Source organism: Streptomyces sp. NPDC088261, from assembly GCF_044740805.1.
Taxonomy (GTDB): Bacteria; Actinomycetota; Actinomycetes; order Streptomycetales; family Streptomycetaceae; genus Streptomyces.
Map to the genome: position 1 here is coordinate 57,672 of NZ_JBIURL010000004.1, position 57,024 is coordinate 114,695.

The following is a 57,024-nucleotide window of genomic DNA, read 5'->3' on the forward strand; positions in this document are numbered from 1 at the left end:
AGGCCCGCACGGCCTGCTGGGCGGTGGCGGCGTCCAGCCGCGGCGGGCCCGCGATGGGGCTGCCGTCGACGGGACTGGTGGCGGGCAGGGCCCGTCCTTCGGTCTGCCAGGACGACGCCCACAGGTTGAGCACGCGGTCGTCGCGGAAGGCCTCGGGGGCGACGGCGAGACTGCGCCGCCACGCGTCCGACCAGGCCGTTCCGGGCTTGAGTTGGAGGTGGGAGGTCGAGGTAGGGGTAGGGGTAGGTGCCATTGTGAGTCTCCGCTCGAGGGAGGCGGGATGTGCATGGCTCGGCACGAATGCCGCGGGTGTACGGGTACGAGCACGAGTGACGTGTACGGGTATGGGTACCGCGGGGTCATGGGGTGGCCCGACGGTGTCGGGCGGTGGTGCCGGTCCGGCGGGATGTGGTGGGCCGCCGGGCCTGGGTGGTGCGGTGATGGTGCGGTCGTGCGGGGATGGTGCGGTCGTGCGGTGATGGTGCGGTCGTGCGGTGATGGTCCAGTGGTGCGGTGGTGGCGCACGGTGGTACGCCGGTGACGGCGCGCACACGTTCCGTCAGTGGAGCACGGCCAGCCGGTCCAGGACCAGCCTCGCCGTCTCGGACGGCGTCGAGCCGACCCGTACCCCCACCGCTTCCAGCGCCTTCTTCTTCGCCTCCGCCGTGCCCGCGGAACCGGAGACGATCGCCCCGGCGTGACCCATGGTCTTGCCTTCGGGCGCGGTGAAGCCGGCGATGTAGCCGATGACCGGCTTGGTGACGTGGTCGGCGATGTACGCCGCCGCCCGTTCCTCGGCGTCCCCGCCGATCTCACCGATGAGCACGATGATCTCGGTGTCGGGGTCGGCCTCGAAGGCGGCGAGGCAGTCGATGTGGGTGGTGCCGACGACGGGGTCGCCGCCGATGCCGACGGCCGACGAGAAGCCGATCTCGCGCAGTTCGTACATCAACTGGTAGGTCAGGGTGCCGGACTTGGAGACGAGCCCGATCCGGCCGGGCTTGGCCGCGATGTCCGCGGGGATGATGCCGGCGTTGGACTGCCCGGGGCTGATGAGGCCGGGACAGTTGGGGCCGATGATCCGGGTGCCGCGCTGTTTGGCGTACGCGTGGAAGGCGACCGCGTCGTGCACGGGGATGCCCTCGGTGATGACGACCGCCAGCTCGATGCCGGCGTCCACCGCCTCGATGACGGCGGCCTTGGCGAAGGGCGGCGGGACGAAGACGACGGTGACGTCGGCGCCGGTGGCCTCGATGCCCTCGCGGACGGATCCGAAGACGGGGACGGAGTGGGGCGTGGTGCCGGGGCCCGTACCGTCCGCGCCTTCGACGTCCGCCGGGACCTCGAAGTCGACGGTCCGGCCGGCCTTGCGCGGGTTGACGCCCCCGACGATGTCGGTACCGGCGGCGAGCATGCGGCGGGTGTGCTTCATGCCCTCCCCGCCGGTCATGCCCTGGACGAGAACCTTGCTCTCCTTGGTCAGGAAGATCGCCATGGTGTCTCTCCTTATCCGGCGTTCGCCAGTACGGCGGCCTGTCGGGCCGCCCCGTCCATGGTGGTGACCTGCTGTACGAGCGGATGCGCGCGGTCCTCCAGGATTTCGCGCCCCTTCGCGGCGCTGTTCCCGTCGAGCCGGACGACGAGCGGCTTGGTCAGCTGTACGGACTCCAGGGCCTGGACGATGCCCTCGGCGACGGCGTCGCACGCGGTGATGCCGCCGAAGACGTTGACGAAGACGGACTTCACGTCCGGGTCGGAGAGGATGACGGACAGGCCGTCCGCCATCACCTGGGCGGACGCCCCTCCCCCGATGTCGAGGAAGTTCGCGGGCTCGGCGCCGCAGCCCGCGACCACGTCCAGGGTGGACATGACCAGGCCCGCCCCGTTGCCGATGACGCCGACCCCGCCGTCGAGCTTCACGTAGTTGAGGCCCTTGGCGGCGGCGGCCGCCTCCAGCGGGTCGTCGCCCGGATCGCTCTCGGTGTCGCCCCACCGCACCTGCCTGAAGCGCGCGTTGTCGTCAAGGGTGATCTTGCCGTCGAGGGCGATAATCAGCCCATCTGATGTACGTACCAATGGGTTTACTTCGACCAGAACGGCGTCCTCGCGTACCAACACCTGGTAAAGAGCTTGGATCACCGGGGCGGTCTCGGCGGGCAGTCCGGCGGCCTCCGCGATCTCCGCGGCCTTGGCCGGCGTGACCCCTTCGGCGGGGTCGACAGGGATCCGGGCGACCGCCTCGGGGCGGGTCGCGGCGACCTCTTCGATCTCCATCCCGCCCTCCGCGGAGGCGATCGCGAGGAACGCTCCGGCCGCCCGGTCGAGGACGAACGACACGTAGTACTCGGCCTCGATGTCGACCGGCCGGGCCAGCATGACCTTGCGAACCGTGTGGCCCTTGATGTCCATGCCGAGGATCTGACGGGCGGTCAACTGCGCCGCCGCGGGGTCCGCCGCGAACTTCACGCCGCCCGCCTTGCCCCGGCCCCCGGTCTTCACTTGCGCCTTGACGACGACGCGGCCCCCGAGGCGTTCGGCGGCGGGGCCCGCCTCCTTCGCCGCCGCGACCACCTCGGCCTCCGGCACGGCGATCCCGTGGTCCGCGAACAACTCTCTTGCCTCGTGCTCATACAGATCCATGTCGGCTCCCATTTTTGGCGAAAGTGCTGTTCGCCCTCTGGACATGACCCACCGAATGCGAGATAACAAGCTTCATACAGTATTCGTAGACTGTATGCAATGTACCGGGAGCGCAGTGGCTCCCCCCTATGAAGGGACTGGACTGCCCATGGCCGACACACGCCAGGCACGCAACTCCGGTGGTCATTTGCCGACCGGGGCCCCGCTGCCCACCCGCGCGGTGGTCCTCGCGGGACCCGGCAGCCGTTCCGCCGCGACCAGGCAGGAAGCGGCCCGCGCCGCCACCGTGTCGACGGCGTTCCGGCAGTGCTACGAGTGCGCGCCGGACACCGCTCCTCCCGTATGGCTCTACGAATCGCCCGTGACCGGGGCGAGGGCGAACACCCCCCGGACCACGACCCAGACGATGGCAAGCAGAGGAGCCCCCCGATGACCCAGGCTCTTGAGACACCGCCAGGAACGAAAGCCCTGTCAGGCATCCGAGTTCTGGACATGACCCACGTCCAGTCCGGCCCCTCCGCCACCCAGCTGCTCGGCTGGCTCGGCGCGGACGTGGTGAAGGTGGAGGCGCCGACCGGCGACATCACCCGCAAGCAGCTGCGCGACATCCCGGACGTCGACTCGCTGTACTTCACCATGCTCAACTGCAACAAGCGCAGCGTCACCCTCAACACCAAGACCCCGCGCGGCAAGGAGATCCTCACGGAACTCATCCGCCGCTCCGACATCATGGTCGAGAACTTCGGCCCCGGCGCGATCGACCGCATGGGCTTCACCTGGGAGAAGATCCAGGAGATCAACCCGCGGATCATCTACGCCTCCATCAAGGGCTTCGGCGAGGGCCCGTACACGAACTTCAAGGCGTACGAGGTGGTCGCCCAGGCCATGGGCGGGTCCATGTCGACCACCGGGTTCGAGGACGGTCCGCCGCTGGCGACCGGCGCCCAGATCGGCGACTCGGGCACCGGCATCCACGCCGTCGCCGGCATCCTGGCCGCGCTCTACCAGCGCGAGGCCACCGGCCGCGGCCAGCGGGTCAACGTCGCGATGCAGCACGCCGTGCTCAACCTGTGCCGGGTCAAGCTCCGCGACCAGCAGCGGCTCGCGAGCGGCCCGCTGGCCGAGTACCCGAACGAGGACTTCGCCGACGACGTCCCCCGCAGCGGCAACGCGAGCGGCGGCGGCCAGCCGGGCTGGGCCGTCAGGACCGCGCCCGGCGGTCCGAACGACTGGGTGTACGTCATCGTGCAGCCGGTCGGCTGGAAGCCCCTGACCGCGATGATCGGCAGGCCCGAGCTGGCGGACGACCCCGAGTGGGCGACCCCCGAGGCCCGGCTGCCGAAGCTGAGCAAGATGTTCCAGCTCATCGAGGAGTGGACCTCCACCATCCCCAAGTGGGAGGTGCTGGAGAAGCTCAACGCCCACAACATCCCGTGCGGCCCGATCCTCTCCACCAAGGAGATCATCGAGGACGCCTCCCTGGCGGCCAACGACATGGTCGTCGAGGTCCCCCATCCCGAGCGCGGCTCGTTCACCACGGTCGGGAGCCCGCTGAAGCTGTCGGACTCCCCCGTCGACATGGTCACCTCCCCGCTCCTCGGCGAGCACAACGAAGAGGTGTACGCCGGCGAACTGGGCCTGGACGCCGAGGAACTGCGCCTGCTCAAGTCGAACGGGGTCATATAGCGATGGGTACGACAGGACCGGACCAGGGAGCCGTACGCGCTCTCCTGGACGCCGCCCTCGCCGAGGGACGTACGGCACTGACCGCACCGGAGGGCAAAGCCCTCACGGACGCCTATGGCATCCCCACCCCCGGCGAGGCACTCGCCGAGGACGCCTCGGACGCGGTCAGGATCGCCGACCGGCTCGGTTTCCCCGTCGCCATGAAGATCGTCTCCCCCCACATCCTCCACAAGACGGAGGCCGGGGGGGTGCGGATCGGGGTGACGTCGGCGGCCGGGGTACGGGAGGCGTTCACGTCGATCGTCTCGAACGCCAGGGCGTACGACCCGGCGGCCCGGATCCTCGGGGTGCAGGTGCAGCAGATGGTGCCGGCCGGCACGGAGGTGCTGATCGGCACCCTCACCGACCCGGCCTTCGGCAAGATCGTCGCGTTCGGTCTCGGCGGGGTGCTGGTGGAGGTCCTCCAGGACGTCACCTTCCGGCTGGCTCCGGTCACCCGCGACGAGGCGCTGTCGATGCTCGACGGCATCCGCGCCGCGGAGGTCCTGCGCGGGGTGCGCGGCGCCGCCGGCGTCGACCGGGAGGCCCTCGCGGGGCTCGTGGTGAAGGTGTCACGGCTCGCGGCCGACTTCCCGGAGATCCGGGAGATCGACCTCAACCCCGTCTTCGCCTCGGCGGACGGAGTGATGGTGGCCGACGTACGCGTCCTCCTCGACGCGGACGTCGCCGCCCCCCGCAGGACGTACGGCCGCGAGGCGATCCTCACCTCGATGCGGCGCCTCATGCGGCCGTCCTCGGTGGTGGTGATCGGGGCGTCCGGCGAATCCGGCAAGATCGGCAACTCGGTCATGCGGAATCTCGTCGACGGCGGATTCGCCGGGGAGATCCATCCGGTGAACCCCCGAACCGATGACATTCTCGGCCATAAGGCGTACAAGAGCGTCATGGATGTTCCGGGTGAGCCGGATGTGGCGATCTTCGCGATCCCCGCGCAATCTGTCGCCGCCGCGCTGGAAGAAGTCGGCCGCATGGGGATACCGAACGCGGTCCTCATCCCGTCCGGCTTCGCCGAGGCCGGTGAGCACGACCTCCAGGCCGAGGTCGTGTCCGTGGGAGAGCGGTACGGGATCCGGATCCTCGGCCCGAACATCTACGGCTTCTACTCCACCTGGCACGACCTGTGCGCCACGTTCTGCACTCCGTACGACGTCAGGGGCGGCGTGGCACTGACCTCGCAGTCCGGTGGCATCGGCATGGCGATCCTCGGCTTCGCCAGGAGCACCGGGACCGGGGTGTCGGCCATCGTCGGCCTGGGCAACAAGGCGGACCTCGACGAGGACGACCTGCTGACCTGGTTCGGCGAGGACCCCAACACCGAGTGCGTCGCGATGCACCTGGAGGACCTCAAGGACGGGCGGGCCTTCGTCGAGGCGGCCCGCGCGACCGTGCCGAGGAAGCCGGTCGTGGTCCTCAAGGCGGGGCGTACGGCGTCGGGGGCGGCCGCGGCCGGCTCGCACACCGGCGCTCTCGCCGGGGACGACGCCGTCTACGGCGACATCCTGGAGCAGGCCGGTGTCATCCGGGCGCGCGGCCTGAACGAGATGCTGGAGTTCGCGCGGGCGCTGCCGGTGCTCCCCACTCCCCGGGGCGACAACGTCGTCGTCATCACCGGCGCGGGCGGCTCCGGTGTGCTGCTCTCCGACGCCGCGGAGGACAACGGCCTGTCGCTCATGACGATCCCGGAGGACCTGGACGCCGCGTTCCGCGCGTTCATCCCGCCCTTCGGCTCGGCGGGCAACCCGGTGGACATCACCGGGGGCGAGCCGCCGTCCACGTACGAGTCGACGATCAGGCTCGGCCTGGAGGACCCGCGGATCCACGCGCTGGTCCTCGGCTACTGGCACACGATCGTCACTCCCCCGATGGTCTTCGCCGAACTCACCGCGCGCGTGGTCGCGGAGTTCCGGGCGAAGGGCGTCGAGAAGCCCGTCGTGGCTTCCCTGGCAGGCGACGTCGAAGTCGAAGAGGCGAGTCGGTACCTCTTCGAGCACGGCGTTGTCGCCTACCCCTATACCACCGAGAAGCCGGTCGAGGCACTCGGGGCGAAATACAAGTGGGCGCGAGCGGCGGGACTGCTCTGATGCGCCGGCGACCGGAAACGTGGGGAGGCCGATCCATGACCTGATCAGCCCGAGCGAGCAACGAAAGTTTTTGGACAGGGGGCGCTGGCCAGCTCTTTCGACGCAAGGGGAAGCAAGTCACATGACAACCACTCAGATCACAACAGCCGTACCTTTCAAGGAGGTGACGGATCACAACGGCCGGGTGTACCGGATCGGTGAGACCGACCGCGACATCATGGGCCGTCCACGATGGACGATGGTGCTCTTCCCCTGGATGGGCATGCTCGGCATCAGTTCGTCGGAGTACGCGTTCACCTCGGCGGAGGACACCCTCCACGAGGCACACCTCTGGAACAGCGGGCACATCTTCTGGCTCATGGGTGTCTGGATCTTCTTCCAGGCGGCCGTGGCCTTCCCGGCCGGACAGCTCCGTGAGAGCGGCAAGCTGCCCGCCAGGTACGCGATGATGCTCGGTGCGCTCGGTACCCTGCTGGGCTACCTGTCCCTGGCCTACGCGCCGCACGTGATCGTGGCGTACATCGGCTTCGGGATGTTCAGCGGTATCGGTGCCGGTCTTGTCTACGCGACCTGCGTGAACATGGTCGGCAAGTGGTACCCGGAGCGGAAGGGCGGCAAGACCGGCCTCGTCAACGGCGGTTTCGCGTACGGCTCCGTGCCGTTCGTCTTCCTCTTCACCTCGTACATGGACCTGTCGAACTACCAGACGGTCCTGGTCATCGTGGGTCTGATCTGCTGCTCGGTCGTCGCTGTCGCGGGCTGGTTCTTCAAGGACCCGCCCAAGTACTGGTGGCCGACGGGTGCGGACCCGCTCAAGGCGTCGGAGGACCCCCGGGTCCGCCGTGCCATGGAGAAGAACCCGCCGGCGGTCAAGCAGTACACACCCAGGGAAGCCGCACGGACGCCCGTGCTGTGGATGATGTGGTTCTGCCTGCTCTGCACCGCCGGGATCAACATTTTCGGAATCGCGTTCCAGGTGCCCTTCGGTAAGGACATGGGGTTCGCGGGCGGGATCGTGGCCACCGCGATGTCGCTCAAGGCAATAGTCAACGGCACGGGTCGTGGTGTGATCGGCTGGATCTCCGACAAGTACGGACGCCGTAACACCCTGATCATCGTGTGTCTGGTCCTCGGCAGCGCGCAGTTCGGCGTGCTGGTATCCGGGTCCATGGGCAGCATGCCCTTCTTCCTGTTCTGCTCGATGGTCTCCGGCTTCGGCGGTGGCGCGATCTTCCCGCTCTTCGCGGCGATGACGGCGGACTACTTCGGGGAGAACAACAACGCTTCCAACTACGGCATGGTCTACAGCTCCAAGCTCATCTCGGGCCTCGTCGGCTCGGGCATGGGAGCAGTGGTGGTGGCCGCCTGGGACTACGAGGGCGCCTTCATCATCGCCGGAAGCATTGGCCTGGCCTCGGCCGTACTCGCCGTCTTCCTGAAGGCGCCGGGCCGGCCGGACACCGCACCACTCGACAAGACACCCCCCATTGGCCGGGAGATAGCCTGAAATGACAGAGGAACCACTCTCTGGAACGTCCGCGTCGGCCACCAAGGCCGGCGCGGGCGGTCCGGGATACCGCAACGTCACTGACGCCAAGGGCCGCGTCTACCGCATCGGTGAGACGGACCGCGAGATTCTCGGTCACTCCCGCAAGTTCATGGTGTACCTGCCATGGGCCGCGATGATGGCCATCAGCGTCTTTGAGTACGCCTACGGATCGGCGGAGGACACTCTCTCGTCGGCCCACGGCTGGAGTCAGAGCAACACCTTCTGGATCCTCAGTGTCTGGACGTTCTTCCAGGCCGGAGTCTCCTTCCCGACCGGGTGGATGAGGGAGAAGGGAATCCTCAAGGCGCGCCAGGCCATGTTCATCGGCTCGGGTCTCGCGCTGCTGGGCTTCCTGTCCATCTCCCACTTCGACAGCGTCTTCGGCGCCATCCTGGGATTCGGTGTGCTCGGAGGTGTCGGCTCCGGCCTCGTGTACTCCACCTGCATCAACATGGTGGGCAAGTGGTATCCGGAACGACGCGGTGGGAAGACGGGCTTCGTCAACGGCGGATTCGCCTACGGCGCCGTCCCGTTCATCTTCATCTTCAACTTCGCGTTCGACACGAGCAACTTCCACACGGTGCTCGACCTGATCGGGGTGTACGTCCTGATCGTGGTGGCCGCCTGCGCCTGGTTCTTCAAGGACCCGCCGCAGAACTGGTGGCCTGCCGACATCGATCCGCTGAAGATCTCCGCGGGCAGCAAGACCGCTCAGAGTCTGCTCAAGAACCCGCCGGCCACGAAGCAGTACCGGCCGGTGGAAGCCCTCAGGACCGGCATGCTCCCGCTCATCTGGGTGCTGCTGGTGATCACCGCCGGAGTCTCCATCTTCGGTATCTCCTTCCAGGTGCCGTTCGCCAAGGAAGTGGGCTTCGGACCGCTCGTCGCCGCCTCGTCGGCCGGTGTGCTGTCCGTCGTCAACGGCATCGGGCGCGGCGTGGTCGGCTGGCTGTCCGACATCTGGGGCCGCAAGAACGCGCTGATCTTCGTGATCCTCGTGCTCGGGCTCTCCCAGTTCGGTGTCCTGTGGGCGGGTGACACCAAGAACGAGTTCTTCTTCCTGGTGTTCGCCTTCATCTCCGGGTTCGGCGGCGGTGCGTTCTACCCGATGTTCGCGGCTCTGACGCCGGACTACTTCGGGGAGAACTACAACGCCACCAACTACGGGATCGCCTACAGCGGCAAGGTCATCAGTGGTCTCTTCGGAGGTGGACTCGGCTCGATGGCCGTGGCCTCGTGGGGCTACGACGGTGCCTACATCCTGGCCGGAGGACTGTCCCTGGTCGCGGCGGGTCTGGCGACCTTCCTGCGCAACCCGGGCTACCCGAAGGGCAAGCAGACGGTGAACGACGCGGTGCCTGTCAGCGGATAGGTCTCGCGGGACACACCAACGTCGGAGGGCGGTGCCGTGCGTGGCACCGCCCTCCGCGGTTTTTTCAGGCGGGTGTACGGGGATGTCCCGCGGCCGTACGGGAGTTCACGGCGGCGTACGGGCATGTCCCCCCGGTGTCAGCGCCTTTCGCGCAGCCCGTGCAGGTGGTCCGCCGACTTGCGGGCGAATGCGATCGAGTCCACCGGCTGGTCGTGCTCGACCTGCCAGTGGTGGTCACGGCGCCCGCCGCGGGTCTTGTTCACCGCCGAGATGAACCGCTTGTAGTCGATGTCACCGTCGCCGACGTCCACCATCCGGTAGCCGTCGCGGGCCGCGATGTCCTCGACGCCGTCCTTCACGTGGAAGAGCGGGTAGCGGTCGGGCTGCTTGAGGACGTACCGCAGCGGGTCGAAGGGGCGCGGCTTCCCGGTGACCGTCTTGCTGAAGCGGAACTGTCCGGCGAAGGCCCAGTAGATGTCCATCTCCAGGAACACCAGGTCGGGGTCGGTCTCGGCCAGCAGGACGTCGTAGAGCCTGACGTCGGGCTGGTCGGTGGCGAAGGAGAACTCCTCGGCGTGGTTGTGCTGGTAGAACTTCAGCCCGCGCCGGCGTGCCGCCGCCCCGTAGGTGTTGAAGTCCTCGGCCGCGCGCTTCCAGGCGTCGACGGTGGAGCCGTAGCGGAACGGCCCCGACGCCGTGCCGATGTGCTCCAGGCCCAGGGCCTGGGCGTCGTCCAGGACCTTGGTGAGGTTCTGGGCGAAGCTGTAGGCGTTGGGGTTGTTGTCGTCGTAGTAGTTGACGTGGCTGCCGATGCCCTTGAGCCCGTGATCCCTGGCGAGCTTCTTGAGTTCGGGCAGGGTGATGGCGCCGGTGCCCTGGGTGTAGCCCGCGTACTCGATCTCGTCGTAGCCGAACCGCTCCAGCTCGTCGAAGACCTTCGCGAAGCCGAGCGAGGAGACCTTGTCGCGCAGGGAGTAGAGCTGGATGCCGAGGCGGCCGGGCGGCAGGACGGGCGTGCCCTTGCCGTGGTCGTGACCGTGCCCGTGGCCGTGTTCCTTGCCGTGGGCCGCCGCGGGGGTGGCGGCGGCGCCCAGGACGGCGGCGGCGGTGGCGCCGGCCGCGACGCCCAGCATGGTGCGTCTGCTGAGTGTGCGGGTGAGGTCGGCGTCGACTGACGTCTTGCGGCTCATTGCGGAACTCCTTCTGATTCTCCGTGCTGTGGGGTCAGTTCAGTCCGGCAAGGTGGAGGAGCAGGGACTTCACCTCGGTGGCCGCCACGCGGTCGCCGAGGGATCGGGGGGTGGAGCACAGGACGAGCGGGCCCTCGTCGTCGCTGTCCGGGAGCCGCCCGTGGCTGCCGCGGATGGGCGAGGGGTCCAGGGGGACGACCGCGAGGCGGTAGCGCATGCCCAGCTTCTTGCGGGCGATGGCCTTGGCCGCCTTGAGCCGTACGTACGGGTCGAGCGGGTCCATGAACAGCTCGACCGGGTCGTAGCCCGGCTTGCGGTGGATCTCGACCAGCTGCGCGAAGTCGGGCGCCCGGTCGTCGTCCAGCCAGTAGTAGTACGTGAACCACGCGTCCGGTTCGGCGATCGCGACGAGTTCGCCGGAGCGCGCGTGGTCCAGGCCGTGGTTCTTCTTCCCCTGGTCGTCCAGGATCTCGTCGATGCCGGCGAGGTCCCGGAGGGCTTCGCGGACGGCGTCGAGATCCTCCGGGCGGCGCACGTAGATGTGCGCGATCTGGTGGTCGGAGACGGCGAACGCCCGGGAGGTCATGGGGTCGAGGTACTCCATGCCGTCCTGGGTGTGGACCTCCAGCAGCCCGGCCCGGCGCAGCGCGCGGTTGATGTCGACCGGCCGGGAGACCTTGGTGATGCCGTACTCGGACAGGGCGACGACGGTACGGCCCTCGGCGGCGGCGTCCGCGAGCAACGGGGCCAGGGCGGCGTCCAGTTCGGCGGCCGCTTTGTGCGACCGGGGGTCGTCGGGGCCGAACCGCTGGAGGTCGTAGTCCAGGTGCGGGACGTAGCACAGGGCGAGGTCGGGCCTGCGGGTGCGGATGATGTGCCGGGTGGCGTCGATGATCCACTGCGAGGAGACCAGGTCGGCTCCGGGGCCCCAGAAGTGGAAGAGGGGGAACGTGCCCAGTTCTTCGGTGAGTTCGTCGTGGAGCGCCGGCGGCCGGGTGTAGCAGTCGGGTTCCTTGCGGCCGTCGGCGTAGTAGACGGGCCGGGGGGTGACGGTGAAGTCGGTGTCCGCGCCCATCGCGTACCACCAGCAGATGTTGGCGACGGTGTAGCCGGGGTGGACGCGGCGGGCCGCGTCCCACAGCTTGTCACCGGCGACGAGGCCGTTGTGCTGGCGCCAGAGCAGGACGTCTCCCAGTTCACGGAAGTACCAGCCGTTGGCGACGATGCCGTGTTCGGAGGGGAGGGTGCCGGTGAGGAAGGTGGACTGCGCGCTACAGGTGACGGCGGGCAGCACGGTGGTGAGCGGGGCCTGCGCACCGGCGGCGGCGAGCTTCGTCAAGTGCGGCATGTGGCGCAGGAGTTGCGGCGTGAGCCCGACGACGTCCAGCACGAGCAGCGGGGTGGGCCCGTCGGCGGCGCGTTCGGGGGTTGCGGTGGGTGTCACGCTCTCGGTCATGGCAGCTCCTTGAGGCCGAGGTCGACCAGCAGGTCGCGGGCCAGGGTGAGTTCGGCCGCGATTCCGACGGCGAGCCGGCCGCGCGAGCGGGGGCGCAGCTCCGGCGGGAGCGCCTGCCAGGTGTAGGTCTCGACCTCCAGGTGGCGGGTCCGCGGCTCGGGGCCGCCGACGAGCCGGGTGAGGGTGTCCTGGAGGACGTGCAGGGTGGAGGTGAGGGGCGGGGCCGGCGGGGCGTGCAGGGGGACGTGGAAGTGGGAGCGCCAGGGCGCTCCGTCGGGCAGGGTGTCTCCCGCGAGCGCCTCGGCGAGGTCGTCGGTGCCGCGCAGTCCGGCGGCGGTGCGGGTGCGGGTCTGGTGGAGGAAGCGGGGCTCGGCGAACGCGCCGAGAGCTTCCCGTACTTCGGGCAGGTGCGGGTGTTCGGCGTGCAGGGCGGCGGAGAGCTGCGCCTTGGGGATGGGGATGTGGGCCGCTTCCAGCGCGTCGAGCGCGGTGGCGGGGTCCTCGAAGGACGTGGCGAGGTGGCAGGTGTCGACGCAGATGCCGATGCGGTGGCTGGCGATCTCGGTGAGCGGGCGGATCGCGTCGGCGGTCGTCTCGACGGTGCAGCCCGGTTCCGGCTCCAGGGCGATCCTGATGGATTTCCCGGTCAGCTCCTCCAGGCCGTCGAGGCGTTCCGCGAGGGTGGTCAGCGCGGTGTGCGCGGTGCGGGCCGCGGCCTCGTCGAAGGTGGTGCGCCAGGCGAGCGGGAGGGTGGAGACGGAGCCTTCGGTGACGTCGTCGGGGAGAAGGGCGGCGAGCAGCCTGGCCAGGTCGCTGGTGTGAGCGAGCCGTTCCGGGTCGGCCCAGTCCGGCTTGTAGACCCGGTACTTGACCTCTTCGGCGCCGAACCCTTCGTACGGGAAACCGTTGAGGGTGACGACCTCCAGGCCGCGCCGGTCCAGCTCGGAGCGCAGGCCCCGCAGTTGGGCGGGGTCGGTGATGAGCGCGCGGGCGGCGTCCTTGGCGAGCCAGAGGCCGATGCCGAGGCGGTCCCGGCCGAGCAGTTTCCGTACGGGCTCGCAGTGGTCGCGCAGTTGGGCGAGGACGCCGTCGAGATGTTCGGCGGGGTGGACGTTGGTGCAGTAGGAGAGGTGGACGGTGGAGCCGTCGGGGTGGCGGAAGCGCATGGCCTCACTCCCCGCCGCGGAGGATGGAGTTGCCCTCGTGGAGGGCTTCCGGGGCCGGTACGTCGAGCTGGAGCCGGCCGCTCTGCCCGTAGAAGGCGACGGGGTTGCGCCACAGGACCTGGTCCACGTCGTCCTCGGTGAACCCGGCGGCGAGCATCGCGTCGGCGACCTTGCGGGTCTTGAGCGGGTCGCTCTTGCCCCAGTCGGCGGCGGAGTTGACGAGGACCTTCTCGGTGCCGTGCGCCTTGAGGACGGCGACCATGCGGTCCTCGTCCATCTTGGTGTCGGGATAGATGGAGAACCCGAGCCAACTCCCGCTCTGCGCCGCTTCCTTGACCGTCGTCTCGTTGAGGTGGTCGAGCAGGACGCGGTCCGGGGCGAGGGCGGACTCGCGGACGGCGTCGATGGTGCGGCGCAGGCCCGCGAGCTTGTCGCGGTGGGGGGTGTGGACGAGCGCGGGCAGGCCGTGGTCGGCGGCGAGCTGCAACTGGGCGGCCAGGGCGTGGTCCTCGGCCGGGGTCATGGAGTCGTAGCCGATCTCGCCGACGGCGACGACTCCGTCCTTGACGAGGTAGCGCGGCAGCTGGTCGAGGACCGGGGTGCAGCGCGGGTCGTTGGCCTCTTTGGGGTTGAGGGCGAGGGTGCAGTGGTGCGCGATGCCGTACTGGGCGGCGCGGAACGGCTCCCAGCCGAGGAGGGCGTCGAAGTAGTCGAAGAAGCTGGTGGGTGAGGTACGGGGCTGGCCGAGCCAGAAGGAGGGCTCGACCAGGGCGCGTACCCCGGAGGCGTACATCGCCTCGTAGTCGTCCGTCGTGCGGGAGGTCATGTGGATGTGGGGGTCGAAGATACGCATCAGGACTCCTCGCCGGTCAGGTGCAGCGCGTGGGGCAGGTCGGCGGGCACGGAGCGGCCGGCGGCGGTGCGTTCGGCCGCGAAGTCGGCGAGCATCCGGGCGAGTTCGGCGTCGCCCCCGGCGCGTCGGGCGAGGCCGTCGACGGCGGCGAGGGGGACGCCGGTGAAGAGGCACTTGAGGATCGCGTGCCGCCAGGCGTGGGCGTCGAGGTGCGCGGTGGCGTACGGTCCGACGGCCGCGGCGACGAGCCGGGTGTCGTTGGTCCGCAGGGCGTCCTCGGTGAGCGGGAGGGCGGCGGGCCCTTCGACGCGCTCGGGCAGGGCGAGCAGGACGGCGCGGCGTTCGGCGGCGCTGCCCTGGTGGTAGAGGCGGGTGAGGGTGGCGAGGTCCGCGCGGGCGGTGTGCAGGAGGAGGACCCGTACGGAGTCGGCGTGGTCCTGGCCGCAGTGGCGCCCGGCGGCGGCGAAGCGCAGCTCCCAGGGGGCGACGGCAACGTTGTCGGTGTTGTCCGTAGACGTGGCCGCCTCTTCCGCGAGGGCGAGGGACGCGTCGAGCCAGGCGCGGGCGGGCGCGTCGAGCCGGGGGGTGAGCTGGTCGCGGGTCTGTGTCATGCCGGTACCCCGTTCGTCAGGACCGCGCGGAGGAAGTCGAGGGAGGTACGGGCCAGTTCGGGCCCCGCGTGGGAGTGGCGGGGCAGCTCGACCACGGTCAGGCCCTGATACCCGGTGGCGTCGAGGGCGTCGAGCACGGGCGGGAAGTCGATCTCGCCGTCGCCGAAGGGGAGGTGTTCGTGCACCCCGCGCCGCATGTCCTCGATCTGGACGTGCCGCAGCCAGGGCGCGGCGGCGCGGACGCACTCGGCCGGCGAGGCGGGCTCCAGGCACTGGCAGTGGCCGATGTCGAGGGTCAGGCCGAGGGCCTCGGGGTCGCCGAGGCGGTGTCGGAGCCGGTGGAACCCGTCCAGGTCGGCCACGAGCTGGCCGGGCTCCGGCTCGAAGGCGAGCGGGATCCCGGCGGTGTCGGCGGCGGCCAGGACCGGGGTGAGCGCCTCTTCGAGGCGGTCCCAGGCGATGTCGGTGGAGGTGCCCTCGGGGACGATGCCACTGAAGCAGTGCGCGGCGTGGGCGCCGAGGTCGGCGGCGACCCGGACGGCGGTGACCAGCAGTGCCGTACGGGCCTCGCGGCCCTCGGGGTCCGGGTCGAGGAGGGAGGGCCCGTGCTTGCGGCGGGGGTCCAGGACGTACCGCGCCCCGGTCTCGACGGTCACTCCGAGGCCCAGCTCGTCCAGGCGCCGGGCGACCCGCCGGGTGCGGGCGGCGAGGTCGGGGGCGAGGGGGTCGAGGTGCATGTGGTCGAGGGTGAGGCCGACGCCGTCGTACCCGAGGTCGGCGAGGAGCCCGAGGGCGTCGTCGAGCCGGAGGTCGGTGAGGCCGTTGGTGCCGTATCCGAGACGGAGGGTCATGTGGGGCTCACCTTCCGGGCGAGTGCGCGGGCGATCGGGACGAGCCCCATGACGCCGAGCCCCACCCCGACGGCCCCGCCGCGCGCGGCGAGCGCGCCCTGCAACGGGATCATGGCCCGGATCCCGCCGCCGACGGCACGCTGGGTGAGGGGCGGGGAGGGGTTGAGCACGGCGTGGAGGAGGGGCTTGGCGGCGGTGGCCACGTAGGCCGCGGTGAGTGCGGCGGTGACGAGGCGCGTGCTGGGGCCGGTGCCGGCGGGCAGGTGCGGGCCGTCGCGGCGGCGGCCCGGCTTCCGGCCGGAGGTGTCCTCAATCGCCGGACGGGCTTGAATGGCGGCCTCGTCCCCGCCCCGAAAGGCATCTCCGCCCCGGAGGGAGCTTTCAGCCTCGCGTCCGCCGAGGGCATTTCCAGCCCCGTGGCCGGCGCCAAGAGCATGCTCAGCCCCGTGGGCGCCGCCGAGGGCGTTTTCAGCCCGTCCGGCGATTGAGGACAACGCGTGGAGCCCGTCCGGCGATTGAGGACTCGGCGTCGGCCACGTACGCCTCGCGGTCACCGCGCCCAGCGCCACCGTCGCCGCCAGCGCGGCCAGCGGCGCCGCCGTGGAGCCGCCCTCCGCCTCCCGGCGCGACACCGTCGTGACCGCCGCGGTGTGCGCGCCCAGGATCGCCGCCGAGGGAAGCGCCGCCCGCACCGACGGCCCCGCCACGGGCCCCGTCGCCACCGCGCCCAGGACCAGGTCCAGCGCGCGCGCCGCGCCCATCGCCGCGGGTCCCGCGACCGTGTGCTTCAGTTTCAGGTCGTACGCCCAGACCGTCGCCGCCAGCGCCGCGGACACCGCCAGCGCCGGCCGCCCCGCCCGGGACGCCAGGGCCAGGCCCGCCGCCGTCAGCGCGCCCGCCGCCGCGAGGGCCGCCCGGGGCGAGATCCGCCCCGAGGGGATCGGCCGGTGCGGCCGGTCCCGCGCGTCCTCCTCGCGGTCCGCCCAGTCGTTGAGCGCCATGCCCGCCTCGTACAGGCAGAGCGAGGCGCCCACCGCCAGCGCGGTGCGACGCCCCGGCCGTACGCCCAGGGCCGCGGCCCCCGCGAGGGCGTCGCCCGGGACCGTGAACAGGGCCGACACACGCAGCAGTTCGGCCCAGGCGCGCACCTTCACGCGGTCTCCTTGAGCCGGCCGGCGAAGGTGAGCAGCTCCGTGAACTGCTCGGCCAGCGCGGCCGGTCCGCCGTCCGGGTCCTTGAAGTAGAAGCCGAGTCCGGGGAGCGGCCCGGTCAGCCCGGCCTCGTGGGCGCGGGCCACCAGCCGGGCCAGGTCCAGGACGAGCGGCGCGGCGAGCGCCGAGTCGCACCCCTGCCAGATGGTCTGGAGGATCATGCGGGAGCCGAGGAACCCGTCGAACGCGATGTGGTCCCAGGCGGTCTTCCAGTCGCCGAGCGCCGGGACGTCGTCGATGTGGACCTCGCCCTCGGGCGCCGCGCCCAGGGTGTCGGCGAGGACACGTTCCTTGCCCGCGTTCTTGGCCGCCGCGGCGGCCGGGTCGGCCAGCGCCGCCCCGTCCCCGCCGCCCAGGAGGTTCGTACCGGACCAGGCCCGTACCGTCAGGGCGCGCTGGACGAACATGGGGGCGAGCACGGAACGGAGCAGCGTCTGGCCCGTCTTGCCGTCGCGGCCGGCGTGGGGAAGTCCGGCGACCGCGGCGGCGGCGGTGAGGGCAGGGGTACGGAGTCCGGTGGACGGGGTGAAGTTCACGTAGCCGCAGCCGGCCCGTACCGCCGCCGCCGCGTAGAGCGAACTGACGGGCAGCCGGGGGTCGTCGGGCGCGGGGGCGGCCTCGGTGGAGGAGACGTTGACCACCACCGTCCGTACCACGCCGGTGCGTTGGGTGAAGGCGGTGATGTCCGCGGCGAACGCGGCGATGATCTCGTCGTCGGTGCGGGTGTCGCCGGGGTGCGGCCCGCCGGAGCGGATCTCCGCGTCGGCGGCGGTGAGTTCGGCGTGGATCGCGGAGGGCAGTCCGTGCGGGAGCACACCCGCCGCGGTGAGTGCCTCGGCGCGCTTGGGCAGCGGGCAGCTGGCGGTGTCGTGCCCGCCGAAGACGAGGGAGGAGAGAGGTGGCAGTCCCGCCCCCGCGAAGGGCGGGGTCTCGGTGACCATGCCCGTCGCGGGGTGCAGTCCTGCGGTGACCGCGGCGCATCCCGCGACGGCCGTGGTGGCGACGGAGCCTCGCGCTCCGACGAACCAGACTCCGGTGCGCGGTGCGGTCGACTCTGTACGGTTCGTCGTCACGGGATGCCTCCTGCCGGTGGTGTGGTGGTGGACGGCGGGCGGGGGGTACGGCGCCTCCCCGCCCGCCGCCGGCTCGACGGTCCAGCCTCGCGGAACGGTCCGGCCCCTACGGGGTGGGCAGTTCCTTGAGCTGGATGTTGCGGAAGGACGCCTGGTCGTCGGCCCCGTGGTTCTGGAGACCGATGTAGCCGTCCTTCAGGCTGCGTGCCGGATCTGTGTTGGTGAAGTCGTTGATCTTCACGCCGTTCAGGAAGATCTGGAGACGTTCACCCTGCACGCGGATCTCGTAGTTGTTCCACTGCCCGGGCGGGCGCAGAACCTGGTCCCTGGCCTTGATGTTGGCCGACTTGAAGGTGTAGACGGAGCCGGTGGTGCGGTCCGGGGCGTCGGTGGCGTCGATCTGCACCTCGTACCCGTTGTTCACCGCCGACCAGGGGTCGTCGGAGGCCGGGAAGCCCACGAAGACACCGGAGTTGTCGTCCCCGTCGAGCTTCCAGTCGAGCTTGAGCGAGTACGACGCGAGCTCCTTGGCCTGGTACGTCAGGAGGCCCATGCCGCCCTCGGAGCGCAGTTCGCCGTTGACGACGTTGAACTTGCCGGGGCCGCCCTGCTTCCAGCCGGCGAGGGTCTTGCCGTTGAAGATGTCCCGGTAGCCCGTGTCCGGCTTGCAGTCGGCCCTGACCTGCCCGGCGGCGTAGCGCAGTCCGCCCAGCAGGTGCTGGCGGAACGGCTCGTCCGCGTAGGACTCCTTGGTGTGGCCGCCGCCGGTGTAGAACGCCCGGCCGCCCTCGTACGTCTGGCACCAGGCGATCGGGTGGTCACCCTTCATGGTGCCGCCCTGGTAGGTGGTCTCGTCCAGGGTGGCGAGGACCTTGGACTGGGTACGGGGGTTGGTGCGGTAGTTGTACCACTCGTCCGTACGCTGCCACTCGTCGTCCAGGTGGGCGGTGGCCGGGTGGGCCTTGTCCTCGACGCGCACCGTGGCGGACTGGATCTGGGGGTGGCCGGAGAAGTAGGCACCCACCAGCCCTCCGTAGAAGGACCAGTCGTACTCGGTGTCGGCCGCCGCGTGGACGCCCATGTACCCGCCGCCGGTGGCGACGTAGTTCTCGAACGCCTTCTGCTGGTCGGCGTTGAGGACGTCACCGGTGGTGGAGAGGAAGACGACCGCGTCGTACCGGGCCAGGTTGTTGGTGGTGAACTGCCCCGGTGTCTCGGTGGAGTCGACCGTGATGCCGGTGGTCTTCCCCAGCTCCTTGAGCGCGGCGACCCCTTCGGGGATCGAGTCGTGGCGGAAGCCCGCGGTCCTGGAGAAGACCAGGACCCGCTTCTCGGTCTTGCCGGGCACGGCGGTGCTGATCTGGAAGTCGTCCAGGTCGAAGAGCGCGCCCTGGCCGGTGGCGCCCTTGAAGACCAGGAACAGCTCGGTGGTCTTGGCGGGGACGGACCTCAGCGGGACGTCGATGTCCTGGAAGACGTCCCAGCTGCCGGTGACCGGGATGGGCGCGGAGCCCAGCAGGTTCCCGGTGGCCGAGCCGGTCCGTACTTCGAGGAATCCGCCGGCGCCGCCGGAGGAGACCCGGGCCGTGAGGGTCTTGGACCCGGCCAGGTGGTACGGCTTGAAGGAGATCCAGTCGTCGTTGTCGATGTCGCCGACGGTCTTGCCGCCGTTGGCGCTCGCCTTGTCGTACGTCTTGATGCCGGAGGAGCCGTTGTAGTGCTCGGCCTGCCGGTGACGGGGCTGGAGCTGCGCCTGGTCGTGGCTGGTGAGCGCTTCCTGGCCGCCGGCCCCGCCGTCGGTGTACTCGGCGTCGATGACCCCGAAGATGTTGGCGTTGGGGTCGTGCTCGGCGTCGGCGGGCGCGGTGATGGTGCCTTCGCAGCCGCTGGCGGAGGTGATCGGGTGGCCGTGGTTGTCGTGACCCAGGATGTAACGGATCGTCACCTTGGCGCAGTCGACGGGACCGTCCTCGGGGTCGGTGACCGTGACCTTGAAGGGCAGCTTGTCACCGAAGTTGAAGAGGGTTCCCTCGGCGGGGAGTTCGAGCGTCACCTTCGGCGCGGTGTTGCCGACGACGACGCGTACGGACGCGCTGCCGTGGCGGCCCGTACCGTCCGAGACGGTGAGCGTCGCGGTGTAGGTGCCGTTCTTCTTGTACGTGTACGTGGGGTTGGCGTCGGTCGAGGTGCCGCCGTCGCCGAAGTCCCAAGCGTAGGTGAGGGGATCGCCGTCCGCGTCCTCGGTGCCCGCGGAGGAGAAGGCCGCCTTCAGCGGGGCCTTGCCGGAGGTCTTGTTCGCGGTGGCCACGGCGACGGGCGAGCGTCCGCCCGTGATGTTCTCGATGCGGTAGACGGCGGAGTGTTCGTCGCCGCCGAACCAGGAGAGGCCGTAGTCGAGGACGTAGAGGGCGCCGTCCGGGCCGAACTCCATGTCCATGACCTGGGTGCCGGTCCAGGGGAAGGGGTTGATCGAGCCGATGGTGCCGTTCTCGTCCTGCTCGATCCGCTTGATCCACTGGCGGCCGAACTCGCCGGCGAAGAAGTCGCCGTCGTAGGACTCGGGGAACTTGACCGGGGAGTCCAGGTCGGCGTCGTACCGGTAGACGGGACCGCCCATCGGGGACTCGGAGCCGGAGCCCAGCTCGGGGACGCTGCCGCCGTCGTAGGGCAGCCAGGCCGCCTGGGCCGGGGGCAGGTCGGTCAGGCCGGTGTTGTGCGGCGAGTTGTTCTTCGGCGCGGCGCAGTCGAAGGCGGCGCCGGAGACCTTCGTCGCGAAGTCGTAGTCGACGAACGGGTCGTTGTCGCCGGTGCAGTACGGCCAGCCGAAGTTGCCGGCCTCGGTCACCCGGGCGAATTCGACCTGTCCGGCCGGGCCGCGGGTCGGGGACGCGGCGCCGGCGTCGGGGCCGTAGTCACCGACGTAGACGATGCCCGTCTTCTGGTCGACGTTGATGCGGAAGGGGTTGCGGAACCCCATCGCGTAGATCTCGGGCCGGGCCTTCTCCGTACCGGGGGCGAAGAGGTTGCCCTCGGGGATCGTGTACGAGCCGTCGTCGGCGACCTTGATGCGGAGCACCTTGCCGCGGAGGTCGTTGGTGTTGCCCGAGCTGCGCTGCGCGTCGAACGCCGGGTTGCGGTCGGTCCGTTCGTCGATCGGGGTGTAGCCGTCGGAGGCGAACGGGTTGGTGTCGTCGCCGGTCGACAGGTACAGGTTGCCGTCGGCGTCGAAGGCGATGTCACCGCCGACGTGGCAGCAGGTGCCGCGCGAGGTGGCGACGTCGAGGACCTTCTTCTCGCTCGCCTTGTCGAGGGTGCCGTCCGCGTTCAGGGTGAAGCGGGAGAGGCGGTTGTACCCGTCGAAGGGGGCGAAGTCGGCGGCGGTGCCGTTCTCGGGGGCGTCGCCGGCCGGGGTGTTGAGCTTGGGCGCGTAGAACAGGTAGATGGCCCGGTTCTCCGCGAAGTCCGGGTCCACGCCGACGCCTTGGAGGCCTTCCTCGTCGTGGTTGTAGACCTCCAGCGAGCCGGAGACCGTGGTGTTGCCCTCGGCGTCGGTGATGCGCAGGGTGCCGTCGCGCGAGGTGTGGAGCACCTGCCGGTCCGGCAGGACGGCGAGCGACATCGGCTCGCCCACCTCGGCGGCGCCCTTGGCGAGCGTCACCTGCTGAAAGCTTTCCGCCGCCGCCGGCGGCTCCGGCTCGTGGGCGGTCGCTGGTACGGCGCTGAGGCTGGACCCGGCGAGCAGGGCGCCGGTCAGGAGGGCGAGGAGGGATCTGGCTCTGGGGCGTTTTCTGTGCACGAAAGTCCTCCACAAGTGGGCTGTTCGTACCTGCGAGTTGAAGGGACGCGGAGTTTCACGTCCGCTTCGCGGGGTCGGTGCTCGTCCTGCACCGGTCCCCGGGACAGGGGCTTCTTCCCCGGTGTGCGCCGTCACACCGGAAGCTCGCTGTCCTGTACACCTCAGTGGACGGTAGCGGGGTTCGTCCCGAACGGAAAGGCCTTGCGCAGAGGTGAAGTTCTACTTTTTCCAGCCCCAGGACAAAGCGGGAATCGGGCATGCCTGAGCCCCGATCGCCGGACGGGCCGAACCGGGCCCGCCCGGCGATCGAGGACAGTGCGGAACCCTCTCCTACTCGCCGCCGCCGAACGCCGCGTCGAAGGACGCCGTCGGCAGGTCGAAGTCGAATCGCTTGAGGTCCCTGAGGGCCTCGGGCGCGCCGGCCAGCCGGTCCATGCCCGCGTCCTCCCACTCGACCGAGATGGGGCCCTCGTACGAGATGGACCCCAGCATCCGGAAGACGTCCTCCCACGGCACGTCACCGTGGCCGGCCGACACGAAGTCCCAGCCGCGCCGCGGGTCGCCCCAGGGCAGGTGCGAGCCGAGCCGCCCGTTGCGGCCGTCGAGGCGCTTGCGCGCCTCCTTGCAGTCGACGTGGTAGATCCGGTCGCGGAAGTCGTAGAGGAACCCGACCGGGTCCAGGTCCTGCCAGACGAAATGGCTCGGGTCGAAGTTCAGCCCGAACGCGGGCCGGTGGCCGACGGCCTCCAGCGCGCGGTGCGTGGTCCAGTAGTCGTACGCGATCTCGCCCGGGTGCACCTCGTGGGCGTACCGCACCCCCTCGGCGTCGAAGACGTCGAGGATCGGGTTCCAGCGCTCCGCGAAGTCCTCGTACCCCCGCTCGATCATGGCGGGCGGCACCGGCGGGAACATCGCCAGCAGGTGCCAGATGGACGAGCCGGTGAAGCCGATGACCGTGTTGACCCCGAACGCGGCCGCGGCCCGTGCGGTGTCCTTGATCTCGGCGGCGGCGCGCTGCCTGACGCCCTCGGGCTCCCCGTCACCCCAGATGCGGGACGGCAGAATGCCCTGGTGGCGCTCGTCGATGATGCTGTCGCAGACCGCCTGGCTCACCAGGTGGTTGGAGATCGCCCAGCACTTGAGCCCGTACTTGTCGAGCAGCTGGTGCCGCCCGGCCAGGTAACCCGGGTCGGCGAGCGCCTTGTCGACCTCGAAGTGGTCACCCCAGCAGGCGAGTTCCAGGCCGTCGTACCCGAAGTCCCGGGCGAGGCGGCAGACTTCCTCCAGGGGCAGATCGGCCCACTGGCCGGTGAAGAGAGTGAACGGACGTGGCATGCGCTACCTCCTAGGCGTGCTGCTGCGGTACGGGGGTGTAGACGGCGTTCTTGGCGGCACTGTCCTCGACCGCGGCGAGCACCCGCTGCACCTGGAGCCCGTCGGCGAAGGACGGCGCCGGATCCTTCCCGGCGGCCACCGCCTCGACCAGGTCACGGGCCTGGTGCACGAACGTGTGCTCGTAGCCGAGCGCGTGGCCCGGCGGCCACCACGCCTCCAGGTACGGGTGCTCGGACTCGGTCACGAGGATCCGGCGGAAGCCGGACAAGACCGCGGGCTCGGTGTGGTCGTGGAACGACAGCTCGTTGAGCCGCTCCAGATCGAAGGCGAGCGAGCCCAGCTCACCGTTGATCTCCAGGTGGAGCGCGTTCTTGCGCCCCGCCGCCATCCGGGTCGCCTCGAAGGACGCCAGCGCCCCCGAGGCGAGCCGGCCGGTGAACAGCGCCGCGTCGTCCACGGTCACCGGACCCGTCTCGCCGCCGCCGGTGGCCGAGAGGCCGGCCGACGCCCCGGAGAGGATCGGCCGTTCCTTCACGAAGGTCTCGGCCAGCGCCGAGACCCCCACCAGCGGCTCCCCCGTCAGGAACTGCGCGAGGTCCACGATGTGCGCCCCGAGGTCGCCCAGCGCCCCGGACCCGGCGTGCTCACGCTTGAGCCGCCAGGTCAGCGGGAACGCCGGGTCGACCAGCCAGTCCTGGAGGTACGTGACCCGGACGTGCCGCAGCGTGCCGAGCCGGCCCTCGGCGATCAGTGTCCGGGCGTACGCGATCGCCGGCACCCGGCGGTAGTTGAAACCGACCATGGCCAACTGGCCCCGCTCACGCGCCGCTTGCGCGGCGCGCACCATGGCCTCCGCCTCGGCCACGGAATTGGCCAGCGGCTTCTCGCACAGGACGTGCTTCCCCGCCTCCAGCGCGGCGATGGCGATCTCCGCGTGACTGTCCCCGGGAGTGCAGATGTCGACCACCTGCACGTCGTCGCGTGCGATGAGCGCACGCCAGTCGGTCTCGGCGGCGGCCCAGCCGTGCTTGCGCGCGGCGGCCTCCACGGAGCTCGCGTCCCGGCCGCAGATCGCGGCGAGCGCGGGCCGCAGCGGCAGGTCGAACACATGTCCCGCGGTACGCCACCCCTGCGAGTGGGCGGCGCCCATGAACGCGTACCCGACCATGCCGATACCGAGCACCGGCGGTGCGCCGGCCTCCTTCTCCGACGCTTCCCTGGGGGTCATACGGAGTACTCCTCGTCTCTTTCGCTGGTGGGGGCGGCCTAAGGCCGGGGCGGGCCCGGCCCCGGGCCCGGTCAGCTGAAGCCCGTCGGCAGGTACTGGTCGACGTTCGTCTTGTCGACCACGGCCGAGAAGAGGGTCACGGACGCCGGGATCTCCAGCTCCGAGAGCCCGCCGATGCCCTTGGCCTGGCCCAGCGCGCGAGCCAGGTCGATGGCGGAGGCCGCCATCGTGGGCGGGTAGAGCACGGTCGCCTTGAGGACGCTGTTGTCGGCCTTGATCGCGTCCATCGCCGACTTGGCACCGGCGCCGCCGACCATCAGGAAGTCCTTGCGGCCCGCCTGCTGGATGGCGCGCAGCGCGCCCACGCCCTGGTCGTCGTCGTGGTTCCACAGGGCGTCGAAGCTGGACTGCGCCTGGAGCAGCTGCGCCATCTTGGCCTGGCCGGACTCGACCGTGAAGTCGGCCGCCTGGCGGGCGACCAGCTCGATGTTGGAGTAGTTCTTGAGGGCGTCCTTGAAGCCCTGGCTGCGCTGCTGCGTCAGCTCCAGGGCGTCGATCCCGGCCAGCTCGATGACCTTGGCGTTGGCCTTGCCCTTGAGCTTCTCGCCGATGTAGTTGCCGGCGCTGACGCCCATGCCGTAGTTGTCGCCGCCGATGTAGCAGCGGTACGCCTGCGGGCTGGCGAAGATGCGGTCGAGGTTGATGACCGGGATCCCGGCGCGCATCGCCTTGAGACCGACCTGGGTGAGGGCCTTGCCGTCGGCCGGCAGGATCACCAGGACGTCGACCTTCTTGTTGATCAGGGTCTCGACCTGGCCGATCTGGGCCGCGGTGTCGTTGGAGCCCTCGGTGATGTCGAGGGTCACCTCGGAGTACTTCTCGGCCCGCGACTTGGCGTTGTCGTTGATCGCGTTGAGCCAGCCGTGGTCGGCCTGGGGGCCGGCGAAGCCGATGGTGACCGGCTTGCCGGGCTTGTCGTCCGTGGCGGCCGGCTGGTTGTTGGCCGCCGGTTCCTTCTTCTCGGGCTCGTTGCTGGTGCAGGCGGTGAGGAGGGCACCCGCGGAGATCGCTGCGGTGCCGAAGAGCAGTCCTCTACGGCTGGTTTCTGGCATGGCGGTTCAACCCTTCGGACGGTGCGGGACGTTCGGGAGCGGTGACGAGACCGGAAGTCAGGACTCGCCGTTGCGCAAGGTGCGGCGCTGGACCAGTACGGCGGCGACGATGATGGCGCCCTTGGCGATCTGCTGGACATCGCTCTGGAGGTTGTTCAGGGCGAAGATGTTGGTGATCGTGGTGAAGACCAGGACCCCGAGGACGGAGCCGACGATGGTGCCGCGGCCACCGCTGAGCAGGGTGCCGCCGATGATCGCGGCGGCGATGGCGTCCAGCTCGTACAGGTTCCCGTTGGTGTTCTGGCCGGAGCCCGCCAGGATGATCAGCAGGAAGGCCGCGATACCGCAGCAGAGCCCGGAGAGCAGGTAGAGGTAGAGCCGCTGCCTGCGGACGTCGATGCCCGCCAGGCGCGCGGCCTCGGCGTTGCCGCCGACGGCGACGGTGCGACGGCCGAAGGTCGTCCTGTTGAGGACCAGCCAGCCGACGACGGTGACCGCGGCGAAGACCAGCACGAGCGGCGGGATCCCCAGGACGTACGAGTCGGGGATACCCAGGTCGAGCACCGAGTTCACGGTGACGATCTGCGTCTTGCCGTCGGTGATCTGGAGGGCGAGACCGCGGGCCGAGGCGAGCATCGCGAGGGTCGCGATGAACGGCACCATCCCGCCGTACGCGATCAGCAGTCCGTTCACCAGGCCGCAGGCGAGCCCCACCACCATCGCGGTGAAGAGGATGCCGATGAACCCGAAATCCTGGGTGGCGAGCGTGGTCGCCCACACCGAGGCCAGGGCCACGATCGCGCCGACCGAGAGGTCGATGCCCCCGCTGGTGATCACGAACGTCATGCCGACGGTGACCACACCGATGACCGACGCCTGGGTGAGGATCAGCTGGAGGTTGTTGGTGTCCAGGAACTGATCCGGCTTGGTGATGCCACCGACGACGACCAGCGCCAGGAGCACCCCGAGCAGGGAGAGGTTGCGGACGTCGAGCCGCAGCCCGGAGGAGGGCCTGCTTCCCTTAGGCTCCTGGTCCTTGACGGTGTCGGCGGCGGTCACGGTCGAGGGCGGTTGCGAGGCGGCCGCGGCATCCGGCCCGCCCTGCCGCGCCTCGGAGGCAGGCTGTTTCATGGCGTCGGGCTCCCTTCCATCACGAGGTCGAGTACACGGTGCTCGTCGAGCTCCTGGGCCGGCGCCCGGTGGACGACCTGCCCTTCGCGGAGCACCAGCACCCGGTCGGCGAGGCCCAGGACTTCGGGGACCTCACTGGAGACGAGCAGAACGGCGAGGCCGTCGTCGGCCAGCCGTCGGATCACGGCATAGAGCTCGGCGCGCGCGCCGACGTCGACCCCGCGGGTCGGTTCGTCCAGGAGCAGGACCCGGCAGCCGCGCAGCAACCAGCGGGCGAGGACCGCCTTCTGCTGGTTTCCTCCGGAGAGGGTACGGATGGGGACCTCGGGATTGTCGGGGCGCAGGGAGAGTTCCCTGACCGCCTCCCTGGCCGCGGTCCGTTCCGCCGCGTGGTCGAGCCAGCCGGCCCGCGAGAAGCGGGAGAGGGAGGAGACCGACACGTTGCGGGTGACCGACTCCAGCATCAACAGGCCCTGGGCCTTGCGCTCTTCGGGCGCGAGCCCGAGTCCGGCGCGGACGGCGGCGCGCACACTGCCGGGCCGCAGGGCGACACCGTTGACCAGCACCCGTCCGGCGGTGGGTTTGCGGGCGCCGTAGATCGTCTCCAGGATCTCGGAGCGTCCGGAGCCGACGAGCCCCGCGAGGCCGACGATCTCACCGGGCCTCAGTTCGAGGTCGACGGGGGCGAACTCCCCTTCCCTGGCGAGCCCTTCGACCCGCAGGACGGGTTCGCCGCTCGACGCGTCGACCGGGGCGGGGCGCTCGGGGAAGACGTACTCGACGTTACGGCCCGTCATCAGCGCGACGACCTCGCGCGTCGGTGTCTCCTTCGCGGGGAGGCCGACGGCGACGGTCCTGCCGTCCTTGATGACCGTGACACGGTCCCCGATGCGGCGGATCTCCTCCAGCCGGTGGGAGATGTAGACGACGGCGACCCCGTCGGCGGTGAGGGTGGAGACGATCCGGAAGAGGTTGTTGACCTCGTCGGGGTCGAGCGCCGCGGACGGCTCGTCCATCACGATGAGCCGTACCTCGTGGGAGAGGGCGCGGGCCATCGAGACGATCTGCTGCTGGGCGGCGGAGAGCGAGCCGACGGGCCGGTGCGCCTGGATCTCCGGGTGCCCGAGCCGCTTGAGCAGCGCGGTGGCCCGGGTCCTGGCCTCGCGGCCCTTGACGACGAAGCCGGCGGTGGTCGGCTCGTGCCCGAGGAAGATGTTCTCGGCGACCGACAGGCCCTCGACCAGGTCGAGTTCCTGGTAGATGGTCGCGATGCCGAGCCGCATCGCGGCGATGGGCGACTTGAGGGTGACCGCCTCGCCCTGCCAGGTGATCACACCGCCGTCGGGCTGGTGGGCCCCGGCGAGGACCTTGATGAGTGTGGACTTGCCCGCGCCGTTCTGGCCGAGCAGGCAGTGGACTTCCCCCGCCTGGACTTCCAGGTCGACGCCGTCGAGGGCCCGGACACCGGGGAACAGTTTGGTGATGCCGGACATGGTGAGCAGAACGGTTTCCGGTGGAGCTGGTGCCATGGCGTATCCCCTCGGCGGATGCGGCCGTTGCGCGGGCAGGGCGGTGCGCTGCGGGCAGCGCGGAACCGGCGTACAGGTGTGCGGTGTTGCTCGCGTACGACGCGGTGGGGGTGGTGCGCGTGATCGGTGCGGGTGCGGGTACGTGTGCCTGTGCGGTGTGCGTACGGTGCTGGTGGTGCGGGCGGTGCGGCTCGTGCACGTACGGGTGGTACGGCTCGTACAGGTGGTACGGGTGGTACGGGTGACGCGGCTCGTACAGGTGGTGCGGCTCGTACGGATGGTGCGGGTGACGCGGTGGTACTCACCGGCCTGTGGGGCCGGGTGACACGGTGGTGCCCACCGGCCCGTCAGGCCGGCGAGAACAGGTGGTCGCTGATGAGCCGGGCCGCGCCGGTGACTCCGGCGACCGGGCCCAACTCCCCCAGGACGATGGGGAGATTGCCGGTGGCCAGCGGCAACGACTGGCGGTAGACCTGGGTACGGACACTCGACAGCAGCGTGTGTCCGAGCCCGGTCACCCCGCCGCCGATCACCACGAGCCCCGGGTTGAAGAAGCTGACGAGACCGGCGATCACCTGGCCCAGCCTGTTTCCGCCCTCACGGATCAGGTCGAGCGCGGTGGGATCTCCGGCGGCGGCGGCCGCGGCGACGTCGACGGCGGTGAGCCGTCCCGCCGCGCCGAGCCGGGCGGCGAGTTCGGGCGAGCGTCCGGTACGGGCGGCGTCCTCGGCGTCACGGGCAAGCGCGGCGCCACCGAAGTGGGCCTCCAGGCATCCCTTGTTGCCGCAGGCGCAGGCGCGGCCGTCCGGTTCGACCTGGATGTGCCCGATGTCGCCGGCGCTCCCGGTCGTCCCCCGGTAGACCTCGCCACCGACCACGATGCCGCAGCCGATACCCGTACCGATCTTTATGCAGAGGAAGTCGCCCACGGAGCGTGCCACGCCCGCGTGCTGCTCCCCCATGGCCATCAGGTTCACGTCGTTGTCGACCATGACCGGGCAGCCGAGTTCCTGGCTGAGCGCCTCCCGTACCGGGAAGCCGTCCCAGCCGGGCATGATCGGCGGCGCGACGGGCACCCCCTCGGGGAAGCGGACGGGCCCCGGCACCCCGATGCCGGCTCCGTCGAACTCCTCGGCGAGACCGGAGACTTTGAGCTTGGCCGCCATGGCGAGCACCTGCTCGAAGATGGCGACGGGTCCCTCGCGGACGTCCATGGGGTGGTTGAGATGCCCCAGGACCTCCAACTCGGCGTTGGTGACGGCCACATCGATCGAGGTGGCGCCGATGTCGACGCCGAGGAAGCGCAGGGCCGGAGCGAGCCGGATGTTGTGCGAACGCCGCCCGCCCCGTGAGGCGGCGAGCCCGTCGGCGACCACCAGCCCGGTCTCCAGCAGCCGGTCGACCTCGACGGCGAGCTTGGAACGGGAGAGGTCCACCTGATCGCCCAGCTGCGCGCGGGAGTTGGGCCCACCGTCACGCAACAGCCTGAGCAGCCGCGCCTGGTGCGCGTTCGCGGGTCGTGCGGTCATACGTCTCACGCGCCCCTCCCCGCCGTGTCGGCTGTGTCCGTCGTGTCGCTGGTCCGTCGTGCTGCTTTCGAGGGGAACGTAGCAGTGGTTGCCCGCAGTGGGAAGAAGTTGAGCGGGAATCTACGCCAACTTTCTCCACACCCAGGACAAAGGTGGGAGCGGACGTCATGCCCGGCGGTCCGCCGGGGGGCCGGGCGCTGGCGCCTCGGCGCCAGCCCACCCGGGCCAACACTTGCAGAGGGCAACACTCACGCCCCACCGAGCGGAGTTAGCGTGGAAGGGAAGGCCGTAGGTCGCGGCGAAGGCAGCGGTGAACGGAACTCACATGAAGCACATCACTCTCGGAGAATTGGACGTGTCCCGGATCGGGCTCGGCTGCATGTCCATGACGGGCGTGTACACGGGCGGGGGCACGGACGACGCGGAATCGATCCGTACCATCCACCGAGCCTTGGACCTGGGCGTCACCTTGGTGGACACCGCCGAGGTGTACGGACCGTACAAGAACGAGGAACTGGTGGGCCGCGCGCTCGCGGGGCGCCGGGACCAGGTGGTTTTGGCGACGAAGTTCGGGTGGCTCTCGCACGGCTCCGATGGCCAGTACATCCGCCGGTTCGACAGCTCGCCGGCCAATATCCGCATCAGCGTCGAAGGCTCGCTCAAGCGGCTGGCCACCGACCATATCGACCTGTACTTCCAGCACCGGATGGACCCGGCGGTCCCGGTCGAGGACGTGGTGGGCACGCTGAGCGAGCTGGTCACGGAGGGCAAGATCCGGCACATCGGACTGTCGGAGTCCACACCGGAGACGATCCGGCGGGCGCAGGCGGTGCACCCGATCACAGCGCTCCAGAGCGAATACTCACTGTGGTCGCGCGAGCCGGAGAAGGAGATTCTGCCCCTGCTCAGGGAACTGGGCATCGGCTTTGTCGCCTATTCCCCGCTGGGCCGGGGATTCCTGACCGGAACCGTCCGTTCCACCAATGAAATGGACAGCGACGATTTCCGGGCGAACAATCCCCGTTTCATGGGCGACAATCTGAAACGGAACCTGAGCATTGTGGACGAGGTGGAAACAATCGCCCGAGACGTCGGAGCGACGCCGGCCCAGGTGGCGATAGCGTGGCTGCTCGCCCAGGGAAACGACATCGCCCCCATTCCCGGCACCAAGCGGGTGACCCGGGCGGAGGAAAACATAGCGGCGGACGGGATAACGCTGACACCGACGCAGCTCAAGAGTCTGTCGTCCCTGTCCCCGGCAACGGGCGACCGCTACACGAACATGCAGAACCTGACCGCGTGACGCGTCGCGGGCGGGTGTGCGCGGCACCCACCCGCGACGAGACCTCCCGCCGGGCGCCGCCGCAGCGGAGTCCGCGCCCGTCCGGGAGGCCCGGTCAGCGCCACTCCGGCGGGATGGCCGCGAGCTGCTTCAGCAGGTCCCAGCCCTGGCGCTTCTGCTTGCGCTCCTCGGACGGGCTGTGCCATGGGGCGCCGTGTCCCACCCAGTAGCCGCGGTATCCCCGCAGGCCCATGACGCTCGCATCGCCGACATCGGACTCATTGCCGCAGCAGAGGCAGATGGCCTCGGTCGGCCAGCCGCCCTCCCAGAACACCTCACCGCTGAACCCGCAAACGCGGCAAACCGTCTCTGTCTCCGGCTCTGTCTCGTTCCTCATCCTCACCACCCCACACCAAGACTTCCGGCCATTAGGCTGCGGCAATCGACCGGGACAGTGTGACCGAGGGCGTACGCGCCGTACAACGAGATAAGGCGCGTGCGACGGCCTGGTCGCGTCGCCGGCGCCGTACCACCTGGAGGACTTCCGATGCGCAGCGTGACCTACTCGATGGGCGTCTCCCTGGACGGCTACATCGTCGGGCCGGACGGCACCTTCGACTGGGCGGCGCCCGACGACGAGGTCTTTCGCTTCGTCATCGACGAGATCCGGGGAGTCGGGGTCCATCTGATGGGGCGACGGCTGTACGAGACGATGCTGTACTGGGAGACCGCCGACGAGGACCCGTCGCTCGACGCGCCCCTCCTTGAGTGGACCGCGCTCTGGAAGCCGCTCCCCAAGGTCGTCTTCTCCACCACGCTCTCGACGGTGCAGGGCAACGCCCGCCTGCTGTCCGGCGGCCTGGCGGAGGAGATCGAGCGGTTGCGGGCCGAACCGGGAGACGGCGACATCGCGATCGGCGGCGCAACCCTGGCCGCCGAGGCGGCCGCACTGGGCCTGATCGACGAATACCGGGCGAGGGTCTACCCGGTACTGGTAGGCGGCGGCACCCCGTTCTTCCCCCGCACCGAACGCCAGGTCGACCTGGAACTGGTCGAATCCCGCACGTTCAGCTCAAAGGTCGCCTACCTCCGCCACCGAGTGACGCGCCAGGCGGCTCCTGACGTGTGACCACCAGGATCAGGCGTCGTGGCGTTGGTCGGCTCGGTGGTGGTACGTGGAGCGGGTGTGTTCTGTGTGGGCCTTCATTACTTCTGTCGCGCGCTGTTCGTCGCGGGCCGCGATCGCCGCGATCAGTTCGCGGTGTTCGATCCAGGACTGCTTGCCGCGCTGGCGGGCCACCGGGGTGTAGTACCAGCGGACCCTGCGGTCCACCTGGGCCGCCAGTTCGGCCAGGACGACGTTGCCGGCCAGGGACATGACTTTGGCGTGAAACGCCGCGTTGGTGGCGACCGTCAGGTCGACGTCGTCGTCCGCCACCGACTGCTCGCCCTGGGCGCAGAGCGCCTCCAGCGCGGCGATGCCGGCCTTGCCGGAGTGGGCGGCGGCGAGGCGGGCGGCCTCCGCCTCCAGGAGCGTGCGGACCGACAGCAGCTGGTCCGCCTCCTCCTCCGTCGGCTCGTGGACGAACGCCCCCTGGGCCGGGCGCAGGTCGACCCAGCCCTCGGTGTTGAGGCGCTGGAGCGCTTCCCGTACCGGCTGGCGCGACACGCCGAGGTGACCTGCGAGTTCGCTTTCGACGAGATGCTGTCCCGGTTGGAGCGCGCGCGTAGTGATGAGTTCGAGGAGAGCCCCGTAGACACGCTCGCGCAGCGGACCCGGTCGTTCGAGCTTGGGCACGGCTCCCTGCGCCAATCTTGCGGACAACATCGCGGTCCCCCTCCTGGCCGGCAGAGTCACATGACTGTATCGATGAGATCTAGACATTGGCTATCGTCTACAGTCTACCGAGAACATCGGGGATTATGGGCAACGGATGACCTGGCCGGCATACGAAAGATTGCCGCCGAAGCCGAAAAGCAGGGCCGGAGCGCCGGACTGCACCTCTCCCCGGGCCACCAACTTGGACAAAGCCAGCGGAATCGACGCGGCCGAGGTGTTTCCCGACTCGATCACATCGCGCGCGACCACCGCGTTGATCGCGCCAATCTTCTGGGCCACCGGTTCGATGATCCGCAGATTCGCCTGGTGCAGGACCACGGCGGCCAGCTCCTCCGGCGTGACCCCGGCCCGCTCGCAGACCTGGCGGGCGATCGGCGGCAGCTGCGTGGTGGCCCAGCGGTAGACGGACTGCCCCTCCTGGGCGAAGACGGGCGGGGTGCCCTCGATCCGTACCGCGTTGCCCATCTCGGGCACCGAGCCCCAGAGCACCGGGCCGATCCCCGGCTCCTCGCCGGGCCCGGTCGCCACGACCACCGCCGCGCCCGCGCCGTCGCCGACCAGGACGCAGGTGGTGCGGTCGGTCCAGTCGGCGACGGCGGCCATCTTGTCCGCGCCGATGACCAGCACCCGGGACGCGGAGCCCGCCCGTACGCTGTGGTCGGCCAGGGCCAGGGCATGGGTGAACCCGGCGCAGACGACGTTGAGGTCCATGACGGCGGGCGAGCCCATGCCGAGCCGGGCCGCGACCCGGGCCGCCGTGTTGGGCGACCGGTCGATCGCGGTGGACGTGGCGACCAGCACCATGTCGATGTCCGCCGGGGTGAGGCCGGCCGCGGCGAGCGCCTTGGCGCCCGCGTGCGCGGCCAGCTCGTCGACCGGTTCGTCCTCGCCCGCGACATGCCGCGTCCTGATGCCGACCCGGCTGGTGATCCAGGCGTCGCTGGTGTCGACCAGGGCCGCCAGGTCGTCGTTGGTGAGCACCTTGGCGGGCTGATAGTGCCCGAGCGCGGCGATACGAGTGCCGGTCATGCCCGGGACCCCCTCTGCTGTCGACGTCAGGAGTCCTCAAGTCTCGTCAGCGACTCACCCGTACGGGTACAGGCGAACCAACAGGATTCACCGTCTCCGCTTGGAGACTTCGGATCATCCTCGGAATAGTTCCCGATCCACTCGGTGAACCATTCACCCGGTGAACAACTGGGCGGCCTTGAGGACCAGCTCGTACACACCGTAAGCCAGAGGAATCCCCACCCAGAGCCAGGCGAAGGCGATCAAGCCGGTACGGCGTGGCTCCGCGCCGCCGAGGTCGGGCTCAGGCGCTCCGCCGCTGCTCGCTGGTGACGTGGTCATCGGATGCCTCCCTGGGGGCCGGAATGTGGTGGCGCGGATGGACGGGCCTGATGAGTTCGTTGGCCACGAAGCCGACGGCGAGCAGGCCGATCATGATGGTGAGCGAGACCCCGTACAGCCCGGAACCGCTCTTGCCGGCCTTCTCCTGGCTGTCCGCGACCCAGTTCACGATGAGCGGGCCGAGGACGCCGGCGGTGGACCAGGCGGTGAGCAGCCGGCCGTGGATGGCGCCGACCTGGTAGGTGCCGAAGAGGTCCTTGAGGTACGCGGGCGCGGTGGCGAAGCCGCCTCCGTAGAAGGACAGGATGACCAGCGCGCAGACGACGAAGAGCGGCTTGGAGGAGTCGCCGAACCGGGCGATCAGGAGATACATCACGGCGCCCACGCCGAGGTAGACGCGGTAGACGTTCTTGCGGCCGAGCACGTCCGAGGCGGAGGACCAGCCGATGCGGCCCGCCATGTTCGCGGCGGAGAGCAGCGCGACGAAGCCGGCGGACGCCGAGACGGAGACCGGGGTGCTCGTCCCGGCGAAGAAGTCGGTGATCATCGGGGCGGCCTTCTCCAGGATCCCGATGCCGGCCGTGACGTTCATGCAGAGCACCACCCACAGGCACCAGAACTGCGGGGTCCGTACGGCGGACTTCGCGGAGACCTGCGCGGTGGAGACCGGGCCCACGGAGGCGGGCGATCCGGCCGGGGCCGCTCCGGCGCCGTCGGACGCGGCCGGCTCCGGCTGCCGGTATCCCGGCGGCGGTACGCGGATCAGCAGGACGCCCAGCGTCATGAACGCCGCGTACACGAGACCGTGCACGAGGAACGCGTACGCGATGCCCTCGCTGTCCGCGCCGAACGATTCCAGCATCTGCGCGGACCAGGGCGAGGCGATCAGCGCGCCGCCGCCGAATCCCATGATCGCGATGCCGGTGGCCATGCCGGGCCGGTCGGGGAACCACCTGATGAGCGTCGAGACAGGCGATATATACCCGATACCGAGTCCGACGCCGCCGACGAAGCCGTATCCGAAGACGATCAGCCAGTACTGCTCGGTGGCCGCGCCGAGCGCGGCGAGCAGGAAGCCCGAGGAGAAGCAGCTCAGGGCCACGGTCATGGCCCAGCGCGGCCCGTTGCGCTCGACCAGCGTGCCGCCGAAGGCGGCCGACAGGCCGAGCATGACGATGCCCAGCTGGAAGGGGAGCGCGCTCTGCGTGCCGGAGAGGCCCAGCGCGGACTCGAGTGGGGGTTTGAAGACGCTCCAGGCGTAGGCCTGGCCGATCGAGAGGTGCACCGACAGCGCCGCCGGCGGTACCAGCCAGCGACTCCAGCCGGGGGGTGCGAGAGGTGGGGTCATGGTCGCGAACTCTAAGAACCGCCCGACCTGTTGGGAAGATCGGCGCCGGGGTTCGCCCAAGATCCACGCAGGAGTTTGCCTACTGCATACCGGAAGGGAGCCTTGTGGCCCAGAACTCCATACTGTAGACAATATATCGTCGACACGAAAGTAAGTGTGACCCTTCCCTCGGTCCCCCCTCAAACCGAACGGAGAGCCCCACAGTGAAAGTCGCAGTTGTCGGAGCCGGCGCGATCGGCGCCTACGTGGGAGCCGCGCTCGATCGAGCCGGCGCCGAAGTTCATCTCATCGCCCGTGGACCGCATCTCGCGGCCATGAGGCAGGACGGAGTCAGGGTGTTGAGCCCGCGCGGGGACTGGACCGCCCGGGTGCATGCCACCGACCGACCGGAGGACATCGGTCCGGTCGACTATGTGTTCCTGGGGCTCAAGGCGAACTCCTACGCGGCGTGCGGGCCGCTGGTGACGCCTCTGCTCCATGACGGTACGGCGGTCATCGCCGCCCAGAACGGGATCCCCTGGTGGTACTTCCACGGGCACGGGGGTCCGCACGACGGCACACGGATCGAGAGCGTCGACCCCGGCGGCTCGGTCAGCGCGGTACTGCCACCCGAACGTGCGATCGGGTGCGTGGTCTACGCCGCCACGGAGCTGGAAGGGCCCGGGATCGTCCGGCACCTCGAAGGCACCCGCTTCTCCATCGGGGAGCCGGACCGCTCGGTGTCGAAACGCTGTCTCGAATTCAGCGAGGCGATGCAGGCGGGCGGACTCAAATGCCCCGTCGAGCCCGAGTTGCGCGACGACATCTGGATCAAGCTCCTCGGAAACATCTCGTTCAACCCCATCAGTGCGCTGACCCGCGCCACCATGCGGGAGATGTGCCTGCACCGCAGCACACGCCAGGTCATCGAAATGATGATGGCCGAAACCCTGAGCGTCGCTGAGGCATTGGGCTGCCACCCCGACATTTCCATCGAGCGGAGGCTGGCCGGCGCGGAACGCGTCGGTGACCACCGGACGTCGACCCTCCAGGATCTGGAGAAGGGCAAACCGCTCGAACTCGACGTCCTGCTCGCCGCCGTCGTGGAACTCGCCGAGATCACCGGCGTTCCGGTGCCCACCCTCCGTACGGTGGACGCCATTTCGGATCTGCTGGCCCAGGGCGCGGCTGCCTGATCCACTCCGGCCGACGGCCGCGCACAGCCATTCATGGCCAGTTCTGTCCGTGGGGTTCCCTTTACCTACGCGACTACAGAATACTGTATGCAATGGGCGCGGCCGTCGGTCACCACTCAGAGGAGCGCAGCGTGAAGAAGCGAGAGCGCACACCGAAAACCTATGCCCGCATCACCCATCCTCTGGTGCGGGACGAGAAGGGCGGACCCCTCCGCCGTGCGGGCTGGGACGAGGCACTGGACCGGGCGGCCGCGGGCCTGGGCGCCGCGCGCGGCTCCTTCGGCATGCTCTCCTGCGCCCGGGCCACCAACGAGATGAACTATGTCGCCCAGAAGTTCACCCGCGTGGTGATGGGCACCAACAACGTGGACTCCTGCAACCGGACGTGTCACGCGCCCAGTGTGGCCGGGCTGTCCGCGGTCTTCGGCTCCGGTGGCGGCACCTCGTCGTACGGCGAGGTCGACCACACCGACCTGATCCTGATGTGGGGCTCCAACGCCCGCTTCGCGCACCCCATCTTCTTCCAGCACGTGCTCCGGGGCATCAGGAACGGCGCGCGCATGTACGCCGTCGACCCCCGCCGCACCTCCACCGCCGAGTGGGCCGAGAGCTGGCTCGGGCTGAACGTCGGCACGGACATCCCGCTGGCCCACGCGGTCGGCCGCGAGATCATCCACGCGGGCCTGCACAACACGTCGTTCATCGAGCGCGCGACCACCGGTTTCGAGGAGTACGCGGCCGAGGTCGAGCCCTGGACGCTCGCGGTGGCGGAGAAGGTCACCGGTGTGCCGGCCGAGGCGATCCGCGACCTCGCCCACGCCTACGCCCGCGCCGAACGGGCCCAGTTGTGCTGGACGCTCGGCATCACCGAGCACCACAACGGCACGGACAACGTCCGGGCGCTGATCAACCTGTCGCTGCTCACCGGGCACGTCGGACGCTACGGCTCCGGGGTGCAGCCGCTGCGCGGCCAGAACAACGTGCAGGGCGGTGGTGACATGGGGGCCATCCCCAACCGGCTGCCCGGCTTCCAGGACATCCTGGAGCCCGACGTCAGGACCAAGTTCGAGAGCGCCTGGAACACCGTCATCCAGCCCGAGTACGGCATGACGCTCACCCAGATGTTCGAGGCGATGGAGACGGGTGACCTCAAGGCCGTCTACTGCATCGGCGAGAACCCGGCCCAGTCCGAGGCCGACAGCGAGCAGGCCGTCGAGCGCATGAAGAAGCTCGACTGCCTGGTGGTGCAGGACATCTTCCTCACCGCGACCGCCGAGCTGGCCGACGTGGTCCTGCCCGCCACCGCCGCGTGGGCGGAGACGGACGGCACCACGACCAACAGCGAACGCCGGGTCCAGCGGGTCCGCAAGGCCGTCGAACCGCCGGGCGAGGCGCGCGAGGACATCGACATCATCTGCGACCTGGCGGGGCGGCTCGGACACCCCTGGAAGTACGCGGACGCCGAATCGGTGTGGAACGAGCTGCGGTCGGTGTCACCCGACCACTACGGCATGACGTACGAGCGGCTCGCGGAGCACCAGGGCATCCAGTGGCCCTGCCCCGACACCGACAAGATCGAGCCGACCTATCTGCACGGCCGCCTCTGGGACGAGGACCCCGCCAGGCGCGGCCGGCTCGCGCCCTTCGGCATCGTCAAGCACGACCCCCCGGTCGATCTGACGGACGATCAGTACCCGATCAGGCTGACCACGGGCCGGCGGCTCGACTCGTACAACACCGGTGTGCAGACGGGGAGTTTCGCCTCCCCGCTGCGCCGGGGCGAGTACGTGGAGCTGTGCCCCGAGGACGCCGAGCGGTACGGGGTGTCGGTCGGCGAGGAGGTACGGATCTCGTCGCGGCGCGGCACGGTCCAGGCGCCGGTCTGGGTGGATCCCGGGCTGCGCCCCGGACTTGCCTTCATGACGATGCACTTCCCGGACGAGGTGGACACCAACCAGCTGACCATCGAGGCGAATTGCCCGATCGCCGGGACCGCGGAGTTCAAGGCGTCCGCGATCCGCATCGAGAAGCTGCCCGTGTCCGGGCTCGTGTCCGCACCGGCCGTGAGGAGCTGAAGGATCAGTGGATCTGCACTTCGGTGACAGCAAACCCACCGACGAGGAACGCGCGGCGGTCGACTCCCTGCTCGGCCTGCCCACCTCGGCCTGGGAGGGCGCGGAGGACCGTACCGACTCGGACCTGCGCTGGGCGCGGGGCGGCCGTGAGGCGCGCGAGCGGCGGGACCTGCTGCTCCCGGGGCTGCACGCGATCAACGACCGGATCGGCTGGATCAGCGAGGGCGCCCTCGACTACCTGTGCCGGCGGCTGACGGTGCCACCGGCGGAGGCGTACGGCGTCGCCACGTTCTACGCGATGTTCGCCGTCAAGCCGCGCCCGGCGAAGGTGCTGCACGTCTGTACGGACCTGGCCTGCGCGAGCAAGGGCTCGGCGGCCCTCTGCGCCGGCCTGGAGGAACGCCTGGGAGCGGCCGGTTCGGCGGCGGGCGGTCTCGTCTGGCAGCCGAGCCCCTGTCTGGGGTTGTGCGAACGCGCCCCCGCCGCGCTGGTCATCCAGGCGGGCGTCCCGTCCGACGAGGGCTCCGTGCCCCTCCCCCTGGCGGACAACGGCGTCACCGAGAAGGTCCAGCTCGGCGGCGCGCGGCCGTCCTGGCCGGCGGGCGCGAACCCGGCGGGCCAGGCTCGTACGAACCCGGCGGCCCCAGCCCGTACCGGAAACGGTGTCTCCCCCGAACCGGCCGCCCGCCGCTACGCCACCGCCGTCATCGCCCCCGCCACCGCCGAGGCCCTCGTCCTCGCGGCGGCCGAGCCTGCGGCGGCCCCGGCGGAGCCCGCCGCCTCCCTCGCCGTACCGCAGGCCGGACAGCCGGGCCTGTCGCTGCTCGCCCGCGTCGGCGTCGTCGACCCGTACAGCCTCGACGACTACCGGGCGCACGACGGCTACCGCGCCCTGCGCCGCGCCTTCGACCTCGGCCCCGCCGGAGTCATCCGGGAGGTCACGGACGCCGGTCTGGTGGGACGCGGCGGCGCCGCGTTCCCCACCGGCCGCAAGTGGCAGGCCACCGCCTCGCAGCCGGTGCGGCAGCACTACCTGGTCTGCAACGCCGACGAATCCGAGCCGGGCACCTTCAAGGACCGCGTGGTCATGGAGGGTGATCCTTACGCGCTGATCGAGTCGATGACGATCGCCGGGTACGCGGTCGGCGCCGACCGGGGCTACCTCTACCTGCGCGGCGAGTACCCCCGCGCCCTGCGGCTGCTCCAGAACGCCATCGACCAGGCGCGCGCCCGCGGTCTCCTCGGGGACGACATCCTCGGTCAGGGGTACGCCTTCGACATCGAGATCCGGCGCGGCGCCGGGGCGTACATCTGCGGGGAGGAGACCGCGCTGTTCAACTCCATCGAGGGCTATCGCGGCGAGCCGCGGTCCAAGCCGCCGTTCCCGGTGGAGAGCGGTCTGTTCGGCAAGCCGACGGCCGAGAACAACGTCGAGACACTGATCAACGTGCTGCCCATCCTGAACCGGGGAGCCGCCGCGTACGCCGCGATCGGCACCGGCCAGTCGACCGGGCCCAAGCTGTTCTGCGTCTCGGGGAACGTCGGGAAGCCCGGCATCTACGAGCTGCCGTTCGGCGCCACCCTGGGCGAGCTGCTGGAGCTGGCACACGCGCCGGACAACATGCGGGCCATCCTGCTGGGCGGCGCGGCGGGCGGCTTCGTCCGGCCCGACGAGCTGGACATCCCGCTCACCTTCGAAGGGACCAGGGCGGCCGGTACGACCCTGGGATCCGGGGTGGTGCTGGTCCTGGACGACACCGTTCCGCTGCCCAAGATGCTGGTACGGATCGCGGAGTTCTTCCGGGACGAGTCGTGCGGGCAGTGTGTGCCCTGCCGGGTCGGCACCGTACGGCAGGAGGAGGCGCTGCACCGGATCGTGGACCGTACCGGCGCGGACGCCGCGCAGGACATCGCGCTGCTGCGCGAGGTGGGCGCGGCCATGAAGGACGCCTCGATCTGCGGTCTCGGGCAGACCGCCTGGAGTGCCGTCGAATCAGCCATCGACCGACTGGGGGCCTACAAGTGACCGTCATCCCACTGCAACTCCCGCGACGGCTGCTCGAATTCACCCTCGACGGCCAGGAGACGCGGGTGCCGGAGGGCTCCACGATCCTCGACGCCTGCCGGGCGGCGGGGAAGGACATCCCGACGCTCTGCGAGGGCGACACCCTCACCCCGAAGAACGCCTGCCGGGTGTGTGTGGTCGAGGTCGAGGGCGCACGCGTGCTCGCGCCGGCCTGCTCGCGCAAGGCCGAGGCGGGCATGACCGTCCTCACGGACAGCCCCCGGGCCCGGCACAGCCGGAAGATCGTCCTGGAACTCCTCGCCTCGTCCACGGACCTCTCGACCACCCCGAGGGCCGCCGAGTGGATCAAGGAGTACAAGGCGAAGCCGGAGCGCTTTGGTCCCGACGCGGCTCGGCTGGACGAGGAACCGAAGATCGACAACGATCTCTACGTACGCGACTACGACAAGTGCATCCAGTGCTACAAGTGTGTCGACGCGTGTGGTGAGCAGTGGCAGAACTCGTTCGCGATCTCGGTGGCGGGCCGTGGCTTCGACGCCCGTATCTCCACCGAGCACGACGCACCGCTCACCGACTCGGCCTGTGTCTACTGCGGCAACTGCATCGAGGTCTGCCCGACCGGGGCGCTCAGCTTCAAGTCGGAGTTCGACATGCGGGAGGCCGGGACGTGGAACGAGGAGATCCAGACGGAGACCACCACGATCTGCGCGTACTGCGGTGTCGGCTGCAATCTGACACTGCACGTACAGGAGAATGAGATCGTGAAGGTCACGTCTCCGCACGACAACCCCGTGACGCACGGGAACCTCTGCATCAAGGGCCGTTTCGGCTTCCAGCACGTACAGGAACGCTGACCGGGCGCTTCCGGGCCGGCCGACGAGCACCAGCACACCGATACGAGTAGGACTGATCATCATGGGACGGGTCACCGAGCGCCGCCGCACCATCCGTATCCGGGACGGAGTCGTCACGACCCGCCCGGACACCCTGGTGGCCGAGGAGCCGCTGGAGATCCGGCTGAACGGCAGATCCCTCGCCATCACGATGCGCACCCCGGGCGACGACTTCGCCCTCGCGGCGGGCTTCCTGGTGAGCGAGGGGGTGCTGGCGGCCGCCTCCGACGTGCAGTCGATCGTGTACTGCGCGGGGGCGAAGGACGACGGGTCGAACACGTACAACGTGGTCGACGTCCGGCTCGCGCCCGGTGTCCCGGTCCCCGACATCACGCTGGAGCGCAACGTCTACACCACTTCGTCGTGCGGGCTGTGCGGCAAGGCGAGTCTCGACGCCGTACGGACCACGGCCCGGTTCACGATCGACGACACTCCCCCGGTCCGGCTGGAGCCCACCCTGCTCGCCGGCCTCCCCGACCGGTTGCGGGCGGCTCAGGAGGTCTTCGACCGGACCGGGGGCCTGCACGCGGCGGCGCTCTTCAGCGAGCACGGGGAGCTGCTGGACATCCGGGAGGACGTCGGCCGGCACAACGCGGTGGACAAGCTGATCGGCCGCGCGCTGCGGCAGGATCTGCTGCCGCTGTCCCGGTCGATCCTGCTGGTCTCCAGCCGGGCCTCCTTCGAACTGGCCCAGAAGGCCGTGATGGCGGGCATTCCGGTGCTCGCGGCGGTGTCGGCGCCGTCCTCGCTCGCCGTCGATCTGGCCATGGAGACGGGGCTGACGCTGGTCGGCTTCCTCCGTGGCCCCTCCATGAACGTGTACGCGGGCGATGAGCGCATCGCCCTGCACACTGGGGTGTGACGATCCCCGCTGCACGGGAACAGGGCCCGGCCGGCGGGGAGCGCCCCCTGCGTCGGCCGGGTACCTCCGGCAGCCACACACCCATCCGCCCGGCGGTGGGCGGGCCTGAGCCCGCCGTCGCCTGATCCGCTTGTGTTCTCCGGGGTACGTCCCCGGTCACCGCCCCCGTCGGCGCCTCGCGTCCGACGGGGGCGGAATCATGTGCAGTTCCAGGGTGGCGGGCGGCTCGGCCACGCCGGGGCCGCCGGCCCGGGTCCAGGCCAGCAGGTCGTCCGTACCGTCGTCGTCCAGCACCCAGCCGACCCAGGTGGCGCGGGCCCCCGCGCGCCGGCCCTCGGCGGAGGGCCGGACCACGACGACGTTCGCCTGTCCGCACGGGCCGAGACAGTCGGTCGTACACCGGCCCGACGAGCGTGAGGCCGCGGAGCGGCTGGGTGTGCCGGCTCCCGGCGTGGACGAATGGGTCAGTGTCCGCGTGGAGGGAGGGGACGGAAGGGAGAGAGGGGACGGCGGGGGAGACGGTACGGACGAGGCGTGACCCGCCCGGCACCGGCGGTAGAGCGGGCGTGAGTGTGGCGTACGGATTCGGTGGAGATTGTGGCGCCCGTTACTTACTCTTCGGTCAGAAGCGCGTACGGACCCTGCCGCGCCGGCCCGGTCCCCCGCCCTGACCTGTGGCGATACGAGTTCGCTCCGGTTATGTGCACGCTCTCCCGCCCGACTCCGCCGTGGGGTACCGTCACCGGCGCTGTGCGGAGCGTCCAAGGAGCAGGTCATTGCGCGAATTCACCGTTCCTCCCCTGGCGGCCGCGCCCCACGTAGGTGGGCTCGCGGACGCCGTGTTCGAGCATGCCCGCGACGACCCGCACCGGGTCGCCCTCGGCCGCAAGGACGAGGAGGGCCGGTGGGGGGACGTGACCGCCGCCGTCTTCCGTGACGAGGTGCTGGCCCTGGCCAAGGGGCTGCTCGCGCAAGGGGTACGGTTCGGCGACCGGATCGCCCTGATGTGCCGTACGCGCTACGAGTGGACGCTCTTCGACTTCGCCCTCTGGTCCGTCGGCGCGCAATCCGTACCGATCTACCCGACGTCGTCGGCCGAACAGGTCCACTGGATGCTCCACGACGCCGAGGTCACGGCGTGCATGGTCGAGCACGAGGACCACGCGATGACCGTCGGTTCCGTGATCGACCAGTTGCCCCGCCTCAAGCGGCTGTGGCAGCTGGACGCCGGGGCGGTGGACGAACTGTTCGCGGCGGGCGCGGCCATCGAGGACGAGGTCGTGCACCGGCACCGCAAGGCGGTCACGCCGGACTCCGTGGCCACGGTCATCTACACCTCCGGCACCACGGGCCGGCCCAAGGGCTGTGTGCTGACCCACGCCCACTTCATGTACGAGACCGACACGGTGATCAGCCGGTGGGAGCCGGTGTTCCACTCCCGGCGCGGCGACGAGGCGTCCACGCTGCTGTTCCTGCCGCTCGCGCACGTCTTCGGGCGGATGGTCGAGATCGCGGCGATCCGGGGGCGCGTGAAGCTCGGCCACCAGCCGGAGCTGCGGGCGAGCGCGCTCCTGCCCGATCTCGCCGCGTTCCGCCCGACGTTCGTCCTGGCCGTGCCGTACGTCTTCGAGAAGGTCTACCACGCGGCCCGCCGCAAGGCGGAGTCGGAGGGGAAGGCGGGGCCCTTCGACAAGGCGGTCGAGGTGGCGGTACGGCACGCGGAGGCAAGGGAACACCGGGCGTTCGGGATCGGACCCGGGCCGTCCGCCGCGCTGCGCGTCCAGCACCAGTTCTTCGAGAAGGCCGTCTACAGCAAGGTGCGGGAGGCGATGGGCGGGCGGGTGCGGCACGCGTTCTCCGGCGGCTCCGCGATGGACCGCCGGCTCGGCCTCTTCTTCGAGGGCGCGGGCGTCACGATCTACGAGGGGTACGGACTCACCGAGTCGTGCGCGGCGGCCACCGTCAACCCGCCGGAGCGCACCCGCTTCGGCACGGTCGGGCAGCCGATCCCCGGCACCACGGTCCACATCGCCGAGGACGGCGAGATATGGCTGCGCGGCGGCCTGCTCTTCTCCGGCTACCTCAACGACAGCCGGGCGACCGACGCGGTCCTGCGCGACGGCTGGCTCGCCACCGGTGACCTGGGGTCGCTGGACGAGGACGGCTACCTCACCATCACCGGCCGCAAGAAGGAGATCCTGGTCACGTCGGGCGGCAAGAGCGTGTCGCCCGGGGCGCTGGAGGAACGGGTCCGGGCGCACCCGCTGGTCGCGCAGTGCATCGTGGTCGGCAACAACCGTCCGTACATCGCCGCCCTGGTCACCGTCGACCAGGAGGCGGTGGAGCACTGGCTGACCATGCGGGGCAAACCGCCCCTCAAGGACCGGGAGCTGGTGCGCGACAGGGACCTGGAACTGGAGATCCGGCGGGCGGTGGTGGCCGCCAACACGGCGGTGTCGCAGGCGGAGTCGATCCGTACGTTCCGTATCCTGGCGCATCCGTTCAGCGAGGAGCGGGGGTTGCTGACCCCGTCCCTCAAGCTCAAGCGGAAGGCCATCGAGACGGCGTACGCGACGGAGGTCGAGGCCCTCTACAAGTAGCCCGCGCGAGGGGTGCGCGGCCGGTGGCGCCCACGGTGGGTGACGCGCCGGGAATCTGTCCGCCCCGGCGATCGTTGAACGGCCGAGAACCCATCGACGACGTATCGACAACGTTAGGATCGCCCGCTCGTGAGCAAGGTCCCCACCGTCACCCTCAACAACGGCATCGAGATGCCCCAGCTCGGCTTCGGCGTCTGGCAGGTGCCGAACGACGAGACCGCGCAGGCCGTCGGCACCGCGCTGGAGGCCGGCTACCGCAGCATCGACACCGCGGCCATCTACCGCAACGAAGAGGGCACGGGGCAGGCCGTCGCCGCCTCCGGCATCCCCCGCGACGAGCTGTTCATCACCACGAAGCTGTGGAACGCGGACCAGGGGTACGACTCGACCCTGCGCGCCTTCGACACGTCGCTGGCCAAGCTCGGTCTCGACTACGTCGACCTGTACCTGATCCACTGGCCCCAGCCGGAGAAGGCCCTGTACGTGGACACGTACAAGGCGTTCGAGAAGATCCTCGCCGACGGCCGAGCCCGGTCCATCGGTGTCTCGAACTTCCTGCCCGAGCACCTGGAGCGGCTGGCCGCCGAGACCTCGGTGGTCCCGGCCGTCAACCAGATCGAGCTGCACCCGCGGCTCCAGCGCGCCGAGTCCCGCGCCTACCACGCGGACCACGGCATCGCGACGGAGGCCTGGTCGCCGCTCGCCCAGGGCAAGAACCTGCTGGACGTCCCGACGGTGGTGGCGGTCGCGCGCAAGCACGGCAAAACCCCGGCGCAGGTCGTGCTGCGCTGGCACCTCCAGCTCGGCAACGTGGTGATCCCCAAGTCCGTGACGCCGTCCCGGATCCGGGAGAACTTCGACACGGTCGCGGCCGACTTCGAGCTGGACGCCGACGACCTGGCGGCGTTCGCGGCGCTCGACGAGGGCTGACCGGCTGTACGTACACGACTCCACGTACACGCGACAGCACAGGCGCGGCGCTCCCGGCCGGGGGCGCCGCGCCTGTGTGCGGACCGTGCTTCCGTACGGGCCGTGCTTCCCTACGCGCCGTGCTTCCGAGAAGTTTCAGATCTTGCGCGCGGTGTGCACCGTACGGGCCTCCAGCAGGAAGACGTCCGGGCGTTGGAGCAGACCCAACGGGTCCTCCGGGTCCAGCAGCCGGTCCAGGACCTCCCGGTCCTCCGCCGACCCCTCCGCCAGGTTCTTGTCCCGCAACCGCGTGAAGGTTCTGACGAGCTGCTCCCGTACGAGCCGGGGCGCCGGGGCCGGGACGTCGAGCAGGAAGGAGCGGGTGCCGCTCGGTTCCAGACCGGCGGCGGTCAGCAGGGCCGGCCAGTCCTCGGTCTCCCGTACGGCGCCGGGCAGTTCGGCCCGCATCGCGCCGAACCACTCCGCCAGCCGCGCCTCGAAGCGCGCTTCCAGTCCGGGCGCGCCCATGCCGGTGCCGAGGTCCCGGGGAAGGTGGCGGGCGCTCAGGCCGCCCTCCAGGAGGGCGAGCACCCCGCCCGGCCGAAGCCGCCGGGCGAACCCTTCGAGCGCGGCGAGCTGGTCCCCGAGGTGGTGCAGTGAGTTGCCGGCCCAGATGACGTCGGCCTCTCCCAAGGTGTCCACGGCGTCGGGGAGTTCGGCGAGTCGTGTGCTCACCCTGCCGCCCAGGCCGAGGAGTTCGGCCCGGGCGGCGGTACGTTCCAGCAGTTCGGGGGTGGAGTCGACGGCGACCACCTCGGCGGCCGGGAAGACGTCCGCCAGGAGCACGGAGACCACGCCGGGGCCGCTGCCGATGTCCAGGACCCGGCGGGCGCCGGGAGCCGGGAGGAGGCCGGCGATCCACTCGGCGGCCTGCCGGTACAGGGGACCGCGGATCTCGGCCTCCTGTTCGAGCTGGGTGCTGAGGACGCCCCAGTCGAAGTCGAAGGACTCGTTGCCGTGCGTGTGCCCCTGGGAATGGCCGTGGGTGGCGGGTACGTGAGTGGCGGGTACGTGGGCGTCGTCGTGAGGGCTCATGGGCCCAGGCTGCACTTTCCGGTGCCGCTACGGCTAACCGTGTTGCGGTTCCGGCAAAGAATCCGGTGCCGGGGGCTGCGCCGCCGCGCCCGCCCGGTACTCCTGCGGGCTGACGCCCCGTACCCGCTTGAAGGCCGTGCTCAGCGCGAACGAGCCGCTGTAGCCGACCTTCCGTGCCACCGCCTCGACCGTCACGTCAGAACCGCGCAGCAGATCCGCCGCGAGCGCCAGCCGCCAGCCGGTCAGGTACGCCATCGGGGGCTCCCCCACCAGGTCGGTGAAGCGGCGGGCGAGCCCGGCCCGCGAGACGCCGCACGCCGTGGCGAGCGAGGCGACGGTCCACGGCTGGGCCGGATCGCTCTGGAGCAGCCGCAGGGCGTTGCCGACCGACGGATCGGCCATGGCGCGGTACCAGCCGGGCGCCTCCGCGCCGGGGCGCGAGAACCAGGCCCGGAGCACGGCGATCAGCATCAGGTCGAGCACCCGGTCGAGCACGACGCTCTGCCCCGGTTCGTCCCGGGAGATCTCGTCGTCGAGGACCGGCATCAACGGCCCGTTCCACGCGTCGGCGGGCAGGTGGATCAGGGCGGGCAGGGCGTCCAGCAGCCGCCGGCTGACCTCGCCGTCCATCTGGTACGTGCCGATGAGCATCGTCGTCGCCCCGTCGGAGGCGTTGCCCCAGGTCCGTACGCCCAGCCGCATCGACTGCGCGAGCGGTTCGCCCTCCAGGGTGTGGCAGACCCCGCCGGGGCCGATGAGCGCGCGGGGGGTGGTCGCCGGGTCGCCGGCGGCGGTGTACGGGTCGGGGCCGCGCGCGATCGCCACGTCGCCGGGGCGCAGGTGGATCGGCTCGCCCCCGTCGTCCGGAACGATCCAGGCCTCGCCGCGCGTGACGCACATCAGGCAGAGGGGGGCGCGGTCCTCGATCCGGACGGACCACGGCGGTTCCATCACCATGCGGAGCAGAAAGGCCCCCCTGGCGCGCGGTCCGTCGAGGAGTCCGGCGAGTACGTCCATGTCACCAGCGTAAATGCAGGGGCCACGGTGCCGGTCGCGGCACCAGTCAGTTCGCGCCGTGTGCGGGTGCGATGTCCTCGACACGGCGCGCGAGGTCGAGATCGAGGCCGGTGACGGCGTCGCCCGCGTCGTGCGTACGCACCGTCAGGGAGAGCGTGCTGTAACCCAGGGTCAGGTCGGAGTGGTGGTTCAACTCGTCCTGGATCGCGGCAATGTGAGCGACCATGGCGGCGGCTGCCCAGTGCGAGCCGAGATGGTACGTACGCGTGATCCGGCCGTCCTCCAGGGACCAGCCGGGCAGTTCCCTCAGCCGGTCCTCGGTCTCCTGCGGCGGCAGTGGCTGGGTGGGCATGACCGGGGCTCCTCACGGCTCGGGGCGGGACGCTCCTCACCCGGCCGACGATACGTCGTTCCGCCCGGTCCCTCCTGTCGAGCGGGGGACGCGGCCGTGCCGCCGGGCGGGGGGCGCCGACGGGCCGGTGCACTACCGTCCCCGTATGGCAGTCCCCGCCCCCGCCTCCGGCCCCGCGTCCGCGTCCGTGCCGACTTCGTCCGTCGGCCCCCTGTTGCGCGACTGGCGCCGGCGGCGCCGGATCAGTCAGCTCGATCTCGCCCTCCGGGCGGACTCGTCCGCCCGGCACATCAGCTTCGTCGAGACGGGCCGCTCGCGCCCCAGCGAGGAGATGGTGCTGCGGCTGGCCGAGCACCTCGACGTACCGGTCAGGGAGCGCAACGCCCTGCTGCTGGCGGCCGGTTACGCGCCCCGGTACACGGAGACGACGCTGGACGACCCGGCCATGGACGTCCTGCGCGAGGGCCTGACCGAACTGTTGCGCGCGTACGAGCCGTACCCGGCGGTGATCGTGGACGGGACGTACACGGTGGTGGCCGCCAACCGGGGCATCGCCCTGCTGATGGAGGGCCTGCCCGAGCACCTGCTCGCCCCGCCGCTGAACGTCATGCGGATCACCCTCCATCCGGAGGGTCTCGCCCCGCGCATCCTCAACCTGCCCGAGTGGCGGGGGCATCTGCTGGACCAGATGGAACGTCAGCTGGCCCTCTCCCGCTCCCCCGCCCTGCGTGAGCTGTACGACGAGGTGGCGGCGTACCCCATGCCCCCGGCCGGGAGCCGCACGCCGGAGGACGGGGCGCGCGGACCCGTACTCCCCGGCTTCGCGCTGCCGCTGCGGATCGGGCACGACGGTCACACGCTGTCCTTCCTCTCGACCATCGCCACGTTCAACACGCCGATGGACGTCACCGTCGCCGAACTGGCCATGGAGACCTTCCTCCCGGCCGACCCGGCGACGGCCAAGTACCTGGCGTCGGTGTCCAGGTAGCCGACGGCGGTCATTCCGTGGCGGGCGGGGCGGGTGGCGCGGGAGCGCGCCGCTTGTGCCGGGGCCGGGTCGCCCAGGCCACACAGGCGGTGGCCAGGGCGGTCAGGGCCAGGGCCAGCGCCCAGTTGACGGGGTAGTCGAGCGGCAGCACGGTCGGGTTGTTCGGCTTTCCGGGGCGGAGCATCAGCGGCAGCGCGAGCAGGGTCAGGCAACCGGCCGTCAGCAGGCCGCCGCGCAGAGCCGTACGGGATCGGGAGCGGCCCACGAACAGCCCGGCCCCGAGGACCAGCGGCACGAGCAGCCCGTCGTGCAGGGCGACCGCGCCCGCGAGCCACAGCGCCACGTCCCGGGGGTCGCCGGGGCGGGTGAGGGTGAACAGTTCGTACGCGCCGAAGCCGAGCGCGGCCACGCCGAGCGAGCCGAGAGCGATGCGGGCGATACGGGCGGCGCGGGCGGCGGTGGCGGCGCGGGCGGCGGTGGCGGTCTTCTTGTCCTGCTGGGGCATCACAGCACCTCCAGTCGTGTGACCCACTTCGTCTGGAGCACCCCGGGCCGGTTCGGCGCGATGATCCGCGCCGGGTAGCCGTGGTCCGGCGCCAGGATCTCGCCGTTGAGGCGCAGGGCCAGCAGGGTGAGGCCGTCGCGGGTGTAGGCGCGGTCCATCGCGGAGACGCCGTACCCGCCGTGCCGCTGCATCGAGACGATCCGCAGCGACGCGCCGTCCGGCAGTCCCGCGCGGGCCAGCAGGTCCTTGATGCGGACGCCTTCCCAGTGGGCGGACTTGGACCAGCCCTCGACGCAGGCCATGGGGAGTTCGACGCGGGTCTGCGGCATGGCGCGGAGTTCGGCGAGGGTCAGTTCGTACGGTTCGGGCCCGCCGACGCGCAGCCGCCACCCGCGCAGGTCGTCGGGGGTGATGCCGGCGGCCCTGGCCGTCCGGTTGACCGGGAGGCCCTGCGGGCCGACGCGCGGGTCGCGTGGGGCGAGGAGCAGCAGCCTCCGCAGCGGGGTGACGGACTGTCCGGCCGAGACGAGCGTGACCGCGCCGACCGACGCGGCGAGGCCGAGGAGCAGCGAGCGCCGCTCGGCGGCGGCCGTGGCCGCGTCGCCCGCCGTGTCCCGCGCGTCGAGACTCGTCGTCGCCGGTGAGGTGCAGCGCCAGTGCGCGGCGATCACCGGCGCCTTCACGGCGAGGTGGACGAGAAGCGCGCCGATGATGACAAACGCCAACGCCCAGTGGACGGCACGGAAGGGAAAGGGCCACGGATACCACTGAATGGTGTTGAGGAGTCCCATGAACAGTTCGAGCAGGGTGGCCGCGACCAGAACGGCGATGGAGATCCGTTCCAGCGCGTGTGAGACGGAACGGATCGGAGGCCATTCGAAAAGCCTCGGATAGACCGTCCAGAGTTTCACCAGAAGCAGGGGAATCGCGGCGATCCCGCTGATGACGTGGAGGCTCTGGGTGACGCGGTATCCGGAGACGGGCCTGGTGGGGAGGTGTCCGGCCGCCCAGTCGGGCGGTTGCTGAAGGTAATGGCTGGTGACGCCCGTGACGAAGCAGACGAGAATCGCGAGTCCGAGCCACCGGCCCACCGCCGTCGCCGTGCGCGGGTCGTGCGATCGGCCCCTGAATCGGGGGAGGAAAGGCGGGATACGCATATCCGTATTCCACGCTGTTTCCGTGACGAGGTGAAGGGGATCAACGCTTACAGAAAGCTGACGTTCGCATTTCCTGGCCCATGATGTCGCTCACCAGAACGTGAGCAGCAGATGATTGACGGCCAGTCCGACGGCGGCCTGGGCCAGCAGCCAGCGCCGGTGGTCCCGGGCGGGCAGCAGGGCGGCGGTCACCGGCAGCCAGAGGGTGAACGGCAGCCAGATGCGTTCCGTCTCGGCCTTGCTCATCCCGGACAGGTCGGCGGCGGCCACCGCCAGCAGGAGGGCGGCGACCAGCAGCACGACCGCCCCGTCGCCGGTGACCGGCCCGCCGCGCCGCAGCCGCCGCAGCGGATCCGGGGTGGCGGCCAGGGCCCGGCGGATCCCGGCGGCGGAGGCGAGACCGGCGGCGATCACCACATTGGCCGGATTGCCCCACACCCAGTAGGCGTACGGACGTACGCCTCCCACGCCCTGGTAGTAGCGCTCCACGAGCAGGTCGTACGCCTCCCACCAGCGGAACCCGGCCAGGGTGAAGGTGACCGCCACGGCGAGGAATCCCAGCGCCAGGAAGGGCAGGGGCCGTGCGGTACGGGTCAGCAGCAGGATCGCCGCGACCGGGACGACCATCAGGGTGAGCCCGTACGAGAGGTAGACGATCCAGCCGAGGAGCAGTCCCGCCGCCAGGGCCGCCGCGTGCGGGGCGCGGACGGTACGGGTCGCGGAGAGGGTCAGCAGGGCGAGGGCCCAGGCGCCGACGGCGGCGAAGTACGCGTCGGCGGAGGCGCCGACCCAGACGGCGGCCGGGGTGAGGACGAGGAAGGGCGCCGCCGCGCGGGCGGTCCGCTCGGCGTCCAGCGCGCGCAGCGTGACCAGCACGGCGACCACCGCCGAGGTGCCGGTCACGATGCAGAACGCGGCCGCCCATGCCCCGCCGCCCAGGCCGATCCGGTCGAGGCCGACGAAGGTCAGGACGGCGGCCGGCGGATGGCCGGCGATGTGCGTCGGCCAGTTGTCGGGCGAGTCCAGGAGGATGTGGGCGGTGTAGCCGCGCAGGGCGGCGCCGATGTCGTGGAAGCGGTCGACCCCGCGCAGGTACTCGTGGACGGTGTCGAGCCGCCCCGCGACACCCCGCTGCCAGCCGTCCACCAGCGCCAGCGACCAGGTCCAGGCCAGGGCCGCCGCCCAGCTCGCGCCGAGGAGCCGCCGCCAGGACAGCCGGGCCGCGAGGGCGGGGCCGTACAGGACGACCAGGACGGCGACTACGACGGCGGGCAGGGTGCCGGGGCCGGTGTGCGGCAGCCACTCGGCCAGGAGCGGGGGCCACTGGACGTGCAGGGTCCCGTACCGGTCCTGGATCACGGTGCCGATCACGGCGGCGGCGGTGACGAGGAGGGCGGCGGCTCCGGCCGCCAGCAGGTCGGCGCGGCGGCCGGTGGGGGTTTCGGGTCCGGCGTGGCGGTCCGGTGGGGCTTCGTGTCGCGTGGGAGGCGCGGGGTGCGGGTCGGAGTGGGGAAGCGGGGTCACTCCCGTCACGTTAGGGCCGGGGCCGCGCGGATCGGGGTGCGCGGCGGGCCGCGTCACCGATCCGTCAGATCTCCGGCGCGAGCCGCTGTCTCTCGCCGGCGTCAGCGGTTGTTTCGCGCCGGGGTCAGCCTTTGTCTCTCGCCGGCGTCAGCCTTTTGTCCTGAGTCGCAACCGGGCCCGGCGCTCCCCGCCCCCTACGGTCGCTGCCATGGACGTCCCTCTGCCGTCGTGGCGCAGCCCCCTGCGCGGGCCGTGGCTGACCTCGGTCTTCGCCGTGGTGCTGCTGGCCGGCATCCCCGTGCTGTGGGTCACCGGCCTGCTCTCGTACGCCGCGTACAACCCGGATCTCGCACCGGTCAACGACAAGACACCGGACAAGGGCCTGCTCGGCTTCTACCTCTTCTCCTGGCCGACCGACCCGTACTGGCTGTACCGCGTCACCCAGGGCGTCCATGTGACGCTCGGGATCGTGCTGGTGCCGGTGGTGCTCGCCAAGCTCTGGTCGGTCGCGCCCAAGCTGTTCGTCCTGCCGCCGGTACGGTCGGTGGGCCACGCTCTGGACCGGCTGTCGCTGCTCCTGCTGGTCGGGGGCGGGCTGTTCACGTTCGCCACGGGCGTCCTCAACATCCAGTTGGAGTACATCTTCCCGGGATCGTTCTATCCGCTGCACTTCTACGGGTCCTGGGTGTTCTTCGGCGCGTTCCTCGCGCACGCGGTCCTCCGGCTGCCGCGTACGGTACGGGCGCTGCGCGGCCACGACCTGCGCGCGGAGCTGCGGACTCCCGCGTCCCGTACGGCACCGGAGCCGCCCGATCCGGAGACCGGCCTGGTCTCCCGCGACCCGGCGCCGCCGACCGTGTCGCGGCGGGGCGCGCTGGGGCTGGTGGGCCTGGGGTCGCTGGCCCTGTTCGTGGTGACGGCGGGGCAGAGCATCGGAGGCTCGGTGCGCGGTACGGCGCTGCTCGCCCCGCACGGGCGAGATCCCGGCCCGGGGCCCAACGGCTTCCAGATCAACAAGACCGCCGAGTCGGTGCGGTTGAGGGCGCGGGACATCGGCGAGGACTGGCGTGTCGTGGTACGGGGCGGTGGACGGCAGGCGGTCCTGACCCGGGCGCAGTTGGAGCGACTGCCCCAGCACCGCTCGTCGTTGCCGATCGCGTGCGTCGAGGGGTGGTCGACGTCCGACCAGCGGTGGGAGGGGGTGCGGCTGGTGGATCTCGCGGCCCTGGTCGGCCTGGACCACCGGCCGCCGGGTGTCTTCGTGGAGTCGGCGCAGCCGCACGGTTCGTTCCGGTCGGCGGCGCTGCGGGACAACCAGGTGCGCGACACCCGCTCGCTGCTCGCACTGCGGGTCAACGGGGCGCGGCTGTCGGTGGACCACGGCTATCCGGCGCGGATCATCGTGCCGGGGGCGCCGGGTGTGATGAACACCAAGTGGGTCACGCGGCTGAGCTTCGGGGAGGCGGCGTGGCAGGCGTGAGGAGAACGGTACGGGAGGCGGCCTCGGCGGCCGGGGCGCGTGTCCGGCGGGTGTACGGCGAGTCGCCGCTCCAGCTGATCGTCCTGCTGACGTCATTCGTCATCTGCTGTTACGCGGGGGTGCTGCTGCTGGGGAGGGACGACTGGGGCGGGATCCTGATCTGGTTCGTGGGCGCGGCCGTGCTGCACGATCTGGTGCTGGTGCCGCTGTACGCGCTCCTCGACCGCGGGGTGCGCTCCGCGCTGCGGCGGCGCCCGTCGCTGCCCCGTACGGCGGTCAACTACGTCCGGGTCCCGGCCGCCGTCTCGCTGCTGTTGCTGCTGGTGTACTGGCCGTTGGTGACGCGGGCCTCGCCGTCCTACGAGCCGGCGACCGGGCTGGACATCGGGGTGTTCCTGGGGCGCTGGCTGCTGATCACGGCGGCGCTGTTCGTGGCGTCGGCGCTCTGGCTGGGGTGGCGGACGTGGTACGGCCGCCGGGCACGGGCGCAGGTCCGGCGGGGCGCGCCCCGCCGGACCGGGTGATCGCCAACTGCGGTGCGTGAAACGGCCGGTGGGCCGCTCAGCCGTGTGTCCGGTGGCCGGGGCGGAGCCGTACGGTACGGATCTCGAAGGGGCGGAGCCGCAGCGGCACCGCCGTGTCCTCGGCGGCGAGGGTCAGTTCGCGCTCGGGGTGTTCCAGCAGGTCGCAGCAGAAGGCCCCGGCCAGGGGGAACGCCGCCGAGAGTGTGGCGCGCGCCGCCCCGCCGACCGCTTCGTAGAGGCGGACGACCACATCACCGCCGCAGTCGTCCGCGAGCTTGACCGACTCGACGACGACGTCCGGGTTGTCGACCGCGATGATGGGTGCCGAGCCCGAAGTGGCGGGCCGCAGGGGCAGGTTGAGGGCGTAGCCGCCCGCCATCGCCTCCTCGATGCCGGCGCCCGCGAGCAGGGCGTAGCTGAACAAATGCCTGCCCCGGTCGGCCTGCGGGTCGGGGCTGTGCGGGGCGCGCAGCAGCGAGAGCCGTACGGTCGTGGTCGTACCGCCGTCCTGCCGGGTCTCGCGGCCGAGGTCGTGGCCGTACGTGGAGTCGTTGAGGAGCGCGGCGCCCCAGTGCCGCTCGCCGACATGCACCCAGCGGTGGGCCCACAGTTCGAAGCGGGCCGCGTCCCAGCTGGTGTTCTCGTGGGTGGGTCGCTGCACATGGCCGAACTGGATCTCGGCGCTCTCCCGTTCCGCGTGGACGTCCAGCGGCCAGGCCGCCTTGAGGACGGCGTCGCGCTCCTGCCAGTCGATGTCCGTACGGACCGTCAACTGCGCACTCCCGGCGCCCAGTTCGAGGTGCTGCACGATCCGGGAGTCGCCGAAGGCGCGCTCGACGCGTACGGACGCGAGCAGCGGGCCGCTCTCGGCGAGGGCCACGGACTCGGCGTCGGTGAGGTCGCGCACGGTGTCCCGGTAGAAGTGGTCGAGGTTCCAGGCGCTCCACAGGTTGGGGTCGTCGGGGTGCAGCTGGAGCAGGTTGCCCGCCGCGCCCGGGGCGATGGCCTCGCGCCGGGCGGAGTGGTCGTACACCGACCTGACCAGGCCGTCGTGGTCGATACGTACCCGCACCAGGCCGTTGTCCAGGACGACGCCGTCCGGTGCGGTCCTGGCGGTGACCGGCGCCGTGGGGGCGGTGACCGTGGATCCGGCGCCGAGGGCGGGGGCGTCGGCGAACACCGCGCGCCGCGCGTCGGACAACCGCTGCGCGCCGGGGACCTCCGGCGCTCCAGGGGTCTCGGCGGGCAGGACGACCACCTCACGCCGGGCGAACGGGCCCGCGTTCAGGAACAGTTGTCCTGTGGCGGCGGTGAGCGCCCCCGCCGCCTCCGCGATGATCTCCTCCAACTCCTCGCGTACCGCGCCGTACACCTGCTCGGCCTGCTGGTGCACCCAGGCGATGGAGGAGCCGGGCAGGATGTCGTGAAACTGGTTGAGCAGGACGCGCTTCCAGAGGGAGTCGAGCCGGTCGTACGGATACTCCGCGCCGGACCGTACCGTGGCGGTCGCGGCCCACAACTCCGCCTCGCGCAGAAGCGATTCGCTGCGGCGGTTGCCGCGCTTGGTGCGGGCCTGGCTGGTGTACGTGCCCCGGTGGTTCTCCAGGTACAGCTCGCCCCGCCACACCGGGAGGTCGCCGTACTCGGCGTACTCGGCGCGGGCGGCGGCGAAGAACGTGCCGGGGGCGGTGATCTCCACCTTCGGGGAGCCTTCGAGGTCGCGGAGCCTGCGGGCCTTCTCCAGCATCGAGCGCGTGGGACCGCCGCCGCCGTCCCCGTACCCGAACGGGGCGAGGGAGCGGGTGGCCGCGCCCTTGTCCGTGAAGTTCGCCTCGGCGTGGTGGAGTTCGCCCGCCGTCAGTTCGGCGTTGTACGTGTCGATCGGCGGGAAGTGGGTGAAGATCCGGGTGCCGTCGATGCCCTCCCACTCGAAGGTGTGGTGCGGCAGCCGGTTGGTCTCGTTCCAGGAGAGCTTCTGGGTCAGGAACCACTTCGCCCCGGCGAGCTTCGCGAGCTGCGGGTAGGCGGCGGTGTAGCCGAAGGAGTCCGGCAGCCAGACGCCGTCCTGCTCGATGCCGAACTCCTCGGCGAAGAAGCGCCGTCCGTGGACCAGTTGGCGGGCCAGGGCCTCGCCGCCCGGCAGGTTGCCGTCGGCCTCGACCCACATGCCGCCCACCGGCACCCAGTTGCCGGCCGCGGCGGCCTTCTGTATCCGGCCGAAGATCTCGGGGCGCCGCTCCTTGATCCAGGCGTACTGCTGCGCCGAGGAGCAGGCGAAGACCAGTTCGGGGTACTCCTGGGCCAGGGTCGTCATGTTGGTGAAGGTGCGGGCGCACTTGCGCATGGTCTCGCGCACGGGCCAGAGCCACGCGGAGTCGATGTGGGCGTGGCCGACGGCGGCGATCGTGTGCGCGGAGGCGTGGGCGGGGCGGGCGAGCACGGCGGCGAGGCGGTCGCGGCCGGCCTGCGCGGTGCCCGCGACGTCGCGCGGATCGACGGCCTCGACCGCGCGGTTGAGGGCGCGCAGGATCTCGTGCCGCCGCGAGGAGTCCCCGGACAGCTC

General features: G+C 70.7%; 48 protein-coding genes and 1 pseudogene (2 of these 49 running past the window's edge). 18 read left to right on the plus strand and 31 right to left on the minus strand.

Annotated elements, in window-relative coordinates; genetic code table 11:
* The 3 genes from ACIODU_RS10035 to sucC form a co-directional block, all read right to left on the minus strand.
* On the minus strand, window positions 1–253 hold the 5' portion of the coding sequence (locus ACIODU_RS10035) for an aldehyde dehydrogenase family protein (RefSeq protein WP_401766006.1). 1,313 nt of this gene lie to the left of the window's left edge; 253 of the gene's 1,566 nt are visible here — the first part of the coding sequence; the start codon lies at window positions 251–253; its stop codon lies beyond the left edge, outside the window.
* Between the two features lie 306 nt (window positions 254–559).
* Window positions 560–1,495 carry a succinate--CoA ligase subunit alpha gene (sucD, locus tag ACIODU_RS10040; RefSeq protein ID WP_401766009.1) on the minus strand — a complete coding sequence of 312 codons (936 nt, stop codon included), beginning with the start codon at window positions 1,493–1,495 and terminating at the stop codon, window positions 560–562.
* An 11-nt stretch (window positions 1,496–1,506) separates the two neighbouring features.
* A complete protein-coding gene (sucC, locus tag ACIODU_RS10045; RefSeq protein WP_356421739.1) occupies window positions 1,507–2,640 on the minus strand; it encodes an ADP-forming succinate--CoA ligase subunit beta in 1,134 nt (377 codons plus the stop codon).
* 148 nt (window positions 2,641–2,788) lie between these two features.
* Between sucC and ACIODU_RS10050 the strand changes: the two genes are divergently transcribed.
* The 5 genes from ACIODU_RS10050 (at window position 2,789) to ACIODU_RS10070 (ending at window position 9,388) form a co-directional block, all read left to right on the plus strand.
* Window positions 2,789–3,073 carry a hypothetical protein gene (locus ACIODU_RS10050; RefSeq protein ID WP_356421742.1) on the plus strand — a complete coding sequence of 95 codons (285 nt, stop codon included), beginning with the start codon at window positions 2,789–2,791 and terminating at the stop codon, window positions 3,071–3,073.
* Entirely contained in the window at window positions 3,070–4,326 is a 1,257-nt protein-coding gene (gene frc, locus ACIODU_RS10055; protein ID WP_161308034.1) for a formyl-CoA transferase, read from the plus strand. The genes ACIODU_RS10050 and frc overlap by 4 nt, the downstream gene beginning before the upstream one ends.
* A gap of 2 nt (window positions 4,327–4,328) precedes the next feature.
* Window positions 4,329–6,467, plus strand: coding sequence for an acetate--CoA ligase family protein (locus tag ACIODU_RS10060; RefSeq protein ID WP_401766013.1), 2,139 nt, complete (start codon window positions 4,329–4,331; stop codon window positions 6,465–6,467).
* Window positions 6,468–6,588: 121 nt separating this feature from the next.
* Window positions 6,589–7,974 (plus strand): OFA family MFS transporter, encoded by a 1,386-nt coding sequence (locus ACIODU_RS10065; RefSeq protein WP_356421748.1) that lies wholly within the window; start codon window positions 6,589–6,591, stop codon window positions 7,972–7,974.
* A gap of 1 nt (window position 7,975) precedes the next feature.
* Window positions 7,976–9,388 carry an OFA family MFS transporter gene (locus ACIODU_RS10070; protein ID WP_161308037.1) on the plus strand — a complete coding sequence of 471 codons (1,413 nt, stop codon included), beginning with the start codon at window positions 7,976–7,978 and terminating at the stop codon, window positions 9,386–9,388.
* 137 nt (window positions 9,389–9,525) lie between these two features.
* On the opposite strand, the gene ACIODU_RS10075 is transcribed toward ACIODU_RS10070, so the two are convergent.
* The 14 genes from ACIODU_RS10075 to ACIODU_RS10140 all read right to left on the minus strand — a co-directional run bounded on the left by ACIODU_RS10075 (window position 9,526) and on the right by ACIODU_RS10140 (window position 27,930).
* Window positions 9,526–10,578 (minus strand): sugar phosphate isomerase/epimerase family protein, encoded by a 1,053-nt coding sequence (locus ACIODU_RS10075; RefSeq protein WP_401766017.1) that lies wholly within the window; start codon window positions 10,576–10,578, stop codon window positions 9,526–9,528.
* A 34-nt stretch (window positions 10,579–10,612) separates the two neighbouring features.
* Complete coding sequence (locus ACIODU_RS10080) at window positions 10,613–12,034, minus strand: alkaline phosphatase family protein (protein ID WP_401766020.1); 1,422 nt, start codon at window positions 12,032–12,034, stop codon at window positions 10,613–10,615.
* The gene (gene eboE, locus ACIODU_RS10085) at window positions 12,031–13,200 is read right to left on the minus strand and encodes a metabolite traffic protein EboE (protein ID WP_356421757.1); all 1,170 of its coding nucleotides are present in this window, start codon (window positions 13,198–13,200) and stop codon (window positions 12,031–12,033) included. The genes ACIODU_RS10080 and eboE overlap by 4 nt, the downstream gene beginning before the upstream one ends.
* Window positions 13,201–13,204: 4 nt before the next feature.
* Complete coding sequence (locus ACIODU_RS10090; protein ID WP_356421760.1) at window positions 13,205–14,053, minus strand: TatD family hydrolase; 849 nt, start codon at window positions 14,051–14,053, stop codon at window positions 13,205–13,207.
* Window positions 14,053–14,664, minus strand: coding sequence for an EboA domain-containing protein (locus tag ACIODU_RS10095; protein ID WP_401766024.1), 612 nt, complete (start codon window positions 14,662–14,664; stop codon window positions 14,053–14,055). The genes ACIODU_RS10090 and ACIODU_RS10095 overlap by 1 nt, the downstream gene beginning before the upstream one ends.
* Entirely contained in the window at window positions 14,661–15,515 is an 855-nt protein-coding gene (locus ACIODU_RS10100) for a sugar phosphate isomerase/epimerase family protein (protein ID WP_401766027.1), read from the minus strand. The genes ACIODU_RS10095 and ACIODU_RS10100 overlap by 4 nt, the downstream gene beginning before the upstream one ends.
* The gene (locus ACIODU_RS10105) at window positions 15,512–16,663 is read right to left on the minus strand and encodes an SCO3242 family prenyltransferase (RefSeq protein WP_401766729.1); all 1,152 of its coding nucleotides are present in this window, start codon (window positions 16,661–16,663) and stop codon (window positions 15,512–15,514) included. Before ACIODU_RS10105 ends, ACIODU_RS10100 begins: the two co-directional genes overlap by 4 nt.
* Before the next feature lie 2 nt (window positions 16,664–16,665).
* Window positions 16,666–17,799 (minus strand): inositol-3-phosphate synthase, encoded by a 1,134-nt coding sequence (locus ACIODU_RS10110; protein WP_401766030.1) that lies wholly within the window; start codon window positions 17,797–17,799, stop codon window positions 16,666–16,668.
* A gap of 106 nt (window positions 17,800–17,905) precedes the next feature.
* Entirely contained in the window at window positions 17,906–21,595 is a 3,690-nt protein-coding gene (locus ACIODU_RS10115; RefSeq protein ID WP_401766033.1) for a ThuA domain-containing protein, read from the minus strand.
* Window positions 21,596–21,925: 330 nt separating this feature from the next.
* Window positions 21,926–22,930 (minus strand): sugar phosphate isomerase/epimerase, encoded by a 1,005-nt coding sequence (locus ACIODU_RS10120; protein ID WP_161307515.1) that lies wholly within the window; start codon window positions 22,928–22,930, stop codon window positions 21,926–21,928.
* 10 nt (window positions 22,931–22,940) lie between these two features.
* Window positions 22,941–24,158 (minus strand): Gfo/Idh/MocA family protein, encoded by a 1,218-nt coding sequence (locus ACIODU_RS10125; RefSeq protein ID WP_401766037.1) that lies wholly within the window; start codon window positions 24,156–24,158, stop codon window positions 22,941–22,943.
* Window positions 24,159–24,229: 71 nt separating this feature from the next.
* Window positions 24,230–25,270, minus strand: a complete 1,041-nt coding sequence (locus tag ACIODU_RS10130) for a substrate-binding domain-containing protein (protein ID WP_161307517.1) — start codon at window positions 25,268–25,270, stop codon at window positions 24,230–24,232.
* A 57-nt stretch (window positions 25,271–25,327) separates the two neighbouring features.
* Window positions 25,328–26,401: an ABC transporter permease gene (locus ACIODU_RS10135; protein ID WP_401766040.1), complete on the minus strand. Its 1,074-nt coding sequence runs from the start codon at window positions 26,399–26,401 to the stop codon at window positions 25,328–25,330.
* Window positions 26,398–27,930, minus strand: coding sequence for a sugar ABC transporter ATP-binding protein (locus tag ACIODU_RS10140; RefSeq protein ID WP_356421785.1), 1,533 nt, complete (start codon window positions 27,928–27,930; stop codon window positions 26,398–26,400). The genes ACIODU_RS10135 and ACIODU_RS10140 overlap by 4 nt, the downstream gene beginning before the upstream one ends.
* Before the next feature lie 157 nt (window positions 27,931–28,087).
* Between ACIODU_RS10140 and ACIODU_RS10145 the strand changes: the two genes are divergently transcribed.
* Window positions 28,088–28,255, plus strand: coding sequence for a hypothetical protein (locus tag ACIODU_RS10145; RefSeq protein WP_401766043.1), 168 nt, complete (start codon window positions 28,088–28,090; stop codon window positions 28,253–28,255).
* Between the two features lie 22 nt (window positions 28,256–28,277).
* Here ACIODU_RS10145 and ACIODU_RS10150 read toward each other — a convergent pair whose 3' ends face one another.
* Window positions 28,278–29,459, minus strand: coding sequence for an ROK family transcriptional regulator (locus ACIODU_RS10150; RefSeq protein WP_356421788.1), 1,182 nt, complete (start codon window positions 29,457–29,459; stop codon window positions 28,278–28,280).
* 325 nt (window positions 29,460–29,784) lie between these two features.
* Between ACIODU_RS10150 and ACIODU_RS10155 the strand changes: the two genes are divergently transcribed.
* Entirely contained in the window at window positions 29,785–30,762 is a 978-nt protein-coding gene (locus ACIODU_RS10155) for an aldo/keto reductase (protein WP_401766047.1), read from the plus strand.
* 94 nt (window positions 30,763–30,856) lie between these two features.
* Here the strand turns inward: ACIODU_RS10155 and ACIODU_RS10160 are convergent, their stop codons facing one another.
* Window positions 30,857–31,138 (minus strand): hypothetical protein, encoded by a 282-nt coding sequence (locus tag ACIODU_RS10160; RefSeq protein ID WP_356421794.1) that lies wholly within the window; start codon window positions 31,136–31,138, stop codon window positions 30,857–30,859.
* Window positions 31,139–31,288: 150 nt separating this feature from the next.
* Between ACIODU_RS10160 and ACIODU_RS10165 the strand changes: the two genes are divergently transcribed.
* The gene (locus tag ACIODU_RS10165; RefSeq protein ID WP_401766050.1) at window positions 31,289–31,870 is read left to right on the plus strand and encodes a dihydrofolate reductase family protein; all 582 of its coding nucleotides are present in this window, start codon (window positions 31,289–31,291) and stop codon (window positions 31,868–31,870) included.
* 9 nt (window positions 31,871–31,879) lie between these two features.
* Here ACIODU_RS10165 and ACIODU_RS10170 read toward each other — a convergent pair whose 3' ends face one another.
* The 4 genes from ACIODU_RS10170 to ACIODU_RS10185 all read right to left on the minus strand — a co-directional run bounded on the left by ACIODU_RS10170 (window position 31,880) and on the right by ACIODU_RS10185 (window position 35,279).
* On the minus strand, window positions 31,880–32,569 hold the full coding sequence (locus ACIODU_RS10170; RefSeq protein ID WP_161307524.1) for a GntR family transcriptional regulator: 690 nt from the start codon (window positions 32,567–32,569) through the stop codon (window positions 31,880–31,882).
* A gap of 93 nt (window positions 32,570–32,662) precedes the next feature.
* A complete protein-coding gene (locus ACIODU_RS10175) occupies window positions 32,663–33,610 on the minus strand; it encodes a beta-ketoacyl-ACP synthase III (RefSeq protein WP_401766054.1) in 948 nt (315 codons plus the stop codon).
* Between the two features lie 153 nt (window positions 33,611–33,763).
* Window positions 33,764–33,931: a hypothetical protein gene (locus tag ACIODU_RS10180; protein ID WP_401766056.1), complete on the minus strand. Its 168-nt coding sequence runs from the start codon at window positions 33,929–33,931 to the stop codon at window positions 33,764–33,766.
* Window positions 33,894–35,279 (minus strand): OFA family MFS transporter, encoded by a 1,386-nt coding sequence (locus ACIODU_RS10185; protein WP_401766059.1) that lies wholly within the window; start codon window positions 35,277–35,279, stop codon window positions 33,894–33,896. Before ACIODU_RS10185 ends, ACIODU_RS10180 begins: the two co-directional genes overlap by 38 nt.
* A 203-nt stretch (window positions 35,280–35,482) precedes the next feature.
* Between ACIODU_RS10185 and ACIODU_RS10190 the strand changes: the two genes are divergently transcribed.
* The 5 genes from ACIODU_RS10190 (at window position 35,483) to fdhD (ending at window position 42,310) form a co-directional block, all read left to right on the plus strand.
* On the plus strand, window positions 35,483–36,454 hold the full coding sequence (locus ACIODU_RS10190; RefSeq protein WP_356421806.1) for a 2-dehydropantoate 2-reductase: 972 nt from the start codon (window positions 35,483–35,485) through the stop codon (window positions 36,452–36,454).
* A gap of 131 nt (window positions 36,455–36,585) precedes the next feature.
* Window positions 36,586–38,529 (plus strand): molybdopterin-dependent oxidoreductase, encoded by a 1,944-nt coding sequence (locus ACIODU_RS10195; RefSeq protein ID WP_356421809.1) that lies wholly within the window; start codon window positions 36,586–36,588, stop codon window positions 38,527–38,529.
* Window positions 38,530–38,536: 7 nt separating this feature from the next.
* Window positions 38,537–40,555 carry an NAD(P)H-dependent oxidoreductase subunit E gene (locus ACIODU_RS10200; RefSeq protein WP_401766062.1) on the plus strand — a complete coding sequence of 673 codons (2,019 nt, stop codon included), beginning with the start codon at window positions 38,537–38,539 and terminating at the stop codon, window positions 40,553–40,555.
* Window positions 40,552–41,409 carry a 2Fe-2S iron-sulfur cluster-binding protein gene (locus ACIODU_RS10205; RefSeq protein ID WP_356421814.1) on the plus strand — a complete coding sequence of 286 codons (858 nt, stop codon included), beginning with the start codon at window positions 40,552–40,554 and terminating at the stop codon, window positions 41,407–41,409. The genes ACIODU_RS10200 and ACIODU_RS10205 overlap by 4 nt, the downstream gene beginning before the upstream one ends.
* 61 nt (window positions 41,410–41,470) lie before the next feature.
* Entirely contained in the window at window positions 41,471–42,310 is an 840-nt protein-coding gene (gene fdhD / locus ACIODU_RS10210; RefSeq protein ID WP_356421816.1) for a formate dehydrogenase accessory sulfurtransferase FdhD, read from the plus strand.
* A 156-nt stretch (window positions 42,311–42,466) separates the two neighbouring features.
* Here the strand turns inward: fdhD and ACIODU_RS10215 are convergent.
* Window positions 42,467–42,739 (minus strand): annotated as a pseudogene (locus tag ACIODU_RS10215) ((2Fe-2S) ferredoxin domain-containing protein); the annotation flags it as partial.
* 371 nt (window positions 42,740–43,110) lie between these two features.
* Here ACIODU_RS10215 and ACIODU_RS10220 point away from each other — a divergent pair.
* Both ACIODU_RS10220 and ACIODU_RS10225 read left to right on the plus strand, forming a co-directional pair.
* The gene (locus ACIODU_RS10220; protein ID WP_401766732.1) at window positions 43,111–44,910 is read left to right on the plus strand and encodes an AMP-dependent synthetase/ligase; all 1,800 of its coding nucleotides are present in this window, start codon (window positions 43,111–43,113) and stop codon (window positions 44,908–44,910) included.
* A gap of 129 nt (window positions 44,911–45,039) precedes the next feature.
* Window positions 45,040–45,840, plus strand: a complete 801-nt coding sequence (locus tag ACIODU_RS10225) for an aldo/keto reductase (protein ID WP_356421834.1) — start codon at window positions 45,040–45,042, stop codon at window positions 45,838–45,840.
* A gap of 135 nt (window positions 45,841–45,975) precedes the next feature.
* Here the strand turns inward: ACIODU_RS10225 and ACIODU_RS10230 are convergent, their stop codons facing one another.
* From ACIODU_RS10230 to ACIODU_RS10240, 3 genes are read right to left on the minus strand one after another with little or no spacing between them, the layout of a single operon-like run.
* Entirely contained in the window at window positions 45,976–46,914 is a 939-nt protein-coding gene (locus ACIODU_RS10230; RefSeq protein WP_356421837.1) for a class I SAM-dependent methyltransferase, read from the minus strand.
* A 33-nt stretch (window positions 46,915–46,947) separates the two neighbouring features.
* Window positions 46,948–47,931 (minus strand): AraC family transcriptional regulator, encoded by a 984-nt coding sequence (locus ACIODU_RS10235; RefSeq protein WP_356421840.1) that lies wholly within the window; start codon window positions 47,929–47,931, stop codon window positions 46,948–46,950.
* A 46-nt stretch (window positions 47,932–47,977) separates the two neighbouring features.
* Window positions 47,978–48,283, minus strand: coding sequence for a 4a-hydroxytetrahydrobiopterin dehydratase (locus ACIODU_RS10240; RefSeq protein ID WP_401766067.1), 306 nt, complete (start codon window positions 48,281–48,283; stop codon window positions 47,978–47,980).
* 145 nt (window positions 48,284–48,428) lie between these two features.
* Here ACIODU_RS10240 and ACIODU_RS10245 point away from each other — a divergent pair, with 145 nt between their 5' ends.
* A complete protein-coding gene (locus ACIODU_RS10245) occupies window positions 48,429–49,271 on the plus strand; it encodes a helix-turn-helix domain-containing protein (RefSeq protein WP_401766070.1) in 843 nt (280 codons plus the stop codon).
* 10 nt (window positions 49,272–49,281) lie between these two features.
* On the opposite strand, the gene ACIODU_RS10250 is transcribed toward ACIODU_RS10245, so the two are convergent.
* The 3 genes from ACIODU_RS10250 to ACIODU_RS10260 form a co-directional block, all read right to left on the minus strand.
* The gene (locus ACIODU_RS10250) at window positions 49,282–49,776 is read right to left on the minus strand and encodes a hypothetical protein (protein ID WP_401766072.1); all 495 of its coding nucleotides are present in this window, start codon (window positions 49,774–49,776) and stop codon (window positions 49,282–49,284) included.
* Window positions 49,776–50,933, minus strand: coding sequence for a molybdopterin-dependent oxidoreductase (locus ACIODU_RS10255; protein WP_401766075.1), 1,158 nt, complete (start codon window positions 50,931–50,933; stop codon window positions 49,776–49,778). The genes ACIODU_RS10250 and ACIODU_RS10255 overlap by 1 nt, the downstream gene beginning before the upstream one ends.
* Window positions 50,934–51,023: 90 nt before the next feature.
* Window positions 51,024–52,457 carry a hypothetical protein gene (locus ACIODU_RS10260; protein WP_401766078.1) on the minus strand — a complete coding sequence of 478 codons (1,434 nt, stop codon included), beginning with the start codon at window positions 52,455–52,457 and terminating at the stop codon, window positions 51,024–51,026.
* A gap of 208 nt (window positions 52,458–52,665) precedes the next feature.
* Between ACIODU_RS10260 and ACIODU_RS10265 the strand changes: the two genes are divergently transcribed.
* Window positions 52,666–53,937, plus strand: coding sequence for a molybdopterin-dependent oxidoreductase (locus tag ACIODU_RS10265; RefSeq protein ID WP_401766081.1), 1,272 nt, complete (start codon window positions 52,666–52,668; stop codon window positions 53,935–53,937).
* On the plus strand, window positions 53,925–54,461 hold the full coding sequence (locus ACIODU_RS10270; protein WP_401766084.1) for a hypothetical protein: 537 nt from the start codon (window positions 53,925–53,927) through the stop codon (window positions 54,459–54,461). Before ACIODU_RS10265 ends, ACIODU_RS10270 begins: the two co-directional genes overlap by 13 nt.
* Window positions 54,462–54,498: 37 nt before the next feature.
* Here the strand turns inward: ACIODU_RS10270 and ACIODU_RS10275 are convergent, their stop codons facing one another.
* Window positions 54,499–57,024: the 3' portion of an alpha-mannosidase gene (locus tag ACIODU_RS10275; RefSeq protein ID WP_401766087.1), read on the minus strand. The gene runs 603 nt beyond the window's last position; only the last 2,526 of its 3,129 coding nucleotides appear in the window; its start codon lies beyond the right edge, outside the window; its stop codon occupies window positions 54,499–54,501.

Coding starts and splice junctions, on each gene's coding strand:
- sucD (WP_401766009.1), bottom strand. CDS start 1,495: ATGGCGATCTTCCTGACCAAGGAGAGCAAGGTTCTCGTCCAGGGCATG.
- sucC (WP_356421739.1), bottom strand. CDS start 2,640: ATGGATCTGTATGAGCACGAGGCAAGAGAGTTGTTCGCGGACCACGGG.
- ACIODU_RS10050 (WP_356421742.1), top strand. CDS start 2,789: ATGGCCGACACACGCCAGGCACGCAACTCCGGTGGTCATTTGCCGACC.
- frc (WP_161308034.1), top strand. CDS start 3,070: ATGACCCAGGCTCTTGAGACACCGCCAGGAACGAAAGCCCTGTCAGGC.
- ACIODU_RS10060 (WP_401766013.1), top strand. CDS start 4,329: ATGGGTACGACAGGACCGGACCAGGGAGCCGTACGCGCTCTCCTGGAC.
- ACIODU_RS10065 (WP_356421748.1), top strand. CDS start 6,589: ATGACAACCACTCAGATCACAACAGCCGTACCTTTCAAGGAGGTGACG.
- ACIODU_RS10070 (WP_161308037.1), top strand. CDS start 7,976: ATGACAGAGGAACCACTCTCTGGAACGTCCGCGTCGGCCACCAAGGCC.
- ACIODU_RS10075 (WP_401766017.1), bottom strand. CDS start 10,578: ATGAGCCGCAAGACGTCAGTCGACGCCGACCTCACCCGCACACTCAGC.
- ACIODU_RS10080 (WP_401766020.1), bottom strand. CDS start 12,034: ATGACCGAGAGCGTGACACCCACCGCAACCCCCGAACGCGCCGCCGAC.
- eboE (WP_356421757.1), bottom strand. CDS start 13,200: ATGCGCTTCCGCCACCCCGACGGCTCCACCGTCCACCTCTCCTACTGC.
- ACIODU_RS10090 (WP_356421760.1), bottom strand. CDS start 14,053: ATGCGTATCTTCGACCCCCACATCCACATGACCTCCCGCACGACGGAC.
- ACIODU_RS10095 (WP_401766024.1), bottom strand. CDS start 14,664: ATGACACAGACCCGCGACCAGCTCACCCCCCGGCTCGACGCGCCCGCC.
- ACIODU_RS10100 (WP_401766027.1), bottom strand. CDS start 15,515: ATGACCCTCCGTCTCGGATACGGCACCAACGGCCTCACCGACCTCCGG.
- ACIODU_RS10120 (WP_161307515.1), bottom strand. CDS start 22,930: ATGCCACGTCCGTTCACTCTCTTCACCGGCCAGTGGGCCGATCTGCCC.
- ACIODU_RS10125 (WP_401766037.1), bottom strand. CDS start 24,158: ATGACCCCCAGGGAAGCGTCGGAGAAGGAGGCCGGCGCACCGCCGGTG.
- ACIODU_RS10130 (WP_161307517.1), bottom strand. CDS start 25,270: ATGCCAGAAACCAGCCGTAGAGGACTGCTCTTCGGCACCGCAGCGATC.
- ACIODU_RS10135 (WP_401766040.1), bottom strand. CDS start 26,401: ATGAAACAGCCTGCCTCCGAGGCGCGGCAGGGCGGGCCGGATGCCGCG.
- ACIODU_RS10140 (WP_356421785.1), bottom strand. CDS start 27,930: ATGGCACCAGCTCCACCGGAAACCGTTCTGCTCACCATGTCCGGCATC.
- ACIODU_RS10150 (WP_356421788.1), bottom strand. CDS start 29,459: ATGACCGCACGACCCGCGAACGCGCACCAGGCGCGGCTGCTCAGGCTG.
- ACIODU_RS10155 (WP_401766047.1), top strand. CDS start 29,785: ATGAAGCACATCACTCTCGGAGAATTGGACGTGTCCCGGATCGGGCTC.
- ACIODU_RS10160 (WP_356421794.1), bottom strand. CDS start 31,138: ATGAGGAACGAGACAGAGCCGGAGACAGAGACGGTTTGCCGCGTTTGC.
- ACIODU_RS10165 (WP_401766050.1), top strand. CDS start 31,289: ATGCGCAGCGTGACCTACTCGATGGGCGTCTCCCTGGACGGCTACATC.
- ACIODU_RS10170 (WP_161307524.1), bottom strand. CDS start 32,569: ATGTTGTCCGCAAGATTGGCGCAGGGAGCCGTGCCCAAGCTCGAACGA.
- ACIODU_RS10175 (WP_401766054.1), bottom strand. CDS start 33,610: ATGACCGGCACTCGTATCGCCGCGCTCGGGCACTATCAGCCCGCCAAG.
- ACIODU_RS10180 (WP_401766056.1), bottom strand. CDS start 33,931: ATGACCACGTCACCAGCGAGCAGCGGCGGAGCGCCTGAGCCCGACCTC.
- ACIODU_RS10185 (WP_401766059.1), bottom strand. CDS start 35,279: ATGACCCCACCTCTCGCACCCCCCGGCTGGAGTCGCTGGCTGGTACCG.
- fdhD (WP_356421816.1), top strand. CDS start 41,471: ATGGGACGGGTCACCGAGCGCCGCCGCACCATCCGTATCCGGGACGGA.
- ACIODU_RS10230 (WP_356421837.1), bottom strand. CDS start 46,914: ATGAGCCCTCACGACGACGCCCACGTACCCGCCACTCACGTACCCGCC.
- ACIODU_RS10235 (WP_356421840.1), bottom strand. CDS start 47,931: ATGGACGTACTCGCCGGACTCCTCGACGGACCGCGCGCCAGGGGGGCC.
- ACIODU_RS10240 (WP_401766067.1), bottom strand. CDS start 48,283: ATGCCCACCCAGCCACTGCCGCCGCAGGAGACCGAGGACCGGCTGAGG.
- ACIODU_RS10245 (WP_401766070.1), top strand. CDS start 48,429: ATGGCAGTCCCCGCCCCCGCCTCCGGCCCCGCGTCCGCGTCCGTGCCG.
- ACIODU_RS10250 (WP_401766072.1), bottom strand. CDS start 49,776: ATGCCCCAGCAGGACAAGAAGACCGCCACCGCCGCCCGCGCCGCCACC.
- ACIODU_RS10255 (WP_401766075.1), bottom strand. CDS start 50,933: ATGCGTATCCCGCCTTTCCTCCCCCGATTCAGGGGCCGATCGCACGAC.
- ACIODU_RS10265 (WP_401766081.1), top strand. CDS start 52,666: ATGGACGTCCCTCTGCCGTCGTGGCGCAGCCCCCTGCGCGGGCCGTGG.